The sequence below is a fragment of the Nocardia salmonicida NBRC 13393 genome, from assembly GCF_001613085.1.
Lineage (GTDB): Bacteria > Actinomycetota > Actinomycetes > Mycobacteriales > Mycobacteriaceae > Nocardia > Nocardia salmonicida.
In genome coordinates, this window is the sequence record NZ_BDBR01000017.1 from 111257 (window position 1) to 168927 (window position 57671).

The window sequence follows — 57671 nt, forward strand, 5'->3', positions numbered from 1 at the left end:
CCCCAATGCTGTTCCATCACAATGCCTTTGCTGGCCATCCAGGGCAGCGGGTCGATCTTGACACCGTCCTGATCCCAGATTTCCAGATGCAAGTGCGGACCGGTGGAAATGCCACGGTTGCCGACCGAAGCGATTACATCGCCGGCGTTCACTCGCTGACCTTCCTGGACGTAGATGTCATTGATATGGCCGTACACGGCAGTTGTTCCGTCTGTTCCGTCGTCCTGCCCAACACGAATCCACTGACCGAATCCAGATGCCGGACCGGCCTCGAGCACCGTCCCGCCGAGAGCGGACCGAATGGGCGTTCCCAGCGCATCCGCTATGTCGACACCGGAGTGGAATTGACCTCATCGCGCACCGAATACAGAACTGATGTCACCAGCCAAGGGCAACGCCGCTGGTGGCGCCACCGCTCGTGAAGGAGCGGGAATAGCCTGCTGCCGCAGATCCTCGATGAACTGTTCTGCCTGGGCGAGCGGACCGACGACTTCCACGGGCAATCCAGCTAATCCGAACGGCGCGGCAGCAGGTTCGACGTCATGGGCGACATCCGGAGCCAACGGCGCGGCCATCGCAACTTGCGTCGACGTACTGAGTAGGGCTCCGGCAGCCGCCGCGACACCGAGGGCCACCTTGATTCGGCCATCCGGCGCAGTTTCGGCGCGATGGCGACCCGACCCCCTGGAGTCGGCGAGTAGATGTTGAACGGACAGGGAACCAGAAGTCTTTCGGTGATGTGACAAGGCTCGTCCTCGGGTCGATCGGCGAAAGGCGCCTCGACCAGGTCGTTGCCGACTTATCGACAGCGACTTTCGGCGCGCGGCGTGATAGGAACTGTACCGATCCGTGACCGTCTCGCAACCATTACGTCAGCACCGCAGACCGAGCCCTTCGACTCAGGTAGACAGGCGACTAACCCGCGGATATCTACTATGTTATGCAGTAATGGATGCGCTCACTCAAAGAGCGCTTCACTGAATCTTGTTGCTATGCAAGACATTTCAACATTCAGTGATCTGCGTCACTTTTTGGATTGAACATTGCCTACTGCCCAGATGCATAGTTTGCGCTCACCGCCAGCCGGGCGGGGGTCAGTCCGTCTTGCCGCTGCCGTCGGCGGTCCAACCATGTCCGGCCCGAATTGCCAGTACCACCCGCCGCGGCTCGGGCGGTTGGCCTCGCCCGCGTCCGTCGCAGTAGATCTACCATCCGACTTAGTACGTAGCTGAATACGAACACAAGCTTCCCTGCCCGGTACGGATGAACTTGCATGTGGATGACACTGGTCACGTTTAGCCAACCATCCGATGGATCGCAAACGCTATAGAGTCACACCACGCATCGACTTTGCGCCTTGCCGGGCATCCGAACAAATGGGCGACCACCTGCGATTCACTCGTCGACCGGACCATCCTGTCGACCATGTAAAACGCCATCGACGTAGATTGCCCGATCGATCGCCGCGACTCCCGAGCAACGCGGGCGCAGGTCGAACCCGTTGACAAACTTAGGTACTGCTTACCTAAGCTCTCGGCCCATGGCAGTGATAGGCACATCGCATCGCTCTCCGGTGCGGCACCCGATCGTGGTGCTCGCATTCGGGGTTGCGGCATTGGCGCTGTGTGCGGGGTTGAGCCTGGCGCTCGGCTCTCGTGACATCTCGGCGCTCGCGATGATCGATGCGCTGCTCGGCCGGGGGCATGGTCGCGACGCGGCGGTGATCACGGGAATGCGGGTGCCGCGGACTCTCGTCGGGATGGCAGTGGGCGCGGCACTCGGGTTGGCCGGCGTGATCGTGCAGGGAGTCACCCGCAATTCACTGGCCGCGCCGACCACTCTCGGTATCAACGCCGGGGCCGCGCTCGCTGTGGTGACCGCTATCTACGTGCTGGGCCTTTCTCAGCCCGGCCAGTATGTGTGGTTCGCCTTCGCCGGTGCCGCCGCTGCCGCGCTGTTCACCCTCACCCTGGGCAGGCGGGCCGGCGGGGTGGACCCGATTCGGCTGGTCCTCGGCGGCACTGTCGTGCAACTGGTTTTGGCGTCCTGGACCTCCGCGGTGCTGCTGTTCAGCGAGCGCACCCTAGACGAGGCTCGCTTCTGGCTGGTCGGATCGATTGCGGGACGGGACCTCTCGATTCTGATTCCGCTCCTTCCCGCTTTCGTCTTCGGTGCGATGATCGGCCTCGCGATCGCCGTCACACTGAATACGTTGGCACTCGGAGACGAAGCCGCGGCGACGCTCGGTGTGCCGGTCGGGCGGATCAGGGCCGCTGGCATGGTGGCCGTGGTGCTGCTGGCCGGATCGGCCGTCGCGGTCGCCGGGCCCATCGCGTTCATCGGCCTCGCCGCACCGCACCTGGTCCGGTTGGTGCTGGGCAGCGACCATCGTGTGCTCGTCCCTGGTTGTCTCATCGCCGGGCCACTGCTCCTGCTGGCCGCCGACGTCGTCGGCAGGCTCATCGCGCCCCCGACGGAAGTCGAGGTCGGCATTGTGACCGCCTTCGTCGGCGCTCCACTGCTCGCGGTCCTCGCGAGCCGGAGGCAGATCCGATGATCACCCGAACCTCCCTGTCTCACTGGATAACTCCGATCGTCGCGATTACATGTCTGCTCGCCCTGGCCGCCTTGACCATCGCTGCGCTCACCACGGGCGAAGTGTCCATGAGCGCGGCCACCGCGCTGGCGGCCGCCGTGGGCTTCGGCGATCGCGGCGACGTCTTCGTCGTGCAGGAGTTCCGTGCGCCGCGGTTGGTCGCGGGAATCATCGCGGGCGCGGGCCTGGCCACCGCGGGCACAGTGCTGCAACGACTGTTCCGCAATCCGCTCGCTTCACCCGATGTAATCGGCGTGACCGGCGGCGCCTCATTCGGCGCCGTGATCGTACTCGCGGCCGGGGCGAGCCAATCGGCCATCCCGCTGGCCGCGCTCGCGGGTGGGATGTTCGCCGCGCTCGCGCTCGGCGCGATCGGCTGGAAGTCGCAGTTGTCTACAGCCCGGCTGGTACTGGTCGGGCTGGCGATTCAAGCCGGGCTGGCTGCCGCAGTGAACCTCGTCATCGTCCGGTTCCCCAAGGAACTGGCCGGATCGGCGATGCGCTGGACGGCCGGTTCCCTCTACGGCCGGACCTGGCCGGAGGTGAGCGGAGCGGCGATCGGCTGCGTGCTCGTGCTGGTGCTGCTGTACGCGCAGTACCGAACCCTGACGGTGCTCGACCTCGGCGACGACTCGGCGGGTGCACTCGGTATCGGCGTGGACTCCGCGCGGCTGCGATTGCTGATCACCGCGGTGGCGATGGCGGCGCTCGCGGTCGCGATCTCGGGTCCCATCGTGTTCGTCGCCCTGGCGGTACCGCAGATCATGCGGCTGCTGTGCGGGCCACCCACGCCGGTCACACTCGCGGTCACCGCACTCGCTGGGGCAAGTCTGCTGGTCGCCGCGGACTTCACCGCCCAGCATCTGCTACCGGTCCACGGACTGCCGGTAGGTGTCGTCACCACCACCGTCGGCGCGCCGTGGCTGCTCTGGCTGCTGGTCCGCGACAGCAGCCCGGCGATCAGGAGAACCGCATGAACGAGAGCCGAAACGAACTCACCACGCACACGCTGTCGTTGAGCTATGGCGATCGTGTCGTGGTCGACGGGCTCGATCTGACGCTGCCAGGCAATGCCGTCACCGCCATCGTCGGCCCCAATGCCTGCGGAAAGTCCACACTGCTCCGGGGACTCACCCGGCTGCTGCGCCCGGCGGGTGGCACGGTCACCCTCGACGGCGCCGACATCCATCGGCTCCCCGCACGCGCCCTCGCGCTGCGGCTCGGGCTACTCCCCCAGCAACCGGTGACACCGGAGGCGATCACGGTCGAGGCGTTGGTTCGGCTGGGTAGGTATCCACACCAGAGGCTTCTGCGTCCGTGGTCGGCGAGCGATCAAGCGGCCGTCGAAGACGCCTTGGCCCAGACCGCGACCGCACAGCTACGTGATTTGCCGGTCGATCAGCTTTCCGGTGGCCAACGCCAACGCGCTTGGATCGCCTTGGCTTTGGCCCAGGACACCGATCTGCTGCTTCTCGACGAGCCGACCACCTTCCTCGACTTGCGCCACCAGCTCGATGTGCTCGACCTGGTCACCGATTTGCACGCGGAGGCCGGGCGCACCGTGGTCATGGTGCTGCACGACCTCGGTCAGGCCGCCCGCTACGCCGACCATCTCGTCGTCCTGCACGAGGGCCGTCTGGCCGCGGCGGGACCGCCCGCCGACGTGCTCGACGCCGACCTCGTACGCACCGTCTTCGACGTCGATTGCCGCGTCGTCCCTGATCCCGAGACCGGAACGCCGCTCGTCATACCACGCAGCCGCAGCGCCCGAGATACCAGGTCCGGGCGCGATACCACCGCTGTCCGGGCCTGACCCAAACCTTTTCACCCGCGACACCGATTCCGGCTCCGTCGCGTTCGCTCCATGAGAGATGAGGACCAGTCATGTCCATTCGGTGTTTCCGCCTGCGCGGCTCCCGTCGTATCGGCGCTGCGACAGCAGGTGCCGTGATCGCTGTCTCGGCGCTCGTCGGTTGCGGAACTGACTCCGCTACAACAGCTCCCACGGTGTCCGCCGACGAGACGGCGTCGTTCCCTCGCACCCTGGAAACCGCCAAGGGGCAAGTGACGATCCCCAGCGCGCCGCAGCGCGTGGTCGTCCTTGACACCGCCGAACTCGACTCGGTCACCCTGTTGGGAGTCACCCCAGTGGGCGCGGTCGTCCCGCATACCAAGACCGGGGGTGGCTTCCCTGGTTACCTCGCGAGCGGTCTCGACAAGGTCAGCGACGTCGGCCCCCTGCTGGAGCCGAATCTCGAGCGCATCGCCTCGCTGAAGCCCGACCTGATCCTGTCCTCGAAGGTCCGCCACGACAAGATCTACGACAAGCTCAGCGGTATCGCGCCCACTGTCCTCACCGAGACCACCGGCGGCCCGTGGAAAGCCAACCTGGCGGTGCACGCCGCTGCCCTCGGCCGTGATCAGGCCGCGGCGACCGCCCTGCGCAAATACGAGGACCGAGCTCGGGCCCTCGGCGCGGCGATCACAGCCACACACAATGGCACGGCGCCCAGCGCCTCGGTCGTGCGGTTCCTCGCGGGGCCGACCCGGCTGTACCAGAGCACCTCGTTCAGCGGCGTCGTCTTGGCCGATGTCGGCCTGAATCGGCCCGCGTCGCAGACCTCGACCGACCCCAAGAAGACGATGACCGAGGTCAGCCCCGAGCAGATCGACCAGGCCGACGCCGACCTGATCTTCGTCGCCACGATCGACGACCCGGGCAAGACCCCGAAGAACGCGGTGACCAGCAGCCCAGTGTGGAAGGACCTGCGCGCGGTCCGCGACGGCAAGGTTTACGAGGTTCCCGACGAGACCTGGATGTCAGGCATCGGCGTCCAGGCGGCCCAGCGGATGCTCGTCGATATCGCCCAGGCCACCGGCGTGGCACTGCCCGCCGAATAAGTCCTCCCGCCGAACAAGACGAAAGGCTTTGCCGTGCAGCTCTATCTGCTCGCATTGAATCCCACCGACTCGGTGTCGGACGGATATCTGCCTGCCGCTTCCGCGCTCGGGCTCGACGTCACGATCCTCAGCGACGATCCCGAACCGCATCGGCTGCGCCACCCTGGCGTCGACGCGGTCCGCTGCGATGTCCGTGATCCCGAAACGGTCATCGCGGCGATCGCCGCGGGTCCCGCACCAACCGCGGTCTTCACCAACAGCGACCATCTACAGACCCCCGCCGCTATCGCCGCGGCGTATTTCGGTCTGCCCGGCAAGGACTGGCGCACAACGCTGCGGGTGAACAACAAGGCGGAGATGCGCCGTCGGCTGGCCGCGGCCGGCCTCGGCGCGGTCTGGTCGACCGAGCTCGGTCCGCTCCAAGATCCGGCGACGCTGGCCGACCTCGATGTGCCACTGCCCTGTGTGGTCAAACCACGCGAAGGGGTGGCCAGCGAGGACGTGTACCTCGTGCACGACGTCGAGGAATTGGTGCTGCGCGGCAAGCACATTCGACGGCGGCGTCCCGAGGTGTCGCTGTTGGTGGAGGAGTATCTGCCCGGGCAGTTGTGCACCGTGGAAACTCTCGGTGACGGGCAGCGCCGGCATGTGCTGGGCGGGTTCCGCACCACACTCACCCCGCCACCGCATTTCATCGAGCTGCGCCATACCTTCGTCGCCGCGCACCCACCGTCCGTGCTGGCCCAGGTGAGCGAGCAGCTCGACACACTCGGAATCGGATTCGGCGCCTGCCATACAGAATTCGTCGTGGACCAGGGCCTGGCCCGGCTGATCGAGGTCAACTATCGGACCATCGGAGACCAGTGCGATCTGACGCTACGTGACGTACTCGGCATCGACCTGTTCGAGCACGTCCTGCGCACCCATCTCGGGGAGCCATTGGCTGCCGATCTGGGGCTGCGCACCGGCGTCGGCGCGCGCATCGATCACGTCTGCGCTGCGGACTCCGGCACGCTGCGCGCCGCTCCCGCGGCGCTGACCGACATCGTGGACGGCGTCGATCTCACCTATCGACCACTCCGCGCCATCGGAAGCCACCACCAGCTCTCGTTCACCAACCGCGATTATGTCGGCGTGCTGCGCACCGTCGGGCCCGACAGCGCCACCGTCGACCGCGTCGCCGACCGCTTCCTGACCGAACAGCGCTGGGAGGTGCACCCATGACCGCGCTCGCCCACCCAAGTCCTATCGATCCCCTCCTCCTGCCTGACGCCGACGAATCCGCTCTGGTGCGACGCGTGCTCGCCACGATGCTGCGGGAGGATGTCCTCGGCCTGCGGACCCGCGCGATCACCGAGACCAGGCCGGACGGACGGTGGTTACGCTTGACGCGCACCGTCGGCGAGGAATCGATCACCTTGTGCCTGCCCGTCCAATCCGACGGTTTCCTCTGCACTGACACCGTGCGGCAACCGGAGCTGCTGCGCGAACCGGACGGCACCCGATTCGATTCGGTCGCCGGAGTCGTCGGTGTGTTCGCAGAACTCGCCGATCCCGTCGACCGGAGTGGATTCGACGACTTCGGCGCCGAATGCGCGAGCGCGTTGTCTGCCATGCGATTACACACCAAGACGCGTGGCGGCATGACGGCACGGCTTATCGCCGCCTACGGCTGTCAGCTGGACAGATGGACCGAGACCGCTGCCCTCGGCTTCGACACTCTCGCCGCTCGCCACGACCACCCTGTCTACCCGGCCGCCCGGGCGCGCACCGGGCTCACCACCGCGCAATTACGTTCGTACGCACCAGAATTCCATCCCACGTTCGCCTTGCGCTGGTTGGCAGTTCCGGTGGAACAGGCCACCGTCGTCGGAACTCTCGACCTTCCCGCGTTCTGGCCGACGCCCGCGCAGCTCGGCGCCCCGGAACTGTCCTCGACCCACGTGCTGCTGCCGGTCCACCCGCTCAGCATCGGCCCGGCTCTGGACCAAGCGATCCGGTCACTTGGTCTCGACGGCCGTGCGGTGCTGCTGGACAGCGAGTTCCTCGACGTCGTGCCGACCTTGTCGATGCGGACCGTCGCGTGCCTCGAAGCGCCCGGCGAATACCTCAAGCTGCCGCTGGCCACCGCGACGCTCGGCGTCCGCAATGTCCGCACCATCCGGCCGAGGACCCTGTCCGATGGCGCATTGTGTCAACGACTGCTGACGACCGTGCTGGCCGGGGAAGCTCGCTTCCGCGAACGGATTCTGCTGATGGACGAGAGCGTCTACGCCCACGCCGCCCACGAGCTGCTGGCTGTGCTGTGCCGCCGTGACCCGCCTGCGGTGCGCGGCTGCGTCGTCGTTCCGATGGCGGCACTGCTCAGCCGCGCGCACGATGGCCGCCCGGTGATCGACCATCTGGCCGACCGGTTCTACAGCGGCGATGTCATCGCCCTGTTCGACGCGTGGCTCGAGCTGCTGTTCGACTGGCAGGCCACGCTGTTCGGATACGGCATGGCGCTGGAATCGCACCAGCAGAACATCTCCCTCGTCCTCGACGACCGCGGTGGCCCCACACTGCGACTGTCGTTCAAGGACAACGACACCCCGCGCGTGCACACCACCCGGCTGCGGCACCGACTCGGGGACGAACCGGCGGCCTTCGCCGATCCCCGGATCAATGTCGATGACGACAGGCCACTCACCGACTTGTTCACCACGATCACCGTGCATCTGTGTGCCGGGGCTTTCGCGTTCGCCCTCGCCGACCTGGGTCGAGCACCGTTGTCCGACCTGCTCGACATGGTCCGCGACCGGCTCGAGCAAGCCGTCGCGCGCCTGGACACCCCGTGTGCCGACCGGCTGCGCGCCGACGTGCTGGAAGCGCCGTCGCTGCCGGTGAAAGCAATGGTGAGCGCCGCCACCTTGTTCAGCAAACAGCGCAGTGGTGCCGTCGATGTGAACAAGCACTACACGAGCGGACCCAACTATCTGCGTGACGGAGCGGCGCGGTGACCCGTGCGCCACTCGCCCCAACGCCGACCACACAGGCCGCGCGCGGAAACCAGATCTACGCGGTGGCGGGGTGCTATTTCGTCGCGTCCTTCGCGGCGCTCGGTCTGCCGCCGTACCTGACGACGATCCTGCCCGAACTGGGCGATCCGACGGCGCGATGGGCCGGGGTGCTCTATGTCGTGCCTACCGTGTTCGGCGGTCTCGGCGCCCCATTGTGGGGCAGGCTCGCTGATCGGTACGGCCAGAAACGATTGCTGCTGCGCGCCCAACTCGGACTCGCGGCCGCGTTCCTGCTGGCCGGGTGGGCCGACTCGCTGCCGATGTTCGCCGCCGCACTGATCCTACAGGGTGTTCTCGGCGGCACCTTCGCTGCCTCGAGCGGGTATCTGGGTGCCTCGTTGAGCGGGCCCGCGCTGGCGCGGGCGCTGACCGTCCTGCAGGGCAGTGCCCGCCTGGCCCTGGTCATCGCACCCATCGCCGTCGGGGCATTGTCACCGTGGTTGTCGCCGCATCGGCAATATCTCGTGCTGGCGTTGCTACCGCTGGCCGCCGCGCTGATGCTGGCGTTCCTGCCGGAACCCACGGCCGGTGTCGATGCGCCGTCGCGAGGCGCTACCGGTAGCGAGACCGGCGACACCGCCTCGCTGCGGGCACTGTTCGCGCTGGAATTCGGTTTCGTCTTCGCTACTGTCGTCTCGTTTCCGTACCTGCAGGCGCTCATCGAACAACGCCTGCCCGATACCGGCACCCTCGTCGTCGGCGTGTTGTTCGCCGTGCCCCACCTCGTGTATCTCGCCACCGCGACGACCGCGCAGCGAGTAGTGCGGCTCGATACCTCGACGCTGGTAATCATCGGATTCGGCTGCCTCGCAGTGGGTTCGGCCGCACATCTGTGGGCCGACAGCCTGACCGAGCTCGTCCTCATCCGCGTCCTGCTCGGAGTCGGACTCACGCTGTGCCTGCTCGGCCGCAACGCGCTCGCCGCGCGCTGTGCGAGCCGTCGCCCGGCGGGGCGAATGTTCGGCTCGCTCGAATTCTTCGCCAAGGCCGGGGCGGTCGCCGCCGGCCTCACCGCCACCGTAGTGAACCTCGAATTCGGCCCCGCCGCACCAGCTTTGGCCGGTGCGATCGTCGCAGCCGCCGCGCTGTCGACCACGACCGGCGCAGTCCTGCGCTCCCGGACCGCCGTCCACTGACCCGATGGAGTCGTCCATGTCGAACACCGCCCTGCCCGAAACGCCTACCGCGCCGTCCGTCCTGCCAGGTGCCGACGACGCCGTCGCCCACACCTTGCTCAACTGCCTGCTGCGCGAGGTGTCCGGCCCCGAAAGCCAGTCCGCCGTGTCCGGTGACCATCTGCTCTTGCGGCTACCACGTCGAGATGTGCTGTTGCGCATCCGGATACGGCGGACCTCACGCATCGGCGCGCACCGCTTCCTCGGCCCGGTCGAGCATCGACACAGCGGGCAATGGACGCCTGTCGACTGGCAGACCCTCGCCCGCTATGCCCACGACGAGCTCACACTGCACAACGGTGTGGCCAACGACGAGTTCCTCACCCAGATCGCCTCCAGCCATGCGACGCTGACCACCACCCTCGGGTCGGTGCCCGATGTCGGCGACCTCGACTACCTCGCCTCTGAGCGGTCCCTGATATTCGGCCACCGCTTCCATCCCACGCCGAAAGCCCGCACTGGATCGCCCGAGCAATGGGCCAGGTACTCCCCCGAGACGGGCGCCGGCTTCGGGCTGCGCATGCTCGCCGTGCGGACCCACCTCGTCGCCGAGGAAAGCAATGACCAGGCGGCGTCGACCGCACTCGATGATCTCGGTCCGATCGTTCCCGTCGGGTATCGGCTGCTGCCCGCCCACCCCTGGCAGTACGAGATGATGTGTACCCGGCCCGCCGTGCAGGCCGCCCTCGATCGCGGCGACATCGTCGATTTGGGGGTCGGGACACGACAATTCGCCGCTACCGCGTCCGTGCGGACCGTCTACGACGGCACGATGTTCCTCAAGTTCAGTCTCAATGTCCGGATCACCAACTGTCTGCGGAAGAACGCGTGGTACGAGCTGACCGGCGCGGTCACCCTCGACCGGATCCTGGCACCGATCTTCGAGCAGCTGCACACCCGCTTTCCCGGCAGCGCGATGCTGCGTGAACCCGCATACCGCAGCCTGGCCCTGCCCGGAACGGACGGCGGCCCGGATCGCGAACTGCTCGAAGGATTCGGCGTGATCGTGCGCGAGGGACTGCCGGGCCGGTTACGCCCCGGTGTCACCGCGTTGCTCGCCGCCGCCGTCGCCGACGAATATCCGACGGGCCCGGCACACATCTCCCGGCTGCTGCCCGATCAGCATCCGGACCAGGCGCTGCGCTGGTGGGACGCCTATCTGGACCTGCTGGTTGCCCCGATTCTCGCCGCGTACTTCGAGTTCGGCGTGGTGCTCGAACCGCACCTGCAGAACGTGCTGATCGGGGTAGACGGCGCCGGACTACCTGTGCAGGTACTGTTCCGGGATCTCGAGGGCACCAAGCTCGTCGCCGACCAGCACGAGGCGGTGCTGGCCGCCCTGTTGCCCGAGGTCGGTCAGCGGATGACCTACGACGCGCACCGCGGCTGGGACCGTGTTGTCTACTGCCTGTTCGTCAACAACATCGCCGACATGCTGGCCGCGCTCGCCGATCTGCATCCCGCACTCGAGACCGTGCTCTGGGAACGGGTGCGCGACAAGGTGTCCGGCTACTCCGCGCAGGCCGGTCACCCGCCTCGCCTCGCCGCGCTGCTGGCCGGAGTTCCGCTGCCCGCCAAGGCGAATCTGCTCACCCGATGGGAGCGCAAATCCGATCGCGACGCCGGATACGTCCGACTCCCCTCCCCGCTGACGAGCCCACCGCTGTCCGAGTACGGAACCAGCGCCCTGGCGGAGCTGACCCGGTGATCGCGCTCTCCGACACAGCGGCGGGTTGGGCGAGGACACTGCCGGAGGCCGATCTCCCGGCCTATCTCTACGATCTGGCCGCCCTGCGCGACCACGCCGCCACGGTGCGCGCCGCGTTGCCCGAGCAGGTGGAGCTGTACTACGCCGCCAAGGCGAACCCGGAACCACGCCTGCTCTCGGCACTCGCCGGCTCGGTCGACGGCTTCGAAGTGTCGTCGGGAGGTGAACTCGCGCATGTGGCCGGCGCGGTGCCCGGCCACCCGCTGGCCTTCGGTGGGCCGGGAAAGACCGCCGCCGAGCTACGGGCAGCCCTCGATCACGGGGTGCATCGCATTCACGTCGAGAGCGTCGGCGAGCTTCGGGCGTTGGGAGCGCTGACCGCCAAGGCCACCCAGCCGGTCGATGTGTTGCTTCGGGTGAATCTGCCGCTCGACTCGCGCACGCTGGCCGACAGCGCCCTGGCGATGGGCGGGCGCCCCACTCCGTTCGGCCTCGATCCACACGACGCCACCGAGCTGCTGGCCGAACTGGCCGGTGGCCGATATCCGGGACTGCGCTGGCGTGGCGTGCACGCCCACCTCACCAGCGGCCTGGAGGCATCGGAGCTCGCCGCCATCGCGGCCGCGGTGGTCCGGTGGGCGACCGAGACAGCCGATCGCCATGATGTCGCCCTCACCGAAGTGAACATCGGCGGCGGTATGAACGTCGACTACACCGCACCGGAGCGCCGGTTCGATTGGGCCGCTTACGGCGCCGCACTCGACGACCTCGTGCGGCCGACGCCGCAGCTGCGGCTACGGATCGAGCCAGGCCGGTCATTGACCGCCTACTGCGGCTGGTACGCCACCGACGTACTCGACGTGAAGTCCAGCCACGGCGGCGAATTCGCCATCGTGCGCGGCGGCACGCACCACCTCCGCACGCCCGCGACGAAAGGCCACAGCCAGCCCTGCGCGGTGATTCCGGTCGACGGGTGGGACCAGCCATGGGCGAGACCGCGGGCCGCGACCACGTCCGTCACCGTTGCCGGTCAGCTCTGCACACCCAAAGATCAATTGGCACAAAATGTCTCGTCCGACGTACTACGGGCAGGCGATCGGATCGTGTTCGGACTCGCAGGCGCCTACGCCTGGAACATCTCCCATCACGACTTCCTGATGCACCCGCCACCGACATTCCACTTCGCCGACGACACCGGAGTGAGCCGATGACACCGGTCAATCACGTGCGACGCAAGCTCGCCGACGGGGAGCAGGTGCACGGACTGTTCTGTTCGATTCCCGCGCCCGCGCTGGTCGAGATGGTCGGCTGGGCCGGCTACGACTTCGTCATCATCGATGCCGAACACACGCTGCTCGACCCGCAAAATCTCGAGAACCTTATCCGCGCAGCGCAGGTCGCGGGCCTTACTCCCCTCCTGCGCGTGGCCCCGCACGACACCGCGACCATGCTGCGCGGACTCGACGCCGGGGTACTCGGCATCGTCGTGCCACACGTGCGCAGTCGCGCGGATGTCGACGCGGCAATTCGGGCCGCCTACTACGCGCCCGTGGGTATGCGCTCACTCGGTAGCGGGCGTGCGGCAGCCTACGGCCTCGACGACCCCGTCGAGCAGTGCCGGCGCAGCAATACCGAAGTCATGCTCATCGCCCTGATCGAAGATGCCGACGCCGTGGACTCGATAGACGACATCCTGCGCGGCGGCGGCGTCGACATGGTCCTGCCCGGCATCGCCGATCTTTCCCAATCTTTGGGTGTGCCTTGGCAACTGCGGCATGAGGCGGTGCAGTCGGCGGTAAAGCGGCTGCACGAGAGCTGCATGACCCACAATGTCGCCTTCTGCGCGCTCGTCCGCACGCCGGAGCGCCACGAGCACTGGCGAGCGGCAGGCGTGCGCGCCTTCACCTGCGGTGACGTCGCTACTCTCGCCGCTGCCGCCCTGCGCGCGAACCTGACCGATCTGTCGCCCTGACCGCCCCGGGTCGTCAGCCTGTACCGGAGGGAGTAGCGCTACCGCAACGCGCTACCTTGCTGCCATTGATCCCACGACACGCTCCAGTCGCCGTTCTGCCACACTTCGAGCGGGGCGCCACCGGTGTTGCGAACTTCGACTACATCTCCCGGTTGGGAGAAGTTGAAGAACCATTCGGCGTTCGCGGGGCTCAGGTTGAGACAGCCATGCGACACGTTGGTGTTGCCCTGCGCCCAGATGCTGGATTCGAGCGCGTGCAGATAAATGCCATCGGTACTGATCCGGGTGGCCCAGTTGATCGTTTCCTTGTAGCCCAGCCTGGAGTTGACCGGCAGTCCATACGTCGAGGAGTCCATGATGACCGGGTTGGCCTTGTCCATCACCGTGTAGGTGCCGGGCTGGGTCCAAAATGTGATGGTCGTGCCCGCGACGACTTCGCTGCCGCCCATACCCATCGAGGTCGGCATGGTCCGGATGAGGTTGCCATTCTCGTACACCGATATCTCCTTGGTGTTGTCATCGGCGATCGACACGCGTGCAGCTCCGACGGTGAAAGTTTCACGGGCATCTTCCTGACCGTAGAGACCTGGCCCGAGCTGGGCGCCGTAAATGTCTGCGGCGACACTGACTTTGGTGCCTGGCGCCCAATACTGCCGAGGTCGCCAGTGCGCGTTTCGATCGTCGACCCAGTACCACGATCCGTCGGCCGGCGGATCGGCGGTCACCGACAGCCGTGCCTCAGCAGCGGCTCGATCGGGAATGTCCTCGTCGAAGTGCGCAACGACCACGGTCCCGACACCGTAGCGGCCATCCGAGGCGAAGGACTGCCCACCCGCGGTGGTCAGATACACCTTGGTCTGATTACGGGGCGTAATGGTCGAGAAGGTCGCTGTCTGCGGCCCGATCCGACCGGTCAAGGTCACTGCCTCGGCTGTGACCGTATAGGTGCGCCCATAACCGAGCGGTTGCAGCGGCTTCCACATGGATTTATCCGGCGTGAGGACGCCTTCGATCTGAGTGCCCTGTTCGTTTGTCATGGTGACCGCGGCGAGGATCCCGTCAGAGGCGCTGACCGTGGACCCGTTTCCCGGATCGGCATCGCGAGTTCCGGGTGCCGGCACAATCGAGATCTGCGCGGACTCAGCGGAATCTCGGGTGTCCGAGGGAGTTGGCGGTGTGACCGAGGGAGCTGACGATGTACAGGCAGCGACCAGGAGAGTCGCTACCGTTGCGAGGGCGACGATAGCTACCGTCGCCCGGTGGCTTCGTGCCATTTTTCCTCCGTTGTCGCACCCAGGCCGCTTACCTACTATTTGAATCCGTAGTTTACCGGCATTCGTGCATATCAACCGCGCCCACCCATGCACCGAACAGCGCCGACGGACAACACCGACAGCCAAATAGTGACGTCCAGCACCTCTCGAGCCATCGCCCACCTGCCATTGCAGCCCCCAGTTGCCCCACCAGGCTGCATTACCTACTATTTCGCTACGTAGATACCGGTAGCCGTTCGGCGCCCACCCTCGTGATCGATCGAACACCAGCGCAGAGGAGAATCCCACAGTGAGCCAAGCAGGCCGTCCTGTAGTTCTGATCGCCGACAAGCTCGCCCAGTCGACCGTCGACGCACTCGGTGACGGTGTCGAGGTTCGCTGGGTCGACGGACCCGACCGCCCGGCGCTGCTCGCCGCGGTCCCCGAAGCCGACGCGATTCTCGTGCGCTCCGCCACCACCGTCGACGCCGAGGTGCTCGACGCGGGCAAGAAGCTGCAGATCGTGGCCCGCGCCGGTGTCGGCCTCGACAATGTCGACGTGCCCGCCGCCACCGAGCGTGGCGTGATGGTTGTCAACGCGCCGACTTCCAACATCCACACCGCCGCCGAGCACGCCGTCACGCTGCTGCTCTCGGCCGCGCGCCAGATTCCGGCCGCCGACGCCACGCTGCGTGCGAAGACCTGGCAGCGCAGCAAGTTCAACGGTGTCGAAATCCTCGGCAAGACCGTCGGTGTGATCGGCCTCGGCCGCATCGGCCAGCTGTTCGCGCAGCGTCTGGCGGCGTTCGAGACCAAGATCGTCGCCTACGACCCCTACACCTCGCCCGCGCGCGCCGCCCAGCTCGGCATCGAGCTGCTGACCCTGGACGAGGTGCTCGAGCGCGCCGACTTCATCTCCATCCACCTGCCCAAGACGCCCGAGACCAAGGGCATGCTCAACGCCGAGACCCTGGCCAAGACCAAGCCGGGCGTCATCATCGTCAACGCCGCGCGTGGTGGGCTGATCGACGAGCAGGCACTCGCCGACGCCATCAAGTCCGGCCACGTGCGCGCCGCCGGTCTGGACGTGTTCGAGACCGAGCCGTGCACCGATTCGCCGCTGTTCGACCTCCCGCAGGTCGTCGTGACCCCGCACCTCGGTGCGTCCACGTCGGAGGCGCAGGACCGCGCGGGCACCGATGTCGCCAAGTCGGTGCTGCTGGCACTGGCCGGTGAGTTCGTGCCGGGTGCGGTGAACGTCACCGGTGGTGCCGTGAACGACGAGGTCGCCCCCTGGCTGGACGTCGTCCGCAAGCAGGGCGCGCTGCTGGGTGCCATCGCCAACGAGCTGCCCGTCAGCGTCGAGGTGCAGGTTCGCGGCGAGCTGTCCGCGCAGGACGTGGCCGTGCTGGAGCTGTCGGCGCTGCGCGGTGTGTTCTCGGCGCTGGTCGAGGACCAGGTCACCTTCGTCAACGCGCCCGCGCTGGCCAAGGAGCGTGGCATCACCACCACCGTCACCACCGCCACCGAGAGCCCGACCCATCGCAGCGTCGTCGACCTGCGCGCCGTGTTCGGCGACGGTTCGACCCTGAACGTGGCAGGCACGCTGACCGAGCCGAACCTGGTCGAGAAGATCGTCAACATCAACGGCCGCAACTACGACATGCGCGCCGAGGGCCTGAACCTGGCCATCCTCAACTACGAGGACCGCCCGGGACAGTTGGGTTACATCGGAACGGTTCTCGGCCAGGCCGGAGTCGACATCAAGGCTGCCCAGTTGGCACAGGATGTCGATGCCGCAGGTGCCACCGTTGTCCTGCGGGTCGACAAGGAGGTGTCCGTGGAAACGAGAGCGTGGATCGAGAAGGTAGTCGGCGCCGCCAAGGTCGTCTTGGTCGACCTGGCCTGATCTCACCGGCAATCCACCTGTACCAGCATCGAAACGACGCGCCCTCGACAAAGCTTTCACGGGAACTGTCGACACAAGGCGTAGCGTGACGCGCAGTTTCGCATCCACAGCGATCTGTCCCCGTTGCATACAACGGGGACAGATCCTGTCGGTACCGGCACGATGCATCCGGGGCAGACGGTCGGCGTGAACGCCTTCATGCCGGGTATGCGTGTCGCAGGGGCATCAACTGAGGAGGCATACCGATGATTACTCAGCTCGCTCGACTCGCCGTATCCGCTGCGCTGGCGTCCGCCGCGATAGCCGCGGGTGCTGGACAGGCCGCCGCTGATCCGGGCTCGGTCTCGATCGACGGCAATATGCAAGTACTGGGGATGAACGTGCTCCACATCGACGCCCAAGGCACGGGCGACGGCCCGGCGACGGGCACCTACGTCGCGAGCGGACGGATCGGGAATATGCCGCTACCGGTCCGCGTGACCGGCCCGGTGACCTGTCTGACGATCAACGGAAACACCGTCTCGCTGATCTACCCGATCACAACGGCCGAACCGGTCATGATGTTCGCACCGGACTCTATGGCCATCCAGATCACCGTCACCAAGGGCGTCAACGGGGAGCCGAATCGGATCGGCTACGGAGTGCCGATGCCGACTACCAGCTTCCGCGGCTGCCAGCCTGGTCCGACACCATTGATCTTCGACGGGATCATCGACATCAACTGACTCGACGCCAACTCGACTCCGATTCAGCGCACCTGGGTCAGGTCCCCAAGTGCGCCGCTGGGAGCGACGAATCGAGGGCCGGGTCAGTGTGTGAGACCGCCCCCGGCACGGCGTTGCAATAGGTCGGTGCTGTCGGTGCTCGTCTGTCAACTGTTGTTGGAGCGGAAGCTGCGCAGGCGAAGGCTGTGGCTCACCACAAATACCGACGAGAACGCCATCGCGGCACCCGCCAGCATGGGGTTGCGGATGAGGCTGGTTGTGCGTGGCTGAGTGGCCGAGGAGGTTGATCCGCGCCGGTGGAGACTGGGTTCGTATTCGGCCGGGTCAGCCGGAGTTTGCAGGGGTAGGATTGTTAATCCGAGGCAACAGGAGTTGACGATGTCAATACGCGCCGCCAGACCAACGATGGTCCGGACTGCTGTGATCGCTGTGGCGGTGGGCGCCGCGACGTTCTTCGGCACGGCCGGTCAAGCACTCGCCGACGTCGAACCCGGCGCCTACACGTCCACGACGTGGTCGTCTGGCATCGTGCTCCTGCAACGTGACGCGCGCGTCGAGGGCGGGGAGCTGGTCCTGATCGGGCGTTACCCAATCCATTCGACACCCGACGGTGGTTACGTGGACCTGTTTCCCGGCCACCGCGTCGTACTGATCAGCGACGGACACGGCGGGTACACGGGCCCGGCGTATTTCGGCGACGTGGTGGTCGGCGCCATCACGCTGACGCCCCGCTGACCGATCGATCACCGATCTCTGATGTGGGATATAGGGGTCGCTTCCTTGACTATCTGATGCTGCATGAGGGTTATGTCGATGCAATCCAGGTCTGACCCGCTCATAGTCCCCCCAGCAATCACGGAAGTCAGGGTGCTCGGCGGGCTCGGGGCTCGGGTTCGGATAGCGGCGTAGGTGGATCAGTCCGCGGCCAGGAGCGAGGCGCGTGCTGCGGCGCCTCGGGTCGCGGCCGACGAGGTCGGCGATGTCGCGTGCGGGGATCTTCCGTAGTAGTTCGTTGAACGCCGCGACCTGGCCGCGGCGCCGGTCACGCCGAGGCGGCGAACCCGTTGCCGGAGTCTGGTGGTGCTGATCGCGCGGTTCGGCCCGCCGCTCCGAGAACAACCAGGGTGATGCGGGATCTGCGGCAGTTCCGATGTCGCGGAGCTGGCTGATCAGTTCGGTGATGAGACTGCCCAAGGGCTTGGGCATCAGCATATTTCCTCGGTGATCCACAGGACGACCTGATCGTCGCGGGTGCTCACCTCGTCCAGCCGGATCTGTGTGATGCGGGTGGCGGGCTGGCGTAGAGCAGGACGAGCAGACCATGACGCGGTGACTTGTCTGACGGTCAGCGGGACAAGCCGTCTCGCTGATCTATCAGATCACGACCGCCGAGACGGTCATGGTGTTCGCGCCGGACTCTATGGCTATGGCGTCCCGATGCCGCCAGCTTCCGAGGAAGCCAACCGGATCCGACACCGCTGATCTTCGACGTCAGCTGACCGACGCTCAATCGACTCCGATTCAGCGCGCCTGATCAGGACGCCATGTGCACCACTGGGAGGGACGAATCGAGGCTCCGGGTCAGTATGCGACGCCCGGGGAGAGGTTGCAATAGGTCGGTGCTCGTATGTCAGCTGTTGTTGGAGCGGAAACGGCGCAAGCGCAGGCTGTTGCTCACCACGAATACCGACGAGAACGCCATCGCGGCACCCGCCAGCATGGGGTTCAGCAGGCCCGCCATGGCCAGCGGCAAGGCGGCAACGTTGTAGGCGAATGCCCAGAACAGGTTGCCTTTGATAGTGCCGAGCGTCTTGCGGGACAACCGGATCGCGTCCGCCGCAGCCCGCAGGTCGCCCCGGACCAATGTCAGGTCGCTGGCCTCGATCGCCACGTCGGTGCCGGTGCCCATGGCCAGGCCGAGGTCGGCCTGGGCCAATGCCGCCGCGTCGTTGACGCCGTCGCCGACCATGGCGACGACCTTGCCCTGCGCCTGCAGCTTCTTGATGACATCGACCTTCTCGCGCGGCAGCACCTCGGCGATCACCTGCTCGATGCCGACCTCGTCACCGATGGCCCGCGCCGCGGCAGCGTTGTCGCCGGTCAGCAACATCGGTGTCAGTCCCAGCGCACGCAGTTGTGTAATCGCTTCGGCGGAGGTCGGTTTCACCGTATCGGCGACTACCAGGACACCGCGAGCCTTCCCGTCCCAGGCCACCGCGACGGCGGTCTTCCCCTCGGATTCGGCAGCGGCCATGGCTTGCGCCAAGTCCGATCCGAGGCTTTGCTCATGCTCGGCTAGCAGTTGGCGACGCCCGACGACAACCGCGTGGCCATCGACGACACCGCGCACACCCAGGCCCTCGACGTTGGCGAAGCCCTGCACCGGTTCGAGATCGCCGACCTTGTCCCGGGCGCCCTTGGCGATCGCCTGCGCGATCGGGTGCTCGGAGGAATCCTCCAGCGCCCCTGCCAGTTCCAGGATCTGCAGCTCGTCCTCGCCGTCGGCGGCGTACACCGTCAGCAGGCTCATCTTGCCGGTGGTGACGGTCCCGGTCTTGTCCAGCACCACGGTGTCGACCCGCCGGGTCGATTCCAGCACCTCCGGGCCCTTGATGAGGACGCCCATCTGCGCACCACGGCCGGTACCGACCATCAGCGCGGTGGGCGTAGCCAAGCCGAGGGCGCAGGGACAGGCGATGATCAGCACGGCGACCGCGGCGGTGAAGGCCGCAGCGACAGAACCTCCGGTACCGAGCCAGAACCCCAGGGCCACCACCGACAGAGCGATCACGACGGGTACGAAAATGCCGGAGATCTTGTCGGCCAGACGCTGCGCCTGAGCCTTGCCGTTCTGAGCCTCCTCCACCAGCTTGGCCATCTGGGCCAGCTGCGTGTCAGAGCCGACACGGCTCGTACGCACCACGACCCGGCCGCCGACATTGACGGTAGCGCCGACCACCGCGTCATCGACGCCCACCTCCACGGGCACCGACTCACCCGTCAGCATCGAGGCGTCGACCGCCGACGAACCTTCCACGACAACACCGTCGGTGGCGACCTTCTCGCCGGGGCGCACGACGAACAGATCGCCCACCGCGAGCTGATCGGCGGGTATGCGCTCCTCTTTACCGTCGCGCAGCACCGATACTTCTTTGGCACCGAGCTCCAACAGCGCTCGCAGCGCGGCACCGGCCTGCCGCTTGGATCTGGCCTCGAAATAGCGTCCGGCGAGGATGAAGGTGGTGACCCCGGCTGCCACCTCCAGATAAATGTTGCCGGCGCCGCCGTCGCGGGCGATGGTCAGTTGGAATGGATGCGTCATTCCCGGCATACCAGCGGTCCCCCAGAACAGTGCATACAGCGACCAGCCCAGCGCGGCGAGCGTGCCGATGGAGATGAGCGTGTCCATCGTGGCGGTGGCATGACGCAGATTGGTCCAGGCGGCCCGGTGGAACGGCAACGCACCCCAGATCACTACCGGCGCGGCCAGTGTCAGCGACAGCCACTGCCAGTTGGTGAACTGCAGTACCGGAATCATCGCCATAGCGATCACCGGCACCGTGAGGACCAGCGAGATGAGCAGACGTTGACGTAGTGAGGCTGTCGGATCATCGCCTTCGGTAGCAGGTGCTGAGGCGGCACCTTTATCAATCTTCGAGACCGGGAGCGCGGCCGTGTAACCGGCTTCCTCAACCGTGGCGACCAGGTTCTCGGGCGTGAGGTCGCCGGAGTATTCCACGCGCGCCTTCTCTGTGGCGTAGTTGACCGTGGCGGTCACGCCGTCGAGCTTGTTCAGTTTCTTCTCGATGCGATTGGCGCACGACGCGCAGGTCATGCCACCGATCGACAACTCGATCCGGTTAGACGGTTGGGTCGTGGTGGCCATCGCTGACTCCGATCCGTACTGGGATGAATCTGACTACAGGTAATAAGGTCGAGGGTTCGGTCATTCCGCAAGCTGATAGCCAGCCTCGCCACGGCTGCGGCGATTGCGCTGCGGTCTACCACGCCCGCCGCGTCGACGGTCACGCGCCCGCTGGCGAAGTCGGCCTCCACTGCGGTGACCCCCGCAATCTTGCCGACTTCTTTGTTCACCGAATTCGCACAGCAGCTGCAGGTCATTCCGGTCACGGTCACAGTGGTTGTGCTCATATCAATCCTCCTGATGTCGCGCGGTCACCTCAGCCCGCCTGACCACGAATATACCCCCCTTGGGTATCGAATCGGTAGTCTCCACCATCTGCTCGGCCAGGATGAATACACTGACGACATCCACCTACGGGCAGCCCACGACTGGAGCCCGCAAGCAGCCCGTGCAGCGGTCCTCGATCTCGTGCTTCACGGATTGCTGCCCGACCCACCGGGCTGAACACACCCGCGAATCCTGACGGATCCGATTCGCCATCCAACACGGATACGCGTCGACTCACAGCCCAGGAAAGGGACTCTGCCGACCTCGTCACGTCCGGAGCACCGAACATCGCAAACATGCAGCTCTCGGGGAACGCAGACGAGGGTGACGCCCCGCCACCTCCACCTTTGATGACCGAAGCGGAGGCTTCGCGAGATGAAGGGAATCGCGCGCCTCCGCCGCAGTCGACACCCCGGGGTCTCGGGGGTGCCCCTGTGCCGGGATCACCATTCGGCACAAGTACTATTTGCCTTAGTAGAAGGGTAGTCAGCGCCATCGAGGAATGCAACAGCCATATGTTCAATACTGCCGACCGGGCGGTCGTCAACGGTCCTACGGGACCCGGTCCGCTCGGCTTGCCGCTGAGAGCGCGTGGAAGAAGTCAGCGAAGGTGGGGGGCGACGCCACGAGTCGCCCCCACCTTCGAGGGACGAGGCAGAGGCCTCGCGAGATGAGGGGATCGCGCCTCCGCCGCAGTCGACACCCCTCCGCTATTTCGGGGCGCCCCGTGCCGAGATCCTCATCGGCACAAGTCTTTATCTACTGTCTACGTTAGTAGATACGTAGATCAGGGAGTCGATAAGTACAAATTGACCCCACCACCGCTGGTGAGTCATAGACCTCTGCTGGTCCGGGGAGTATTCTAAGTAGTTGACTGAAAGCTTGGTCTACATCGAATATCGGGGAGATCGCCATGGCACCCGGACGAGGCTGGTGGACGAAACGGCAGGTGTTCGCGGCACTCGCTGTGCTGCCAGCGCTGGTGTTGTCGGCATGTAGCTCTGGGGCCGGGGATACGGGTGACGTGGCAACCGTTCGAGAATCCGGCGTCACCTCGAATTCGGCCAATTCGACGCGGACGGTAGTCAGTGAGACCGAATTCTCCATCAATGTGCCCGACTCTCAATTGACACCGGGTGCATACACGTTCGTCGTCGAGAACTCCGGGTCCGTCTCTCACGATCTCGTGATCCTGGGTCCGGGCGGGGAATCACAGCAGACATCGCGGATCGAGAGCGGCGGGTCCAGTGAGCTGACCGTAAACCTGGTGCCTGGTTCCTACAAGCTGTGGTGCTCTATCGGAAATCATCGGGAACTCGGCATGAGCGCCGAAATCGCCGTGAGCTGATCCGGCCCCAGGGCGCTCCCCAAAGCGGTGATGATGCACAATTCGGTCAGCTGGCGGCGGCGGCTGGTGTCCGGGGCAATGGCAGCTAGGGTCTTCCGCTGATCACGTTCTGGCGGGCGCGGGCGAGTACCGAGATCGTTTGGGCGAGTTCACTATCCGCCGATAGGCGTCGGTGGCGGAATCGGCGAATCAGAATATTCGACGGCGTCGGGCTATTCCCGTCGCCTCTTGAGTGGTGCTGCGGCATGGCCCTGAGGTATCCGTATTGGTCGGGCTGGGCGCCGGGGCTGGCTTGCTGTGCTCGTCGGACTGGCCCCGGCGCTGTGCGCTACGACGATGCGTACCCGAAACGACCGGATCCTGCAGCTCTCGGAGAACAAAGGTGGGGGCGACGCCACGAGTCGTCGCCCCCACTTCCGATGACCTGGCCGAGCGCGCGAGATGAGGGGGTCGCGCCACTTCAGCCGTAGTCAACACCCCCGGCTCTTAGGGGCGCCCGTGCCGAGATCGAGTTCGGCACAAGTGTTATTGCCATCTAGGCAGTAGATAGCAGCCAGGCAGGCCTCACCGCCTGGTTGCCGGTCCGGCGGGGTAGCGCGAGCGCCGGTCCTCTGGTGAGGGGCGGGTACGTGGTGGGGGCGGTTGGGCTCGGCGGTGTCCGCGACGATCCGGCTCGGTGCCTGGCCACGGTCGTGGCGCGCCGGTCGGGACCCGAGCGCCGGGGCCGGGTCGGTCCTCGCCGGATTGGGGCCGGGACCGAACTGGCGGGGGTGGTCTGCGATATGTGTGCTGGTCGACCTCCGCGCCGGGCCGGGTCTTGGTCACTGAGCCGATCGCTGCCACAGGTTCGCCGATGCGGTTGGGTTGGCGGCGCAGTGGGGTGGTCGGCGAATCCGAGCCCGAGAATGCGGGGTCGGTGGGCCGGTGACGTCCACCGGGCAGACGATGACGTCCGGTGGTGTACTGCTCCGGCACGGTGGTCGCACGGTCGGCCCGCTCCAGCCGCAGCAAAGCATAGGCGGCGATGACACCGATCCCGGTCAACCCCGCCCAGACGATCCAGTCCAGTCCGGCATCGCGGGCCGCACCCACGAGAGTGCCGGTAGCCAGGTTGCCGATCAGGATTCCGACACCGACAACGGTGTTGTAAAAGCCGTAGTGCGTCGCGACCAGCCTGTTTCCCGACAGCGACACCACGGTATCCATCTCGAACGGGAACACCGCCGCGGTGCCGATCGCCAGCAGCGTGGTCGTGATCAACAACGCGGCCACCGCCGCCACAGTGCCGAACGTCCCCGGACCGGACACGACGATCAACGGAACGAAGGCTGCGGCAAGCACGCCCATCCCGGCGACCAGGCTCTTGCCCGGGCCCCAGCGGGCACGCAACCAGGCGGTGATGCGGAGCTGGCCGGCGACGGCGACGACACCGGAGACCACGAACAGTGCCGAGACCAGGGTTTGCGAGCGAGCCCCGGCTATGAATTCCGCTTGCAGCGGCAAGGCCAGATACACCTGGAACGACAAGACGTAGGAGCCGATCATCGCCACCGAGAACGCCAGGAAACGCCGGTTGGACATGACCCGACGCCAGTCGTCGAGCACCGAGGTCTTCTCGGCCGGGGCCTCACCACGCCGGGCGGGCAAGGCGAACAGCTGGGCAATTGTCAGGACAGCGAACACCGCCGCCGCGACACCGGCGGTGACCCGGAAGTCGACCGCCATCAACGCCAGTCCGACGAGCGGCCCGGCCAGGATGCCCGCCTGATAGAACATGTTGAACACCGCGAACGCTTCGACGCGCCGCTCTCCGGTGTCCGCGGCAAGATAGGCGCGCACCGCCGGATTGAACAACGCTCCCGCGAACCCGGTCGCCGCGGAGGCGATCAACACCGCAGGCAAGGAGTCCGCGAAGACCAACAGCGCGAAGCCACCGGTGCGCAGCAGGCATCCGGCAACGATCAACGGCTTGTAGCCGAGCCGATCGGCCAGCGTGCCACCGATCAGGAACATGCCCTGCTGGGAGAAGTTGCGCACACCCAGGACCAGACCGACCGCCCACGCGGCTAACCCCAATGGCCCTGCCAGATATCCGGCCAGAAAGGGCATCAGCATGTAGAAGCCCAGGTTGATGCCGAACTGGTTGATCATCAGCAGCCGGGCGGGCAGATCGAAACTTCCGAACTTGGCGATCACGGTCACGAAGCGAGCTCCCCTCCTGTCATTGCGACGGGCGAGACCACCGAGGTGCAGCGGGTCCAGCGCTGGACGACCCGTTCACCGGGGTGGCTGATCGCCTCGGGCGCGACGGGCGCGGTGACGTCGAGAAGCCCGTGCTCGGCGCAATAGGAGTCGTTGTAGATGGTGTCGAAGTAGCGGTGAGGCCCGTCGGGGAATACCGCCGCGATCCGGGTCGACGGTGCGGCTACGCGGGCTGCCCACCCGGCGACCAGCGCGACCGCGCCCACGCTCCACCCGCCGGTCGCGTGGTGGGTGGCCGCGAGTGTGCGGCACGCCCACACCGATTCCGCCGGTGCGACCCAGTGGACCTCGTCGAATGCCTCGTAGTCGACGTTGGCGGGATAGATGCTCGAACCCAGGCCTCGCATCAGCCGCGGCCCGGCCGGCTGGCCGAAGATCGTCGAGGAGATCGTGTCGACACCAACCAGCGTCAATTCGGGGTTGTAGCGGCGCAGAACCCGCGCCACACCGGCGGAGTGCCCGCCGGTACCGACCGCGCACACCAAGACATCGACGGTCCCGAGCTGCTCGATCAGCTCCAAGGCCAGCGAGTCGTAGCCCTCGACGTTGTCCGGGTTGCTGTACTGATCCGGGCACCAGGCATCGGGGTCGGCAGCCAACAACTGCGCGACCCGCTCGCGCCGCGCCTGCTGCCAGCCACCGACTGGATGCGGCTCGCTCACCAGTTCGACGGTGGCTCCGTAAGCGGTCAGCATCTGGGCAACGATCGGTTCCAACCCGGGGTCGGTCACCACGGTGACCGGGTGCTGATACACCATGCCGGCCAAGGCGAGACCCAGGCCCAGCGTGCCGCTGGTCGACTCGACGATGCGTGCTCCGGGCCGCAGGTCGCCGCGTTCACGCGACTTCTGCACCATGTGCAGCGCGGGCCGGTCCTTCATCCCGCCAGGGTTGAACCCTTCGAGTTTGGCCCAGAATCCGCGATCGGCGGCAGCCAGCGGTTCGCCGATCCACAACACCGGCGTATTGCCGACCAGGCCGCGGGGCGCATCGATCGCATCGGGGGCGCCCAGCATGCGACGAGTGTTGGCGAGTTCGAGGGTGGGGAAGGTGTTGTTCACGGTTTGCTGTCTCTTCTCTGCACAGGCGGGCCGCTTTCGCGGTACGCCACGACGATGGGCAGCGGGCACCGGCCGACACGACGGGTCGGCCTGGCGCTGACCGATCAGCGTCGGGAGATGCAGTGAAGCGTCAACACGGCGCGTCCATCCGGACGGGCCGGACGCAGTGGTGGCCCACGCACGCCACCGGTACCGGCCGTCCGCGCCGAGACCGCCGGAAAAACACTCGTGGCCGCGGCGAGGATCAACGCCGCCAATGTCAGGGACAGGATTCCCGGCAGCAGAGCCTCGGCAGGGCCGTGCACAGCATGCGCGGCGCATTGTTCAGCGTCGGCAGACACGAAGTGTTCATGACCAGCGGCCGCGTCCGCACCCTCGGCAGCCGCTACGTGATGGTCGACCGTGCGGCCGTGTCCGTCGAAAAGAAGGCAGTCAGCGGCAGGAACGATCACCAGAGCAGCTAGCAGCAGCATCGCTAGCCAGCTACCGCGTCGCATCCAGCCGAGAGACTTCATAATGCAGCGACAGTAACGAAAACGTAACGACATGCGCAACGATGCTGCCGCTCCTCGCATGCCACCGTCGGACGTTTGCACGCCGCGCGCCCGATGGATGGTCGCCGACGACGGGCACGATCCCGACTGCGACCGCCGTCCATGCATGCTCACCTCCGACCTCCAGAACTGTTGAGCATCAACATATCTCGCAGCCTCCACCGATTGCCGCTCGGGCTTGTTGACATCCACACCGATCAATCTACTATCTTGGTACGTACATAGTAGATGATCGGTGATCAGGAACACGCGTTCGACGCGTGGGGCCTAATGACTTGTATCGCGTCACATTCACGACACGCCCCGGCGATGTGTCGGCAAACAGCCCGGTCGGCCCCGCCGGATACATCCGTCGACCGCAACTGCAGGTCGGAAACGTTGAAAGGAAGACCATTCCTATGACCACAGCTTCGAGGCCCCACCGCACACGACTGCCCGTACGGCTACTAGCAGCGACCTCGATCGCTGCCGCCGCGACGTTCCTGGTGGCGGTGCCAGCGACCGCCGCGCCGCCTTCTTCCGGGACCAGCGGCAGGCCCGCGGGCAGTGACGACGGACGCGGAACCACATGGCATGGAAACAGCCGCGTCGACAACGGCCACCACGCCGACAACGGCGGGCGCAGCCACGGCCACGATCGGACCGACGCTGGTCGTCACGACCCCTCCGACGACGGCGGCCACTGCCTGCCTCGCGGCTGCACCGGACCCCGCTGACCGTCGTGATCGAGTTTGGTTCCGGCGTGGTGCTGTGGCCAGATCCAACGATGTCGGTGGCCACCGGCACCAACTCGAGCCCGTTTGCCACCGCACAGGCTCGCGGTCCGCCCGGGCGGACCGCCACCCATCCAACGCTCAACCCATTCGACAAGGAGGTGACGACCGATGAACCCGCTGAAGATGCTGTGTGACTGGATGTGCACGATGATGCCCTCGTGCTGTCAGATGTGATCGCACACCCGCCGACCAGACAACAGAGCCGGGGCCGATCGGGCTCAATTGAACCGTCGGCCCCGCGCAGACTCTAACCACCGAAGCCCGGAACCTCACATCTACTATTTCCGTACATAGATAGTAGACATGAAGGATAGGAAATCATGAAGTTCAACCACTCTTCCCGCCGCATTGCAACCCGTTTCGGCTTCGCAGCGGTGGCCGTTGCCGCAGCGACCGCCCTCGCCTCACCAGCTTTCGCAGATTCCAGCCCGACGCCGTCGGTCACCGAGGTCGCGGCCAGACACGGCGGCCACCACGACGGGGGTCATACCAACCATGGCCACCACAATGGTCACAGCAATCATCGGACCCCGCTCCCGTTGCCCCGCACTGGCAGCTGGTAGCAGCCGCGGCGCGCGAAACGGTCGGGTCGCCGTGGCGCCCGGCCGTTTCGCGCGCCGACCGTTTTCGATCCGATGCGACATAGCGCTGTCGCCTCATCTACGATATTGCTACGTAGATTTCAGGTTCTTGCCAGGAGGTGGTGGCGATGGCACATCGTTTCGGTGATCTCGAAGCCGCAGTGATGGACCGAGTGTGGACGGCCGAAGGCAAACTCACCGTCCGCGAGGTCTACGAAAGCTTGCTCCTCGAGCGCCACCTCGCCTACACCACAGTGATGTCGACCATGGACAACCTGCACCGCAAGGGCTGGCTCGACCGTGAACGCCACGGCAAAGCCTACTTTTACTGGCCCACCCTGACCCGCGAGGAATACAGCGCCCAGCTCATGCGAGCCGCACTCGACGGGACTCGCTCCAGCCTCGTCCTTGCGCGCTTTGTCGAGCAGATCAGCGACGACGACTCCGACGCGCTACGGGCGCTGTTGGGTCGCACCGCGTCTCGCCGCACCGCGAACTGAGGCGAACAGCAGGCTTCCTGCGTTCGGTGCGGAGGGCTATGGCACGTTGTGCTGAACACCTGCCCGGCGGGACGGGGCACCATTCCACTCATTCACGTCCAATAATCATCGAGTGGGTCGGGCATGCGCGAACTTCGTTGTGACTTTCGTTGAGGTTTCTCCGATACTGCGCCGCGCAGGTCGGCACGGAGAGGCGTGGGCCCCGACTCATGCCGACCTGCACGCGAGCCGCACTCTCGCGGCAGGATCTACGTAAGCACACCGTCGATACATAAGCTCGCGTCACGCCACGACGGCGGTGGGGGCACTGAGCCGGGATCAAAAGTCCAGGCGGCGACCGACTCGACGGGCTTCCAGACGAGGCCCCCCTTGTCGTCCGAGAACGCTTCGTAGAGGTCATCGCGCCCCTCCACCAGTTGACTCCCGACGCAGCGGTCGACGTAAGTCGTGCCCGGCTGTTGCGCGCCGACGCTGAACACCCCAACAGGATCAGTAGCGGCGCCGGACGTGCGAACGGTGCTGTGGCGACTCGTTGCTGGTCCCCGTCGCCAGACGGGTGCGCCGGTGCCTGATTCGCAAGTGAAACTCCAGCCGCCCGTGATCACTGCCGCGTTCTGCGGGTGAGCTTCTCCGGCCCACAGACAGTCAGGATGAGCTAGACCGGCAGCCATACCGAGGCCGGGACCACCGATGATCGTGGCGGGCAACGCCAATGCAGCGACGATGAAGCGGGCACGCCACCTGACTGCCGGAGCGGGAAGTCTGTTGCCGACGCTGGGAGTGATCGGATGGGGCGCATGGTTCACGAATCGTCCTTCAGGTTCGGTTTGCTTACAGTGAGCCACAACCCACTGATCTACGTAGTGAAATAGTAGATCATCATCTACGTAGTGGAGCAGTAGATCCCGTCCGCGGCGATGCCGCCGCACGGGTCGACCGGGCGGTGCTCGCCAGAGCATGCGATGTTGTTCCTGACCGTGCTGAACTACCGCGACAAGCCGGGTGCGCTCGGCAATATCGGCACACCGAGCCGGGCGAAGTGGACATCGACATCCTGGCCGCGCCGCTGAGCCCGGGACATCAACACCGAGGGCGCCACCGTGCTGCTTCGCGTCATCGCCGAGCCTCCCGCCGAGGTGTAGCCCACGATCACCGAGACCGTCGGTGCGACCAAGGTGGTCCCGATGACCCGGACTGAAGCTCCACCCCATCCCGGACTGTCGGGAAACCGAGTCGGCGCAGGGTCGGGAGGGCGTCGTTGCCGTAGGTCCGCCACTTCACTACTGTCTACGTACGTATCCAGTAATGCGAATCGCATGTGCGAGTCGCGACGGCCAATGACCTAGATTGCCCATCGGCTCGACCCTCTCCGACGAAAGGCCGCCTGTGAGCGTCGCGGTGTGTCTGCTGCTCTATGGATTCACCGTCGCTGTCCTGGCGCCGCGGGTGCTGCGCCGATTCACCAGTGGTGGTATGGCGCCGCGCCTCGGCGTGGCGGCCTGGATGAGCGCGATCGTTTCGGTCGGCGTTTCCGCTGTCCTAGCTGTCCTCGCATTCGTCGCCGATGGGATACGCGACCTTTCAAAACCCGGAGGGCCGGGCATTCTGGACGAGTGCTTCCTCCAGTTACACGATGCCGCGATCGGCCGCTATGGCGGGTTCGTGCAGGTCGGCCTGCTGGCCTTGACCGCCGCCGCCGCGGTGGCAGGTTCGACGCTGGCCTACAAATTGATACGCACCCTGCTGCAGGCGCGCAGCACGACCCACGAGCACTCTCGGATGGCACGCATCGCGGGCCGCCATCACGCCGGGCTGGGCGCGGTGGTCATCGATGCCGATGAACCGATTGCCTATTGCGTCGCAGGCAGTCCACCCACGATCGTGGTCACCGAGGGCATCATCGCAACCCTCGAAGACCGTCACCTTATGGCCGTCCTCGCGCACGAGCGAGCGCACCTGAGGGGCCGTCATCATCTACTGCTCGCATTGACCCGTGGACTCGTCTCGGTTTTCCCACACATCACCCTGTTCCGCACGGCCGCAAGGGAAGTCGCACTACTCGTCGAGATGTGTGCCGACGACGCGGCCGCCCGTACACACGGCCGCCGCACTGTCCTGGAAGCAATGGTCGCACTGTCGCATGGCCGCGAAACCGTCGGTGTGCTCGGCGCCGCCGGGGTGGGGGTAGACGCGCGGATCGAACGACTGGCCACACCAGCAGAGCCCGCGCAGCGGGTGCGCGCCCGCCTGCGCCTCAGTACCGCGACCGCACTGGTGACCATCGGTCCGCTGATCGCCGCGCTGCTGGCAGCGGTCGGAATCGCGATCTGCGCCGACGATGAGCGCGGTGAAGGCATTGCTATCGGGCACCACCGAGCCGACGGGATCTCATTGGCGATCATGCCGTTCGGCTGCGACGGTCACCAACAGACCGACGCCGCGAAGATGCCGGTGCCGACCGAGCGGATGGCGCGGTGACACAGATCATTTCGAAGGTAGCCGCAGAAGGGACTCCGAAGCGTTCGACTGTCGATACCGGACCAATGCCGCACACAGACTCTCGGATTGCTCGCCACTGATCCCTTCCACGAAACAGGCGAGGACCGTGGCTGACTCGCCCCCTGCGCGAAGCGCGTCGTGCATCAGTCGCGCGCCGTATTCTTCTCGCGTCAAGACCGGCACGTACCTGTATGCCTTGCTCTCACGCACCTGATCGAGCCAGCCCTTGCGATGCAGATTGGTCATCGTCGACAGCACCGTCGTATATGCCAGGGACCGGTCGCCGGACAAGTCCTCGAACACCTCCCGAACCGTGGTCGGCCCCGCGCGCTGCCACAAGCGGTCCATCACCGCAGACTCCAGCACTCCGAATCCTCGCGAACCCATGGCCGGCCTCCCTACCTCGAGGCGAAACGCGTCGCATGCATCCTCGCCGCACGAACCGCCGCTCCGCGCACAGCCGGAACAAAGGCGGGCCCGCGACCCGAGTCGGTCAGCGATACATCCTACGTACATAGGTAGTATTGACACCGCCTGCGCGTCGGCGCAACATTTCCCAGCCGCACGATCAAGTAGTTACGCACCGGAAACGCCCCCGTCACGGCACCATCGGCCTCGGTCGACGTTGCGGAATCGACAACTGGGCAACACAGCGGAAGCCGATCTTCTACTAAGCTAGACAGTAGATATTTGCTAATCTGAACTGAGCCCGAGGTCAACCGCAGTCGAGCGGGCCCTTCGGATGACCACGCACAAGGGAGAGTCCATGCCGTCCAGTCACCTTCCTTCCGTCCCGATGAGTCGGCGCGGGTTCCTTGCCCTCGGGACCGGTGCGGCCACCGCCGCCGTACTCACCGCCTGTTCGCAGAACACACCGGGTGCGCGGACCCTCGTCGAACCGGGATCCGAAGCCGTCCAGGCCGCGGAGAACAGTCGTCGCGCCGCCGACGCGGCCGTCCGCGAGGTCACCCTGCGTGCCGAGCCGACGACCCTGGACCTCGGCGGCATCCAGGTTCGCAGCTGGGCCTTCGGAAACACGTTGCCAGGACAGGAGATTCGAATCCGTCGCGGGGAGGTGCTGCGAGCCGACATCACCAATTCGCTCCCAGCTCCGACCACAGTGCACTGGCACGGCATCGCGCTACGCAACGACATGGACGGGGCCCCGCACGTCACCCAGTCCGCGATCGACCCCGGCGGCACCTTCCGCTACGAGTTCGCCGTGCCCGATGCCGGAACCTACTTCTTCCACCCGCATGTCGGAGTGCAGCTCGACCGCGGCCTGTACGCTCCGCTGATCATCGAAGACCCCGAGGACGGCAAGGACTACGATCTGGAAGCCGTTGTCGTGCTGGATGACTGGCTCGACGGCGTCGACGGGCGCAATCCCGACAGCGAGCTGGAACAGTTGCGCGCCAAAGGCATGGCGGGGATGAATATGGGCGGAGCGACGCCGTCAGGGGGTGGCCACGGCGGCATGGACATGGGCGGAGCGACCACGACCATGACGATGCCCGCCGACCCCAACGCCCCTCTCGGCGAAGACCCGGGCGATGTCACCTACCCGTATTACCTGATCAACGGCCGTATCGGCACCGACCCTGTCACCTTCGCTGGACGCCCCGGCCAGCGCATGCGTCTGCGGATCATCAATGCCGCTTCCGACACTGCGTTCCGGTTCGCTGTCGGTGGCCTTCAGCTTCGCGTTACCCACAGCGACGGCTTTCCCGTACAACCGCAGGCGGCTTCGAATCTGCTGATCAGCATGGGCGAGCGGTACGACGTCATCGTCGATCTGGCCGACGGCGTCTTTCCTGTGGTCGCCGTTCCCGAGGGCAAGGCCGGACCACAAGGTTTCGCGTTGATTCGCACCGGCGGCGGAACCCCGCCCCCGCGCGACGTGCGCCCCACCGAGCTCGCCGCCGTGCCCGTCACCGCGACGGTACTGACGGCTGCTGACGCTGTTCGGCTTCCCGCCCGCAAACCCGACAAGACGCACGACGTCACACTCGCCGTGGATGACAAGAAGTACGTCTGGACCATCAACGGGAAAGCTTTCCCCGACCACGCCCCGCTCGATGTGTCCGAGGGGCAGCGGGTTCGCCTGCGATTCGTCAACAAGACCATGATGTTCCATCCCATGCATCTGCACGGCCACACGTTCCAGGTCGTCACCCCAGCAGGCAATGGCCCGCGCAAGGACACGTCGATCGTGTTGCCGATGAAGACTCTCGAAGTCGATTTCGACACCGATAACCCCGGGCAGTGGATGGTGCACTGCCACAACATCTACCACGGCGAGGCGGGGATGATGGCTGTGGTGTCGTACGTGAACTGATCCGAGACCGCTTGCCGCGTAATCGAATCAGGGCACAGCGAGGGAACCTTGCATCGCGTTCAGGATCGGACCGGCGAAGATGCCGATCAGGATCGATGCGGTCGCCGCACAGTAGGCGACCGCTCCGGCGACCGAGAACGGCCCCGGATGTTGGCCGTCGATGGCCTGCTTGCCGCTCACGGCAGGAACGATCCATCGCAGGTAGTAGAAGACGCTGGCCACCGCGTTGATCAGCGCGAGCACGACCAACCAGCCGAACCCGGCATCGAAGGCTGCGGTGAAGACCATCAATTTGCCCACGAAAACACCGGTGGGTGGGGTTCCGATGAGACCGAGCAGGCAGACGATGAGTGCGATGACCAGCGCGGGCTCATGACGGATCAGCCCGGCGTAGTCGGTGAGAGTCCGCAATCGAGGCAGCGCGCAGACCACCGCGAACACACCGAGATTGGTGAGGGCGTACGCCGCCAGATACAGCAGCACGGCGGGCAGCGCGAGTGTGCTTCGGTCTGCGGCGACTACCCCGACCAGTAGGTAGCCGACCTGGCTGATCGTCGAGTAGCCGAGCAGACGACGGACATCGGTCTGGAAGAAGGCCGCGAAGTTTCCCAGTGTCATCGACAGTGCGGCGATGATCGCAAGCAGCAGCCGCCAGTTCAGACCGCTCGGGTCGAGCACGATCGCGCCGAGCCGGTAGATGGCAACGACCGCACCGAGTTTCGGCACCGTCGTGATGATAGCGGCGACCGCGGGGCGCGCACCCTCAGCGACGTCGGGCACCCAGAAGTGGACGGGGACAGCACCGGCTTTGAACAGCAGTCCGCTCAGCACCGCGACGGCACCGATGCCGAGGGCGGCGCGCGGCGCGTCGTAGGTGGTCGTCGCCAACAGCGGGTAGGCCGTACCACCACCGGCACCGAGCAGCAGCGTCGCACCGAAGAACATCGTGGTGCCGAACAGCGCACCCATCAGGTAGAACTTCAACGCTGCCTCGGTGCCGAGTGTGTCCTTGCCGAACGCAGTGAGCGCGTAGAGGGGAATGCTGGCGAGAAGATAGCCGGTGAGCAGAACCAGCAAGTCGTTGGCCCCGGTCAGCAGGATAGCGCCGAGCCCACCCAGGACCAGCAAGACTATGAACTCCGATTCCCGTGCATTGCCTCGGGTTTCGGGCTGGGACATCGCGAGCAACAGCAGAATCGAACCGGCCACTGTGATTCGCACGGTATTGGTCGCGGTGTCGATGCCGTAGCTGCCCTCGAACAGTGTGTGGACATCGCGTTGCCACACCGCCACCGTCATCACGATGGTGGTGACCGCGCCGACCGCCGCGAGGCCCCGCACCGGCCACTGCCTGGCACGCGGCAGGAACGAACCGAGGAGTAGGCCGACGACGGCAGCCAGGGCGAGGGCCGCTTCTGGTGCGAGGGCGAGTAGGTCCGAGACCATCATGTCGTCGGTCATCTGGTCCATCTCCCCCATCTCAGCGCACCACCAGCACACCGAGCATCCGAGCGGCGGGTTCGATGACGTCGAGCAGGAAGCGCGGGAAGATCCCGATCACCACCGAACCCAGCATCAGGGGAATGATCGACACTGCTTCGCGACCGGTGAAATCTCCGAACGTCCCACTCCTCGACTCGCCGAGGAACATTCGCTGATAGGCGCGCAGCAGCAAGGCCGCGGTGATCAGAATGCCCAGGACCGACAAAGCGGTATATACCGGCGCGGGTGCGAACGATCCCGTGAAGATCTGGAACTCGGCGATGAACCCGGAGAAGCCCGGCAGGCCGAGCGAGGCGAACATCGCGGCGGCGGCGACGGCGGCGAAAACCGGTGCCTGCCCGGCCAAGCCGCCGTAGGCATCGATCTCGTAGGTCTGCCGACGTTCGTAGAGCACCCCCGCGAGAAGAAACAGTGCGCCCGTGATCAGGCCGTGGCTGACCATCTGGGTCACCGCGCCGGTGATCGCCAATGTGCGCGCTTGTTCGGTGTTGTCGGCGACCAGTCCCGCCGCACCGACGGCAAGGATGATATAGCCCATATGGTTCACCGAGGTATAGGCGATCATCCGTTTGAAGTTGGTCTGCGCAAGCGCGACCAGTGCGCCGTAGAGAACGCTGATCACACCAACGATCACGATCACCAGCGCGTAGCGCCGCCACTGGTCGGGCAGCATCGGCATCGCGATCCGCACGAAACCGTAGGTGCCGAGTTTGAGCAGCACGCCGGCCAGGATCGCCGATCCGGCGGCCGGGGCCTCGGTGTGCGCGGGCGGCAGCCACGTGTGGAAGGGCACTGTCGGTGTCTTGATCGCGAGGCCGACCACAATGGCCGCGAGCGCGACCGCACCGCGAGCACCATTGCCCGCCAAGGGGTTTGCCTGGGTCAACTCGACCATGTCGAAGGTGTGCGGATCTGCCGCGAGATACAGGACGATGAAGCCGAGCAGCAGGGCCAGCGAGCCGATGAAGGTGTAGAGGAAAAACTGCAGCGCCGCCCGCCGCGCCTGTCCGTGCCCCCAGCCGTTGATCACGAAGTACATGCCGACGATCGACAGGTCGAAGAAGACGAAGAACAGCACCAGGTCGAGGGAAACGAATGCGCCGAGGCAGACGCTTTCGAGGAACAGGAACAGTGCGGCGTAGAACCGAACCCGGCGGGTCTCGCGCAGCGAATAGATCGCGCAGGCCAGGAACAGCACAGTGGTCACAGCGACAAGCGGCAAACTGAATCCATCGATGCCCACGTGATAGCTGGATCCGACGGTAGGAATCCAGGAGCGACGCTCCTCGTAGGCGAACCCGCCATCGACGGGCGGGGTCCGGCGATATCCGATCCATATCCCTACGACCAGCACGACATCGACCGCGCTGACCACGACCCAGGTCCAGCGCGACACGCGGTCGCCGATGCGCGACACGGCCAGCAACACAGCCGCTACGGCCATCGGCAGGAACACCAGAATGCTGAGCACGCTTACCTCACCTCTATTCGCAGCGAATTCGTCACTGTGGCAACGTGGTTCATCGCAGGGTCAGCACAATCACAGCGAGCAGCAGGAGTCCTACCACCGCTTGGGCGTAGTACTGGTGCACCTGGCCCGTTTCCGGGCGGCGTGCCCATCGCCCCACATCGCGTGCCGCGGTGCCGGTATCGCGCACCGCCGCCTCGAGTGGTTTCTCCACGCGCTGATCGAGTTCGTGAGAGATCGCCAGAGTTGTGGTGGCCGTGGCATATACGCCACGGTTGAGCACTCGGTCGTCGAAATCGGCCAGCCATCGCGCCGCGGTGAGCGTCGGCACGACCACCGCGTAGTGCGCAGCCTTCTCCAGCCCGAACCAGTCGACAGCCAGCGCCGGTGCGGGAAGGTCGCCGCGACGAAGGATCAACGCGCGCACGATCAGCACGGTCACCACCGCAACAAGACCCGACACGCTCAGTTCCCACCAGGTGGCTTCGACCATCGCTCCCCCGTCGATGATGTCGGCGAATCTGTCACGCACAGAGGGCAGTACGGCGGCTCCCCCTACCGCGGTGACGGTAGCCAGCACCACCAGCGACAGCCGTTCGGAGGAGTTCACCCGACGAGTTCCGGCTTCCTCGGTATCCCTGAAGCTTTCGGTGTCACCGGTCGGCCGGGACCACACGAGCACGAGTGCGCGACCCGCGTACACCGCGCTGAGCACCGCGGCGACCATGCCGGCCAGATACAGCGCGACCGAATCAGATCGGGCTGCGGCGAGTACGGCATCTTTGGTCGGCCACAGCGCAAACGGCGGCACGCCCGCCAGGCTGAGGGCACCGATGGTGAAGGTCACCCCGACGACGGGATAGGTCCGCGCCACCCCTCGCAGGCCCGTGAGCTGTTTGGTTCCCAGCGCCGAGAGCCACGCACCCGCACAGAGGAACAGCAGACTCTTCGTCGCGGCGTGGGCGACGAGTTGTCCTGTCCCCGCCGCGATGCCGCCGACGCCGGCGGCAACGACGATGAAGCCGACTTGGGCGCAGGTAGACGCGGCGAGCAGCTGTTTCACGTCGGCCTGGCAGACCGCTACGGCGCCGAGCACGATCGCGGTGGCGACTCCGATCCAAGCCGTAGTCGGACCGGCCCACGCGGTGGACTCGAGCAGAGGGTACATCCGTAGGAGCAGGTACGCCCCCGCAGCAACCATCGTGGCGGAGTGCAACAGCGCCGACACCGGACTGGGGCCCGACATCGCGCGTGAGAGCCAGAAGCTGAACGGCAGTTGCGCGGATTTGCCCAGTGCGGCCAGCAGGACCCCGGCGGCCGCGACGTCGCGCCATCCGCCCTCGACACCGGCGGCGGAACCCATCGCGAGAGCGCCGTCTCCGCCTGCCAACAGAGCACCGGCGGCGAGATAGAGACCGACATCGCCGGTGCGGGTGGTCAGGAACGCCACCAGACCGGAGGACACGCGATAGTCGTCACGCCAATGAAAACCGATCAGTGCGTAGGACGCGGTACCCATGATCTCCCACGCCATCAGCAACGTGACGATGTTCCGCGCCACCACCGTGGTCAGCATGGCGGCGGCGAAGACAAGCATGAGTCCGTAGAACCGGGCACGTGGTTGATCGGCGCCCAGGTCACCGGTCGCGAACACCAGCACGGCGGTGGTCACCGCGGCGACGGTGACGATCATGACCGCCGACAGCCCGTCCACCCCCACCACGAACGGAATTCCTGCCAGCAGCGGAGCCGACCCACTCGGCCGGTCGACGGCGGCGAGCACAGCCAGCACCGTACTTACCGCCGCGACCGTGACCCCGAGCATCGGCGCGACGTGGTCGACGCGGCGGCCGCCCAGCAGCAGTGCCACGCCGACCAGACCCGGCAGCGCGATCAGCGACCACAGCATCGCCTCAGCCCTTCAGTTCGTCGGCCATGTCGACCATGTCGATGTCGCGGGCCCGGAAAATGGCCGTCGTGACGGCGAACCCGGCCGCCATCTCCACCGCCATGGCGGTCATCGCGACCAACACGAGCACTTGGGGGTCGGCCGATGGCCAGGCGAAGTACCAGAACGCGACTGCGGCGACGATGACGGCGTTGATCATCAGTTCCACGCCCATCATGATCATCACGATGGACTGCTGAGACAGCACTCCGTAGAGCCCGATGCTGAACAGGGCCGCGGCGAGCAGCAAGAACTCCGGTAGATTCATCGGCCGACTCCTCCTTCGACGGGATCGTCGGGGATGCGCCGATCGAGCCGGTCGCCGTAGCGGTCGTAGCGACCGCGATGGGTTGCCAGCACCACTGTCGACACGATCGTGGCGAACAGCACCAGCCCGACCACGATCATCACCAGCATCTTCGAGCCCATGATGGCCTCACCGAGCTGAACCGTCGGGTCATCGGGCAGCGGTTGTTCCCGTTCGGGCCAGTCGACCAGCACCGCGACGCTGGCCAGCCCGAGAAAGACCACCACCGAAATGCCCAGCGACGCTTTCTGGTTGTGCACCATCGACATCGGCATCAACCCGGCGGGGTTCATCATGTACATGATCATGAACACCACCATGATGACCATCTCCATGATCATCATCAGGACGACGAGCACACCGAGGTAGGCCAGGTCGACCAGAAATATGGTGCCTGCGGCGAAGCAGAACGACAGGAGCAACGCGAAAGTCGCACGCGCCATCGAATCGACCCGGAATACCGCGAGCCCGGTCGCGACCGCCCCGACCGCACACACCCAGAAGATCACCTGCGCCCACATCGTTGGCTCCTCCTCAGCGAATCATCACGATCGACACCACCAACGCCTGCAACAGAATCAGCGGAAGCAAGACGATCCAGGCGACCTCCATGTAGCGCGACATCCTGATCGTCGGCCAGCGGCGCCCGAGCCAGATCAGCGCGGCCAGCACAAGCAGTGTCTTCACCAGTGACCACAGCCAGCCCGGCAACCACGGACCTGCGCCACCGCCCAGAAACAACGGCACCGCCATGGCCGCGGCCGCTACGAACAGCACCCGGCGACCCACGGTCAGCACCAGGCGGTCGACCCCCGATACCTCGGCGAACACGCCACCAGCGATATCCGAACCCACCGGAGCGTCGAAGGGCGCGGTGAAGGACATGGCGGGTACCGAGAGCAGATAGATCAGAAAAGCCACCGGCATGATGACGACGAACCACCGGTCCTGCTGTGCGGCAACGATGTCGGAGATGTCGAGCGACTCGGCGGCCACCGCGGCGCAGATCAACGCGAACATATGCGGCAACTCATAGGCAAGGCCCTGCGCGACGAAGCGATACCCACCCACGAGAGAGAAGGCCGAGTTTGCGCCCCAGCCGGCCAACCACACCGCTGCCCAGGAGAGGATCTCGACCGCATTGAACCACGCGAGCGACACGCTACCGCCCAGCACCACGCGATGACCGACCGGCACGAGCGCCGCGGTGAGCACACCGGCGGTCAGCAGTACCAATCCTGCACAACGCCACAGCAATACATCAGCACCGACGATCCGGCGGCGCTGCTGGGTGAGTAGAAGTGCGACAGACCGCGCCGGTGCGAACGCGGCAACCGGTGCGGAAGTTCCGGCGACTCGCGCGTTGAGTATCCCCTGGCAGACCTCGACGGCGAAAGCGAACGCCACCACGGCTACCGGCAATAACGCAGCTTGCCACCAGGGAGCGGAGTCAACCATGCGTCGCCTCCGAAACTGCCGCGGTCAGCATTTCGATGTCGGGGTCGAGACTGGCCACGATCAAGCGGGCCTCCGCTAGTTCCGTTCCGGACAGCAGTGTCGGCAACGTGTTGACGATCCACTGGCATCGAGCGATCTGGGCATCGACGAATCCGTCCGGCTCTGTGGCCTTTTCCTCGTGTCGGTGCGCCGAGTCCGTCTCGGTTATCCAGCGCAGCAGCCGGTCACGCACGTCGCCTACCACCTCCGGCGGCACGCCTGGTCCTGCAGCGATTCTTCCGACATCACGCAACGACCACCTCAGCGCCCGCGAGCCCGCGACCCGACGTGCCCAACGGCGCAGCCGCACCTCGCCGCCCCCGGACACGTCACCGACCAGCAATTCGTCCCGCAATCGGCGCGCAGTCGTCGCCGCATCCGACCATCCCGCCACCGTCAGCAGCGTCGAGGCCGAGTCCAGTGCGCGTGCCGTTCGCCATCGTCGTCGTTCGTCTGCGTCGACCGACCCTGCGCGCAGCCACGGCTGCAACCAGAAGGGCAGGGTGCCGGATGGTGCCCTGAGAACTGACACTGTTGCGTCGCAGACGATATCGCCCTGCCATCGTGTGACAACGGTCAGACCTGCGGGCCACCAGGCAAGCACCGGTCCCAGCGCAACCGTCAGCACATCGAGCTTCAGACCGTCCCGATCATCCGCCCGATCAGCCATCGCCAGCCCACCCGGCATCATCATGCCCATATCGTGGTCGTGCCCACCGTGCGCCGCACCGCCCGCGGCGTGCCCCATGTGCTCGTGTTCCGCAGCGTGCTCCCCGTGCTCGTGTTCAGCGGCGTGCTCCACGTGCTCATGTTCCGCAGCGTGCCCCATGTGCGCATGCCCTGCGGCGTGCTGCATTTGCTCATGCACCTCAGCATGCTCGTGCACTCGCGCCTGCTCAGCGTCGTGACCACTTGCCCTGTTGTGCTGGTGGTGCGGACCGTCCACGGATTCGGGGTCCGACGGTGGTGAGACAGCAGCGCCTCCAGCACGCAGACGAACGATCGCAGCGCCGATTTCTGTTGCGGCAGAATCGGGTTCGGTGATCCGCACGCGATGTTGGGGCAGTGACATGCTGTCGAAGATCCGCGTGACATGGGAGTCGAATTCCTCGTCGGCCGGCCCCGCGACGAGCAGCAGGTCGGCCGCAGCTGGACTGCTCACCTGGCGCAAACCGTGTTCGCGGATCTCGCGTTCAATCGCCAGGCGTACGGAGGTACCACCAGGGGCGGTCACCACGAACGGCGCAACGGCAGCTCGGGCACGCAACCAGGAGTTCAGACCCATCGCAGCGCTCCCTCCCGCCAGGCATAGACGACCGCGATCATCAGCACGGCCAGGAATCCGAACATCTCGGCGACCGCCATGGCCCCGAGATCAGCGACTACGACCGACCACGGATACATGAACGCCATTTCCATGTCGAAAGCCAGGAAGATCATCGTGATCGTGTACCAGCGCACGTGATAGCGCGACACAGCGTGCTCGGCGGCCTTCGCGCCCGACAGAAAAGGCGCGACATCTGTCGCGATCGGTGCCGATTGCCCCGCGCGGCCCGCCGCGTACAACAACGCCGTCGAAGCCCCCACCACCGCAAGGACTATGAGCAGATTGAGCATCGCCGGTCACCTCCTGCTTCCCCCGCGAGTGACAGTACTATTTCGGTACGTAATTCGCGGGACTGACACGGGGATTACCGACGCACAGGATCTGCTTCGCCAGCGTCCATGACCACCGGCGCGGGTGCCGTGCACGCTCGCTCGCCCATCAGCCTTCGACGCAGCGCCCATACCAAGAGCGACAGCGACGCCACTGCGATAACCGGCTGCAGAGGCGCCCAGATGCTGAGCGCGCCACTGACTCCCAGCATTGCCACGATCAGCTTGTTACACACCGGGCAACCGACGGCGAATGCCGATGCGAGCGTGGCGAACAGCCCCGCCGAACGCGTGGTCGACGGCATCTTACTTCGTACGTAGGTCGCTGCGACGAGACCACTGAGTACCGCGGTGAGCAGCCAGATCGGGTAGTTCCACCACAGCACCGGAGTCATGCGCGTGTAGAACGGCGTCTGTATCACCCCGGTGGGAATGCCCACCACCGCAGCGACCACCGTTGCCACGGCCAGCGCCACCAACCACCGTTGAACCGGCCACTGCGAGATCGTCACAACTGCGCCTCTTCCACCGCTCGGCAAACTACTAAGTCAAATAGTAGATCACGGATACTCTCGCGGCCACGCGGTTGCCGATTTCGCATCGTAGTCGTGGAACGTGCGGTCGAATTACCATCTCCGGCTTGGACCACGGCAACTCAGGATCGTGCGGTTCAGTCCTTTTTCCGCCGAGAAGTCAATCCCCGCAGCACAGTTCGTAGTGCGTTCGATTCATCTTCGGTGATCTGATCGATGAAGTGAGCCAGCACCAGATCGGAACGGCCACCGTCGCCGAGTGCGTCGCGCATCAGCTTCGCGCTGTACTGCTCCCGCGTCATGGTGGCCCAGTAGGTGTATGCCTTGCCGAGACGTTCCCGCTCGAGCCAACCTTTGCGGTGCAGGTTGTCCATGGTCGTCATGACGGTCGTGTACGCGATGTCCCGGTCACGCAGCAAGTCGTCGTAGACCTGCCGGACGGTGATGGTGTCGTCGGCCGACCAGACGCGATCCATCACAACCGCTTCCAGCTCTCCGAAGCGATGACCCATCGTCGTTCTCCCGTTCTCCGCTCGACCGTGCCGCGGCGGCGTCCGGCGTGCCAACACATACTATATCTCTACGTATTAGAAGACGTCATCCGGACCGCTCGGTCGCACATTCGGCGTCTCACCACCTCCACCTAGTTCAGCAGACGACTGTCGCGTCCAAGCCTGCGCGGAAACCGCCCAGAGATCGTGGTCGCGGCGTCTGCCACCGACGCTGAGGTAGCTGATCATCGTTCCCTCGCGCACCAAACCGATCCGGCGGGCCAATCGAGCCGAACGGGCATTGTCCACATCGATCGGCGCCGTGACCCGCGCGAGACCCAGTTGGTCGAAGCCGTAGCCGATGAGCAGACGAGCTGCAGCGCCCGCGATGCCGCGTCCGGTCAGTCGTGAATCGACCCAGATACTGAGCTCGCCGCGCTCGTCGTGTATCCACAGGTCACACTGCCCGGCGAATTGGCCATCGACCTCGATCACGGTGCGCACGATTCGGCCGGCCTTCGCCTCCGACCTCGACCACAGCCACTCGTGAATCCATATCCGCTCACGGTGGCGCGCCTCCCAGCCACGCTTGTCCGTCACCCAGAACGGCTCGATCGCGAGGCGGTCGGCGATTCGAATCTCGCGCCAGGTAGAAGCGTCGGACAGTCGCTGAGGGCGCAGGGTGACCGGTTCTCCACAGGATGCCCGACCGGCGAGGGTGACACGCGGCGTGGTCCGTAGCGAGGTGATCATCGGCCGCAGAACACGCGATGCGTAATAGCGCATCACCGGCACCACCATCGCGGTCGGCGGAATACGCCTCGACACGACACGCTGAGGAGGGCAGGTCGCGCCCGCGCTCGTTCGAGCGGACACCCCCTCGGGTGTCAGAGATGCGGGCCGCCGAATCACACGAACCTTCCGTTCATATCTACTAAGTAGATTAGTATTTAGCCGGTTCCTCGCAGCTTTGTCAACGCATCTGAGATGGGGCGACGATTTGAGGCGTCACCCCATCCACAGGGAGGCAGATCGCGGTACCGCGCCGGTTCGGCTACGGCCCTCGACGCATTCGGTCCGTCAAGCCGCGACCTCGTCACTCGAGGTGCGCGCAGCAATGGCGCGCTTCAGTCGGATGAGATCCTTCGGCGCGTTCACCGCTACCGCGCCGACAAGGATGCCGCGCGAGAAGAACGCAACCAAAAGGCGGTCCTCGGCCGACTCGTCGAGAAGAACACGCTCCTCGTCTGCGAGTGCAGGCATGCCCGCGACCTGAATGCGGGCACCGTGAACATGCGTCGCGAAAGACGGTACTGCCGCGTATGTTTCGGCTTCGGCGGGCCCGGCGAGGAGGTTGCGAGCGGCCAGAGCTCCCTGTTCATTGGCGTTGGCCCAGTGTTCGACGCGGACGAGCTCGCCGCCGTAGAGCGGGTGCGACCAGCGGGCGACATCGCCGGCAGCGACGATCGACGATTCCCCTTCGGCGAACAGCGAACTGGTGCAGACGACGCCGTTGTCGAGCTTCAGCCCACTCTCGCGCATCCAGTCGGTATTCGGTTCGACTCCCGTGCCCGCGACGACGACGTCAGTGGGAATTCGACGGCCGTCACTCAATAGCACTGCGCTCGCGCGGCTTTCACCGTCGAAGCCGACGGCTCGAACCCCGGACACGAGATCGACGCCGTGGCGCTCGTGGTGTCGGGCGAGCCATTGCGCGCCGCGCGACCCCAATGTCGCGGTCATGGGGTGAGATCCGGCGTCGACCAGAGTGACCGAGATTCCCTGGCGTCGCGCCGTGGAGGCCACCTCGCTGCCGATGAAGCCGCCGCCGATCACCGTGACGTGACCGGGTGCGGCCGCCAGCTCGGTCCGCAAGGCGAGAGCATCGTCGACAGTTCGAAGGCTGTGCACGCCGGCGGGCTGGGCATCGAAGCGGCGCGGGCTTGCGCCGGTCGCCACGATCAGTCCATCGAAGGCGATTTCCGAGCCGTCATCGAGTACGACCAGGCGTTCGTCGGTGCGCAGCGCAGTGGCTCGCCGGTTGCGCAGCCAATCGTCGTCGAGCTGTTCCGCGCCGGGCAGGGTGATGTCGTCGTCGCCGTCCAGGACGCTTTTCGACAGGGGCGGCCGGTTATAGGGTGCGTGGTCTTCCGCGCCGATCAAGGTGATGTCACCGGCGAAATCCGCAGCGCGTAGCGCCTGCACTGCGCGCAGTCCCGCCAGCGAAGCTCCGACAACGACGATCCGATTCAACTTTGTCATGCCGTCACCATACATACCCCTTGGGGGTACTGGTAGTAACTCATACGCATACCCCCTAGGGGTAGACAACGAGATCCGTCTGTCGTATCGTCTGTTCTCGGAACGCCCCTGAAGCACAAGGAGACAACCGGTCATGAGCACCAACAACAGCACCAGCACCTACGTCGTTTCGGGCATGTCCTGTGGCAGCTGCGTCGGTAAGGTCAAGAACGAGATCGGCAAGCTCGACGGCATCAACGGTGTCGACATCGAACTCGCCACCGGCCGGATGACCGTCATCGGCGCAGGCGCGATCGACGACGCGCTGATCCAGGACACCGTCGAGACCCTCGGCTACGAACTCGTCCAGAACTGACACCCCCGCCACCGTGTCATCGACTCCGACTCGATGACACGGTGGCCATCCTCGGGGAAGTCAGCGCGTCTGGACGGGTAGCTCCGCTCAGCAGGTGCCACGCACCGCCACAGAAGTAGAAGGACAACCCCGATGATCACTTCACTGTTCGCCAACCGCGACTACATGCGGTTGTTCACCGCACAGATGACCGCCCTGTTCGGTACCGGCCTGACCACGGTCGCTCTCGGACTGCTCGCCTACGAACTCGCCGGCGCCGATGCCGGAGCCGTGCTCGGCACCGCATTGACCATCAAGATGGCCGTCTACGTCACCGTTGCCCCGATCGTGGCCGCCTACGCCGACCGATTCCCCCGCCGACTGTTCCTGGTCTCGCTCAACATGATTCGCGGCGGCGTCGTACTGGCGCTGCCCTTCATCGACCAGATCTGGCAGATCTACGTACTGATCGCGGTCCTGCAGACCGCCTCGGCCGCGTTCACTCCCACGTATCAGGCGGTGATCCCCGATATTCTGCCCGACGAACGTGACTACACCCGCGCCCTTTCGGCCGCCCAACTCGCAGCGACTATGGAAACGCTGCTGAGCCCCATGCTGGCCGCGGCCGCGCTGACCCTGATCAGCTTCCACTGGCTGTTCGTCGGCACCGCGATCGGTTTCGTGGTCTCCGCCGCCCTGGTGATCTCGACTCGAATCCCCAACGCGGGCGCTACCACCCAGGGCAGCTTCCGCGAACGAATCGCGGTCGGCATGCGGATCTTCGCCGCCACCCCCAGGCTACGCGGGCTGCTGGGTCTCAACCTGGCCGTCGCCGCAGCAGGTTCGGTGATCATGGTCAACACCGTCAACTACGTCCGGGACACCCTCGGCGGAACCCAGACCGGCGTGGCGATACTGTTGGCCGCCAACGGTTTCGGAACGATGGTCATCGCTTTGTCGCTGCCGCGGGTTCTGGATCGAATCGGGGCTCGCCCGGTGATGCTGTCCGGCGCCGCGACGCTGATCTTCGGACTCAGCTCGGCCATCGCGCTGTCGACCGCCACCGGCGGCCAGTGGCGCTGGGGTGCCGCGATCGCGGTATGGGCCGTGATCGGCGCGGGCACCGCCGCGGTACTCACCCCGACCGGGCAGATCCTGCGCCGCTCGTCGCAGCCCGCCGACCGTGCGGCACTGTTCGCCGCACAGTTCTCGCTGTCGCACCTGGCTTGGCTGCTCACCTACCCGATCGCCGGATGGCTCACCAGCGCAGCAGGTTTCACCACCACCTGGGTGGTGCTGGTGGTGCTCGCCGCCGGCGGAACCACCGTCGCGCTGCGGGCCTGGCCGCGTCATGACCCCGAGCAGATCACCCACCTACACCAGGTCGGCACCATCGACCCCGCCCGTCTCGTCGATGCGATCCGCGTCGGCGACGGCCTTTACCAGCACACCCACCCCTACGTCATCGACGCAGAGCACCGGCAGTGGCCGCGTGACACGCGTCAGCTCGCCCTCGTCGGCTAGACAGAAAGTACGGAGCTCTCGATGAACGCCACCACCAAGTTCGCCGGATTCGCCCTCGGCCTCGCCGCAGTCTTCGGGATTGCCGTCGCCGCCGGCGCGACGATCGGCCCCGACCCTGATGCGAGTGAACCCGCCGGACACGGCGGACACGCCGCACCCAGTGACAGTGCACCTTCCGCCGATCTACCCGGCGGTCTGCTGGTCACCGACCAGGGCTACACCCTCGCCCTGGACAAGCCGAACACCACGACCGCAGCACAGACGACGGTCTCCTTCCGCATCCTCGACGCCACCGGAGCACCCGTCACCAAGTACCAAACCAGCCACGACAAAGACCTGCACCTGATCGTGGTGCGGCGCGATATGGCGGGTTTCCAGCACGTGCATCCGGTGCTCGATCCGGCCGGGACTTGGTCGGTGCCGTTGAATCTGAGCCGGGCCGGTGACTACAGGGTCTTCGCCGACTTCACCCCGGCAGGCGGGTCGAATCTGACCCTCGGTACCGACCTGCGCGTCGCCGGGAACTACGACGTCCAGGCGCTGCCCACCCCCGCCACGACAGCGCAGGTCGGCGAGTACACGGTCGCGTTGAACGGCACGGTTACCCCGGGCACCGCGTCGAAGGTGACACTGGCGGTCAGCCGCAACGGTGTACCGGTCACCGACCTGCAGCCCTACCTCGGCGCCTACGGTCACCTGGTCGCCCTGCGTGCCGCCGACCTCGCCTACCTGCACGTTCACCCAGAAGGGACACCCGGCGACGGCACCACCCCCGCCGGTCCCGGCATCGACTTCGTGGTGAACGCACCGAGTACCGGCGACTACCGGCTGTTCCTGGACTTCCAGCACCAGGGCGTGGTGCGCACCGCCGAATTCACCCTGAGTGTGGCGACCGCAAACCAGGCTGCGGCCGTACCGGCGGCGCCGACCCCAGCGCCCGCCAACCACGGAACACCCGGCCACGGACACTGAACTTCGCTGGACAACAGGAACATTCGATGACAAGCCAGCTAATGATCCCCAACTCTTCATCACTGTCAACACAAGAACGGAGCACCCCATGACCGCCGTGACACACCCACCGGGCACCGGCCAGGTAGAACTGGTGATCGGTGGCATGACCTGCGCTTCCTGCGCGAACCGGATCGAGAAGAAGCTCAACAAGCTCGACGGCGTCACCGCCACCGTCAACTACGCCACCGAGAAGGCACGCGTCGACTTCACCGGTGACGTCTCCCCCGAGGAACTGATCTCCACCGTCGAGCAAGCCGGTTACACCGCGGCACTCCCCGCCCCGAAGAAGACCGAGACCGACGAAACACCGGTCGTCGAAGACCCGACAGCCTCCCTTCGTACCCGGCTGATCGTGTCAGCACTACTCACCGTCCCGGTGATCGCCATGGCGATGATCCCCGCACTGCAGTTCACCAACTGGCAATGGCTCTCGCTCACGCTGGCCGCACCGGTCGTGATCTGGGGCGCGCTGCCCTTCCACAAGGCAGCGTGGACCAACCTGAAGCACGGCACCGCCACCATGGACACCCTGGTGTCGATGGGCACCCTCGCCGCGTTCGGCTGGTCGCTGTACGCCCTGTTCTGGGGCACCGCGGGCACGCCGGGAATGAAACACCCGTTCGAGCTCACCATCGCGCGGATGGACGGCACCGGCAGCATCTACCTCGAAGCCGCCGCCGGCGTGACCACGTTCATCCTGGCCGGACGGTACTTCGAAGCACGGTCCAAGCGACGGGCGGGGGCAGCGTTGAAGGCGTTGCTCGAGATGGGCGCCAAGGACGTCGCCGTGCTGCGCGACGGTGCCGAGACGCGAATTCCGGTGGAGCAGCTGGTCGTCGGTGACGAGTTCATCGTGCGACCGGGCGAGAAGATCGCCACCGACGGCGTGATCACCGAGGGCACCTCAGCGGTCGACGCGTCCATGCTCACCGGTGAATCCGTGCCGGTCGAGGTCGGTGTCGACGACGCCGTCACCGGCGCCACCGTGAACGTCGGTGGACGACTCGTGGTGCGCGCCACCAGGATCGGCGCCGACACCCAGCTCGCCCAGATGGCACAGCTGGTCGAGGACGCGCAGACCGGCAAGGCGCAGGCGCAGCGGCTGGCCGACCGGATCTCCGGCATCTTCGTCCCGATCGTCATTGCCCTCGCCGTCGCCACCCTCGGATTCTGGCTCGGCACAGGCGGTTCCATCGCCGCAGCCTTCACCGCGGGCGTGGCGGTACTGATCATCGCCTGCCCGTGCGCCCTCGGCCTGGCCACCCCGACCGCGCTGATGGTCGGCACCGGACGCGGCGCGCAGCTCGGCATCCTGATCAAGGGACCCGAGGTGCTCGAATCGACCCGCAAGGTCGACACCATCGTGCTGGACAAGACCGGCACCGTCACCACCGGCAAGATGACGCTGCTCGACGTGATCCCCGCCGACGGTGAACTGGGTAACAAGGTGCTGGAACTCGCTGGTGCGCTGGAGGATTCGTCGGAGCACCCGATCGCACAGGCCATCGCCAAGGGCGCACGCGACGAATTCGGCACACTGGCGCCGGTCGAGGGCTTCGCCAACGTCGAGGGCCTCGGGGTGCAGGGCGTGGTGGACGGGCACGCGGTGGTCGTCGGCCGGGCGCGCCTGCTGGCCGACTGGTCGCAGCCGCTCGACGAGAAGCTGGAAACCGTACTGGCGGAAGCGGAGTCGGCGGGCAAGACCGCGGTCGCGATCGGCTGGGACGGTAAGGCGCGCGGCGTGCTGGTTGTCGCCGACGCGGTGAAGCCGACCTCGGCCCAAGCCATCGCCCAGTTCCGCGAGCTCGGGCTGACGCCGATCCTGCTCACCGGTGACAATGCCCGCGCGGCCCGCGCCATCGGCGACGAGGTCGGCATCGCCGAGGTCATCGCCGAGGTGTTGCCGCAGGACAAGGTCGACACCGTCAAGCGGTTGCAGGCCGAGGGCAAGGTCGTCGCCATGGTCGGTGACGGCGTCAACGACGCGGCCGCCCTGGCCCAGGCCGATCTCGGCCTGTCGATGGGCACCGGCACCGACGTCGCCATCGAGGCAAGCGACCTCACGCTGGTCCGCGGCGACCTCCGCGCCGCCGCCGACGCGATCCGCCTGTCGCGCCGCACCCTGGCCACGATCAAGGGCAACCTGTTCTGGGCCTTCGCCTACAACGTGGCCGCCATCCCGCTGGCCATGGCGGGCCTGCTCAACCCGATGCTGGCCGGCGCCGCGATGGCGTTCAGCTCGGTCTTCGTGGTGAGCAACAGCCTGCGCCTGCGCCGGTTCAAGTCGACCGCGCAGTAACCCGCGAACCGAAAAGGGACGGGTCGGCAGAATGTCTGCCGACCCGTCCCCCTTCTTGGAAAGCCGATCACAAGCATGTCCTCAACGGCCACAGTCCTGCGAATAGTCCGCCATCCCGCTGCCCGAACCATTGCACGCTGCGCCGCCGCATGCGTAGCCGAAGCCATCCGAAACGCCCTCACACACCAACCACTCAACAGCGACCGACAGCCAAATCACGGTCGCTCATAACCAACGCAATCCTCGGCAGCCCGCAACCTACCGACGAAGTTCCCTGCCCCAGCCCAGCATCACCGCTGCCCGAGCATCGCCGTCATCTGGTCGATTTCACGCTGCTGGGTGGACACGATGGTTTCAGCCATTTGTTTGGCTTGGGGATTGGCACCCGAGGCGATTTCGGTCTGCGCCATCTGCACCGCGCCGTTGTGGTGGTCGATCATCATTTCCAACCACATCCGGTCGAACTCCGGTCCGGACATGCCTTCCAGCGACGACATCTGCTCCGGCGACATCATTCCCGGCATGTCGTGTCCCATCGCGTCGGCGCCCGACGGCACCGACTTTCCGAACTCCGTGAGCATCGACTGCATCTGCGCCATCTCAGGCGCCTGAGCGGCCTTGATATCGGCCGCAAGATCGATCACCTGCTGATCTTGGGACCGAGACGGCACCAGGTCCGCCATCTGGACAGCCTGTTGATGATGTTGGTACATCATCTGCGTGAACGTGACGTCGGCGTCGTTGAAGGTGCCGACCGGGGCTGCAGTGGCACTGACCGAACTCGGCGACAATCCAGGCGCCGAAGTCGCGGCCGCATCACCCGAATCGTCATCGCCGCAGCCGGTAGCGACCAGCGCGACCAGTGCAACACCTGGAATGAGCCGTCGAAGCATGATGGAACGTCGAGACATGATGAACCGCCTCCTCGCTTACGCCCCCCTACAGGTCCGGCCTACCCCGGATTGCTGAGGATATGCTCGATATGCGTGCTCGGCGGCCGGCGAGCACGGCGCGTCGCGGGATGACTGCAGCTCAGACCGGATCCAATCCGGCTCTGACGAACCCGAGCAGTCGTTGCACCGCTTCCTCCGATGACAGCGAGACAGCAGCGTCCAATGCGTGCAGGCAGTAGCTCGCGAGTTCAGCGGCAGGTACATCCGCCCGGACCGCGCCGATAGCAGCAGCTGCGCCAATCGAATCGGTCATCAGCTGACGCAGCTTCTGTTCGGCGTGAACAACATGTGATCCGCCGTGGTGAACAAGCGCGCCGAGATCGGTGTCATGGTGCCGGCGCGATTCGCGCAGGACCCTCGCATACGTACTCAGCAAGATATTCAGACGCTGCGAAGCGTCGCCCTCCGCCGCGCCTGCCTCCATCAATTGCCCCAGGTGGTTACCGACCTGCTGCTCGTGCCAGGCGCCGAGGATCGTACCCACGTCGGAGAAGTACTTGTACAGGGTCGCCCGCCCGATGCCCGCGTGCTCGGCGACCTGAGACATCGTCACCGATGACACCCCGTGCTCGATCGCCAACCGCGCAGTGGTGTCGAGGATCGAGTCGCGCACCGCGCGACGGTGCTCATCGATCGTCTCACTCCACAACTTCGGCACCCTCGCAGTATACGTTCTGACATCGTCCTAGACATTTCGTCGCTGATGAATACATACTGTATCGAAAAGCAGTCACCCTCGTCGGTCCACCGGAAGGACAGTCCTGATGACCGAACCAACTTCTCGCCCACGCCCCGCTTCACCCACACCCCGCTGGGTGAAAGTGACCGGCGTCGTCATCGCGATCCTCGTCGCGTTACTCGTGATCGGCCTGCTCGTCGGCGGCGGCGAGCACGGTCCAGGACGGCACGTCAGCTCGGCAGAAGTCGCCGAGTACGTACGGTGAGCCCGATGCGTCCGCCGGTTCGCAAGCTGGCCTTGACCGTTCACGTCAGCGCATCGGTCGGCTGGCTCGGCGCGGTCGTCGCGTTCTTGATCGTGGCGATCGTCGGAGTCACCAGCTCCGACGTCGGCATGGTGCGCGCGGTAGACCTTGTCGCCGGGCCGATGGCCTGGTGGGTCCTGCTGCCGCTCTCGGTGGCATCGCTGGTGACGGGAATTGTTCAATCCCTCGGCACGCCATGGGGATTGGTCCGGCACTACTGGGTGCTCTTCAAACTCCTGCTCAACGTCATCGCTACCGTGATCCTGCTGCTCTACACACGCACCGTCGACCATTACACCGGCATCGCCGCACGCCCCGAATCCGCCATCGACCAGTTGCGCGCACCGACCTTCGTCATCCACGCGGCCGCCGCCACGCTGATCCTCCTGTGCGCGATGGTCCTGGCGATCTACAAGCCACGCGGCCTCACACCATTCGGGATTCGGGCGCGGAGATCATGAGCGCGACTCCGGTCACGAGGTCGACCAACGTTGCTGAGCCCTGCGCAAGCTCCGCTCATCGCGGTAGCCCAGCCGAGTTGCCACCATCCGTTGCGACAAGCCGAGGTCGAGCAACCGCGCCTGCTCGGCACGCACCGAGTCGACCTCGGCGCGCCAGCTGGTGCCAGCGTCGTCCAATCGTCGCTGCAGAGTCCGGGGACTGATTCCGAGCCGGGCAGACACCCCCGCGAGCGTCGGCGAGCGCTCGGCGATGGTCGCGACGAGCACGGCGCGCAGCATCGTGCGCCAATCGCCGATGACCCGCGCACCGCCCAGGAGCAGGTCGGCGTGGTCGCGCAGGATCTGCGGAAGCCCGGACCTCGGATGCGGCACCGGCGCCAGTGCATCGGCCGCAAGAATGACGATTCTGTCGTCCGGTTATTCGTAATCGATGCGCGAAGTGCCGAGTCGCTCGACGAGTAGGCGGTGCGCAGAGCCCCGGGGAGCTCGATGGGCCAGGCTGACTCGCACCGGCACGATCGGCCGCCGGGCAGCCTCTGCCATGCGCGCAACGGCCATGACAACAACAAATTCACCCACTGCAGCAGCAACTTCGGGATCGAGATCCAGCGACCGGTGGCGTAGGACGATCAGATCCCCATCCGTGCGCACATCGAGTTGTTCACGATCGATATCGGCGACCGAGCCGAGATATGTGGTGGCATCACGCAGTCCATCGAGCACTGTCGCGCCCGCAGTGAAGAACTGGTCCCACACGCCGAGTTCGCCAGGAGTGGCACGCCTAGCAAGCTCCACCCCTACCCGACCGGGGCTATTGCCTTGAACAAGGCAGCCCCACAACGCGTTCGAAAATTCCGTGTTGACACGGTTCCGGTCGTCCCGCAGCGCCTCGCCGGTCAGTCCGGGGAGTCCGGCATGACCGCTGCTCAGTCCGGCATCTTGAGCGGCGGTCAACAGCAACCGAATGATGGCTGTGGACACGGAGTTCCGTGGCGGACGCGGCGGATGCCCTGTCGTGATCTGTCCTGTTTCTGACACCTTTGCGCCCTCCGACGCGGACAGCGCGTCTCTACGGTGAGTACCTGTGCCCCGCAGGGGTGAAGCTCTACTCACGGAGGACTCGCTGAAATGGAGATCTGCTGTTCGACGGCAATCGACGACTACGCGGTCGACCTGGCTGTTGAACCGGAGCGGACGGGCTCGGTCCTCGAATTCACGGTGAGCCGAGCAGGGCAACCCGTGGCGGCTCTCGACGGTCCGGTCCAGTTGTTCGTCCGCCATGGCGAGACGCCCATAGACACCGAGCCGGCGACGGTCGCATGGTCGAGTCGCGGTTCACCTCAGACGGGGAACGTCTCGCCTCGGCTGTCGCGACAGCCCGTCGCCAACGCATGGAATCGCTGTTCGAACGCATACCCGAAGCGCAACGAGGCGCTGCACTGCAAGCACTTTCGATATTGACAGCGGCAGCAACCTATGACCGCTGACAATTTATCTCGCCGCATCGGCGCCCTCATCCTGACCGTCCTGGCGCTCGTCCTCACCATCGCGAGCCTTTGGTGGGCATCCGCCCGTGACACACCGCCGAAGCTGCCAGACCTGCACGCCAAGGTCGCCGAACGCGGTGCGGCCGTCATGCCTTTCGATCTCGACAAGTCCACCCACTCGTTCCAGCCCGTCGCCGACGGCGGCCGACAAACAGTGACCGCACACGACCCGAGCGACATCGAACAGATCCGGCTCATCCGCGAACATTTGACGTCTGAGGCCGTCAAGTTCGCCACAGGCTATTTCAGCGATCCCGCAGCGATTCTCGGTGACCGCATGCCAGGTCTGGCCGACCTCCGCGCCGGTTCCGCCCGAATCACACTCCGATACGAGGAACTCCCAGACGGGGCCCGCCTCTATTACACGACCAACGAGCCGCAACTCGTCACTGCGCTACACCTGTGGTTCAAAGCCCAATCCAGCGACCATGGCACCTATGGCCACGGCAACTGAGCCGCTCCCATCCCTGCAATCGGCCACAGCGATGGCGACGATCCGAGCGGGATTGTGCGGAAATGCCGCACAAATGAAGTCACGCTGCCAGGCAGTGCCGGTGATCTGGGCACAGCGCCGTGGCGGGGTCCACGTGCGCAGTCCCGCGGCAACGCGTCGCATCAGCTCGACCGGCGCCGCCTCGGGCAGGCGCTGGATCGGCGGCTCGCTCGGGATGCGTTTGGCAGCATGGTTTTCTCCTGATCTTGGTCTTGCAATCGCCGTGTCAGAGGATGGATGGCGGCGCGGGGGTGCGGCGGCCATGTGCGTCGAGCACAGCCAGGGCCGCCGTCTTTCGCGGACACAGCCATGGAGGACATTCCGCGTGCAACCGGCTTTCCCGTTGTGCCGCTGCGATCGTCATCGACTCGGTGGGAAGGGAGTGGTCGAGCATGGTCGGCAGCTCGACGAGATAAAGCGGCTGTGGCGGCCTACGGGTACGCCGTTTGGGCTCGAGGTCTCCGAATGATCTCGGAGTGAGGCATCGGACCAACGCCGCAATTCCGATAGCCAAACCGCCGGCGAAAACGATGCCCCAAAACACGTCAGCCTCCCTCGCTCGAATTTGCTGGATCGGCCTAAGAAGGTCGGGCCTGCACGATCTCGCTGATCAAGGTCACGCCGTCGACGGTGCGCGTGGTCACCGTCTGAAATGCGATCCAGGTGTCGGGGTCGGCGCCGGGCTGGTGCTCGGTCACGGCCACCGACCACCACTGCGAATCCCCGGTGTCGGGCAGCGGCGAGATGCGCACGCAGTAGCGGGTGCCGGGGCGACAGCGTCGATCCCGGCCTGCAACCGGTGACCGATGACCGATTCGGGCGTGAGGAACTGTCGTGCCTGATCGGCAGAACGATCCGTGTAGTACGCGCTCTGGAAGCCCAGGATCGCGTTCGGCCCGCTGGTGGTGTCACCGGCGCCGGCCCGGTGACCAGGTCAGGGCTGCTAGCTTCCTCGCACCTGAACGCGGTCGGCTGCGCGGTCCCGTCCGGGGCCATCGCCACCGCGAATGCTGCCAGCGCAGCAAGATCCGCCAGCGCAGCAGCCGCGATCCTTCGGTGGCGGTGCGAGCGTCTGTTTGTGGGAGTGGTTGTGGTGTCGAACTTCGCATTCATGGCGATAATTCCTTCGGTGTGAATCTCGCAGGTTCGGGGTGGCCCCGGTAGCCGCCGAGAAACGGCTGACCGGGGCCGCCTTGACTCGCAGGGCGTGACCGCGGTGAGGTGTCCGGGGTCTCACGGGTCGTCGGGTCAAGGCCATTCAGTTGGTTCAACCTCCGTCGCTCGAATCTGCTGCGTCGGTGACGAGTCCCCAGTCGACGAGATCCTGGATGTAGCTCTGCACCTCGTGGATTCGCTCGAGCAGGCGGCGGTCGATGTCGGCTTCGGCGCGGTCGGTCGCTCTGGGCACTTCCGTCGCGGGTAGTGCGCCGGGCGGATCTGTCGGAGTTGCGGAAGTGATCACCACAGACCCGCCGGTTCCGGGGCCGCGATGCCCCAGTTGAGCGCTGAGGCCCGTACGAGCTGGTCCCATCCGTAGCCGCTGTCTTCAACCAACCTGGCCAACAGCTGCCAGGTCGCCCAGGTGTCCCAGGCTGCGCGGTGCTGCCTTTGGCCGGGGATAGCGTGCCGGTCGAGCTGTGCGTGGCGAACGAGATCTTCCAGCGAGTATCCGCCGTACAAGTCCGGCCAGACAGCCTTGGCGAGCCGGACAGTGTCGATGACCATCTCCGGCCGCCACTCGGGTAGGTGCGCCGAGATCACACGTCGATCACCATCTGCGTTGTGCGCCAAGAGAATCCGGTCGCCGAGCGCGACTTCGATCTCATCGGCGACCTCGGACCACGGCGGTGCGGTGAGCACGTCGGCGTTGGAGATGCCGTGGACGCGCTTGGTCACTATGGGCGTGATCGGAAGGGCGGGGCGGATGAGCCACGACCTGATTCCTTCGACTTCGGCCGCATCGCCGGCCAGAGGCAGCAGCGCGAGTTCGATGATCTCGGGCGGGGATTGGCCGTTGCCTTCGAGAACGCCGATGATGATGCCTCTACCGCGCAGAATGCTCGGGATGCGCACCGTCCGTCTCCTATATCCGGGTTGTGGCGAGTGCTGGTCGGCGTCGATGTCGGCTATGGCGGTGGCCAGCGGTCCGTTGGTTGCCAGAGTCGCAGGGCCACCGCGCGCTCCTCCCCGTCTGGATGTTCGTCTGATCGAGCAATGTCGGGACGGTGATGTCGGGGAGGAATGCTGGTGGTCGCCCCGTCGAATGAATGGACACGGCCGGAGGTCTCGTCGCACACGCGAGCGTGCCTGAGTAGTTCGCCGGGAACCTCGCCATGAAGATGGAAGAGGCCGGGAACGATCACGACATGGGCGCGCGCGGCACGAATTGCCGCGATCAGATCGCCGATCGGGTCGGCGTCTTTCGGCGCCGATGAGGCGGTGCCGACATACTCCCAGCCGGCCCGCTCCGCGGCCCAGGCGAGAACTCCCGTATCCCAGGCGACGCCTGCGCCTTCGGCAGGGTCGATGACGTAGCCCAGTGCTCGCGTCGGTGCCGACCCGTCAGAGTCGATCATTGGCCGCTCGCTGTCTCGATCATGAGTCGGTGGCACGCGAATCACTCCTCCTGCATCCGGTGGCGGGCGGTGGCGGTGACGAAGTCCTGGCGGCGGTATCCGGTCCGCTGGCTGGCGGGCAGGCGCGCGTCGCGGCGGCCGAGTTCGGCCGCGTCACCGAAGGTGATGACCGCCAAGACACTCTCCGGGGTGCGGCGGGGCATGATCCGCAGTGGATCTCCGAGGTGGTAGAGCGAGGGTTCGGTCGTCATGAGAACTCCGGGCGGGCTCGGATATGCGTTGTGTGCATAGTCAATTGGCGGTGATTGGCTTACGGTCGGGCTCGCGCTCAGTTCGAGTGCGTGTGAGAGAGGAGTTGGTTATGGCTGTGGCCAGCATGGTGAGGCACAAACTGATTGGCGATGTGCACTTGC

The 57671-nt window shown here is 65.8% G+C and carries 53 protein-coding genes and 3 pseudogenes (2 of these 56 running past the window's edge); 26 read left to right on the forward strand and 30 right to left on the reverse strand.

From position 1 onward, the window contains the following. Together NS1_RS41740 and NS1_RS41745 are read right to left on the reverse strand one after the other, a co-directional pair. Window positions 1-335, reverse strand: a pseudogene (locus NS1_RS41740) (M23 family metallopeptidase) (its annotated part extends 10 nt beyond the left edge of the window); the annotation flags it as partial. A gap of 15 nt (window positions 336-350) precedes the next feature. Further along, window positions 351-575 carry a hypothetical protein gene (locus NS1_RS41745; protein ID WP_255284605.1) on the reverse strand — a complete coding sequence of 75 codons (225 nt, stop codon included), beginning with the start codon at window positions 573-575 and terminating at the stop codon, window positions 351-353. A 965-nt stretch (window positions 576-1540) separates the two neighbouring features. Here NS1_RS41745 and NS1_RS19505 point away from each other — a divergent pair. The 10 genes from NS1_RS19505 to NS1_RS19550 all read left to right on the forward strand — a co-directional run bounded on the left by NS1_RS19505 (window position 1541) and on the right by NS1_RS19550 (window position 13411). After that, complete coding sequence (locus tag NS1_RS19505) at window positions 1541-2557, forward strand: FecCD family ABC transporter permease (protein ID WP_062986662.1); 1017 nt, start codon at window positions 1541-1543, stop codon at window positions 2555-2557. Next, the gene (locus NS1_RS19510) at window positions 2554-3573 is read left to right on the forward strand and encodes a FecCD family ABC transporter permease (RefSeq protein WP_062986664.1); all 1020 of its coding nucleotides are present in this window, start codon (window positions 2554-2556) and stop codon (window positions 3571-3573) included. Before NS1_RS19505 ends, NS1_RS19510 begins: the two co-directional genes overlap by 4 nt. After that, a complete protein-coding gene (locus NS1_RS19515) occupies window positions 3570-4409 on the forward strand; it encodes an ABC transporter ATP-binding protein (RefSeq protein ID WP_062986665.1) in 840 nt (279 codons plus the stop codon). The genes NS1_RS19510 and NS1_RS19515 overlap by 4 nt, the downstream gene beginning before the upstream one ends. A 71-nt stretch (window positions 4410-4480) precedes the next feature. Then, a complete protein-coding gene (locus NS1_RS19520; protein ID WP_062986667.1) occupies window positions 4481-5497 on the forward strand; it encodes an ABC transporter substrate-binding protein in 1017 nt (338 codons plus the stop codon). A gap of 33 nt (window positions 5498-5530) precedes the next feature. Next, window positions 5531-6721, forward strand: a complete 1191-nt coding sequence (locus NS1_RS19525) for an ATP-grasp domain-containing protein (RefSeq protein ID WP_062986669.1) — start codon at window positions 5531-5533, stop codon at window positions 6719-6721. After that, a complete protein-coding gene (locus NS1_RS19530) occupies window positions 6718-8496 on the forward strand; it encodes an IucA/IucC family protein (protein ID WP_062986671.1) in 1779 nt (592 codons plus the stop codon). The genes NS1_RS19525 and NS1_RS19530 overlap by 4 nt, the downstream gene beginning before the upstream one ends. Continuing rightward, entirely contained in the window at window positions 8493-9692 is a 1200-nt protein-coding gene (locus NS1_RS42650) for an MFS transporter (protein WP_063816198.1), read from the forward strand. The genes NS1_RS19530 and NS1_RS42650 overlap by 4 nt, the downstream gene beginning before the upstream one ends. 16 nt (window positions 9693-9708) lie before the next feature. Continuing rightward, window positions 9709-11439 (forward strand): IucA/IucC family protein, encoded by a 1731-nt coding sequence (locus tag NS1_RS19540; protein ID WP_062986673.1) that lies wholly within the window; start codon window positions 9709-9711, stop codon window positions 11437-11439. Beyond that, entirely contained in the window at window positions 11436-12650 is a 1215-nt protein-coding gene (locus NS1_RS19545; RefSeq protein ID WP_062986675.1) for a type III PLP-dependent enzyme, read from the forward strand. Before NS1_RS19540 ends, NS1_RS19545 begins: the two co-directional genes overlap by 4 nt. Next, a complete protein-coding gene (locus NS1_RS19550; protein WP_062986677.1) occupies window positions 12647-13411 on the forward strand; it encodes an HpcH/HpaI aldolase family protein in 765 nt (254 codons plus the stop codon). Before NS1_RS19545 ends, NS1_RS19550 begins: the two co-directional genes overlap by 4 nt. Window positions 13412-13449: 38 nt before the next feature. Here the strand turns inward: NS1_RS19550 and NS1_RS19555 are convergent, their stop codons facing one another. Next, window positions 13450-14685 carry a L,D-transpeptidase gene (locus NS1_RS19555; protein ID WP_062986679.1) on the reverse strand — a complete coding sequence of 412 codons (1236 nt, stop codon included), beginning with the start codon at window positions 14683-14685 and terminating at the stop codon, window positions 13450-13452. Window positions 14686-14974: 289 nt separating this feature from the next. On the opposite strand from NS1_RS19555, the gene serA reads away from it, so the two are divergent. From serA to NS1_RS19570, 3 genes are all read left to right on the forward strand, one after another. After that, entirely contained in the window at window positions 14975-16573 is a 1599-nt protein-coding gene (serA, locus tag NS1_RS19560) for a phosphoglycerate dehydrogenase (RefSeq protein ID WP_062986681.1), read from the forward strand. A 245-nt stretch (window positions 16574-16818) separates the two neighbouring features. Continuing rightward, a complete protein-coding gene (locus tag NS1_RS19565) occupies window positions 16819-17298 on the forward strand; it encodes a hypothetical protein (protein WP_063816199.1) in 480 nt (159 codons plus the stop codon). 378 nt (window positions 17299-17676) lie between these two features. Then, window positions 17677-18033: a hypothetical protein gene (locus NS1_RS19570; RefSeq protein WP_062986683.1), complete on the forward strand. Its 357-nt coding sequence runs from the start codon at window positions 17677-17679 to the stop codon at window positions 18031-18033. A gap of 895 nt (window positions 18034-18928) precedes the next feature. Here the strand turns inward: NS1_RS19570 and NS1_RS19575 are convergent. Both NS1_RS19575 and NS1_RS42265 read right to left on the reverse strand, forming a co-directional pair. Further along, window positions 18929-21184, reverse strand: coding sequence for a heavy metal translocating P-type ATPase (locus tag NS1_RS19575; protein ID WP_062986685.1), 2256 nt, complete (start codon window positions 21182-21184; stop codon window positions 18929-18931). Beyond that, window positions 21130-21450: a heavy-metal-associated domain-containing protein gene (locus NS1_RS42265; protein ID WP_307619336.1), complete on the reverse strand. Its 321-nt coding sequence runs from the start codon at window positions 21448-21450 to the stop codon at window positions 21130-21132. Before NS1_RS42265 ends, NS1_RS19575 begins: the two co-directional genes overlap by 55 nt. Window positions 21451-22439: 989 nt before the next feature. On the opposite strand from NS1_RS42265, the gene NS1_RS19585 reads away from it, so the two are divergent. Continuing rightward, on the forward strand, window positions 22440-22838 hold the full coding sequence (locus NS1_RS19585; protein ID WP_157125305.1) for a hypothetical protein: 399 nt from the start codon (window positions 22440-22442) through the stop codon (window positions 22836-22838). Window positions 22839-23795: 957 nt separating this feature from the next. Here the strand turns inward: NS1_RS19585 and NS1_RS19590 are convergent. The 3 genes and pseudogenes from NS1_RS19590 to lpqS form a co-directional block, all read right to left on the reverse strand. After that, window positions 23796-25040 (reverse strand): annotated as a pseudogene (locus NS1_RS19590) (MFS transporter); the annotation flags it as partial. Beyond that, complete coding sequence (locus NS1_RS19595; RefSeq protein ID WP_084503856.1) at window positions 25037-26116, reverse strand: PLP-dependent cysteine synthase family protein; 1080 nt, start codon at window positions 26114-26116, stop codon at window positions 25037-25039. The pseudogene NS1_RS19590 and the gene NS1_RS19595, both read right to left, overlap by 4 nt. A gap of 149 nt (window positions 26117-26265) precedes the next feature. Continuing rightward, complete coding sequence (lpqS, locus tag NS1_RS40125) at window positions 26266-26907, reverse strand: putative copper homeostasis (lipo)protein LpqS (RefSeq protein ID WP_157125306.1); 642 nt, start codon at window positions 26905-26907, stop codon at window positions 26266-26268. A 206-nt stretch (window positions 26908-27113) separates the two neighbouring features. On the opposite strand from lpqS, the gene NS1_RS40130 reads away from it, so the two are divergent. From NS1_RS40130 to NS1_RS19615, 3 genes are all read left to right on the forward strand, one after another. Then, window positions 27114-27431 (forward strand): hypothetical protein, encoded by a 318-nt coding sequence (locus NS1_RS40130; RefSeq protein WP_157125307.1) that lies wholly within the window; start codon window positions 27114-27116, stop codon window positions 27429-27431. Between the two features lie 769 nt (window positions 27432-28200). Continuing rightward, window positions 28201-28572, forward strand: a complete 372-nt coding sequence (locus tag NS1_RS19605; protein WP_062986817.1) for a BlaI/MecI/CopY family transcriptional regulator — start codon at window positions 28201-28203, stop codon at window positions 28570-28572. 1386 nt (window positions 28573-29958) lie between these two features. After that, on the forward strand, window positions 29959-31050 hold the full coding sequence (locus tag NS1_RS19615) for a M56 family metallopeptidase (protein WP_062986697.1): 1092 nt from the start codon (window positions 29959-29961) through the stop codon (window positions 31048-31050). A 6-nt stretch (window positions 31051-31056) separates the two neighbouring features. On the opposite strand, the gene NS1_RS19620 is transcribed toward NS1_RS19615, so the two are convergent. Further along, window positions 31057-31458 (reverse strand): BlaI/MecI/CopY family transcriptional regulator, encoded by a 402-nt coding sequence (locus NS1_RS19620; RefSeq protein WP_062986699.1) that lies wholly within the window; start codon window positions 31456-31458, stop codon window positions 31057-31059. A gap of 379 nt (window positions 31459-31837) precedes the next feature. Here NS1_RS19620 and NS1_RS19625 point away from each other — a divergent pair, with 379 nt between their 5' ends. Further along, window positions 31838-33409 (forward strand): multicopper oxidase family protein, encoded by a 1572-nt coding sequence (locus NS1_RS19625; RefSeq protein WP_062986819.1) that lies wholly within the window; start codon window positions 31838-31840, stop codon window positions 33407-33409. Window positions 33410-33436: 27 nt separating this feature from the next. On the opposite strand, the gene NS1_RS19630 is transcribed toward NS1_RS19625, so the two are convergent. From NS1_RS19630 to NS1_RS19695, 12 genes are all read right to left on the reverse strand, one after another. Continuing rightward, window positions 33437-34870, reverse strand: a complete 1434-nt coding sequence (locus NS1_RS19630) for an NADH-quinone oxidoreductase subunit N (protein ID WP_218019946.1) — start codon at window positions 34868-34870, stop codon at window positions 33437-33439. Window positions 34871-34889: 19 nt separating this feature from the next. Next, window positions 34890-36383 (reverse strand): complex I subunit 4 family protein, encoded by a 1494-nt coding sequence (locus NS1_RS19635; RefSeq protein WP_062986701.1) that lies wholly within the window; start codon window positions 36381-36383, stop codon window positions 34890-34892. Between the two features lie 49 nt (window positions 36384-36432). Next, window positions 36433-38289: an NADH-quinone oxidoreductase subunit 5 family protein gene (locus NS1_RS19640; RefSeq protein ID WP_062986703.1), complete on the reverse strand. Its 1857-nt coding sequence runs from the start codon at window positions 38287-38289 to the stop codon at window positions 36433-36435. Between the two features lie 4 nt (window positions 38290-38293). Continuing rightward, complete coding sequence (gene nuoK / locus NS1_RS19645; protein WP_062986705.1) at window positions 38294-38596, reverse strand: NADH-quinone oxidoreductase subunit NuoK; 303 nt, start codon at window positions 38594-38596, stop codon at window positions 38294-38296. Continuing rightward, window positions 38593-39156, reverse strand: a complete 564-nt coding sequence (locus tag NS1_RS19650; RefSeq protein WP_062986707.1) for an NADH-quinone oxidoreductase subunit J — start codon at window positions 39154-39156, stop codon at window positions 38593-38595. Before NS1_RS19650 ends, nuoK begins: the two co-directional genes overlap by 4 nt. A gap of 13 nt (window positions 39157-39169) precedes the next feature. Further along, on the reverse strand, window positions 39170-40093 hold the full coding sequence (locus NS1_RS19655; protein ID WP_062986708.1) for a complex I subunit 1 family protein: 924 nt from the start codon (window positions 40091-40093) through the stop codon (window positions 39170-39172). Then, window positions 40086-41417 carry a hypothetical protein gene (locus NS1_RS40135; RefSeq protein WP_063816200.1) on the reverse strand — a complete coding sequence of 444 codons (1332 nt, stop codon included), beginning with the start codon at window positions 41415-41417 and terminating at the stop codon, window positions 40086-40088. Before NS1_RS40135 ends, NS1_RS19655 begins: the two co-directional genes overlap by 8 nt. Continuing rightward, entirely contained in the window at window positions 41408-41749 is a 342-nt protein-coding gene (locus NS1_RS19675) for an NADH-quinone oxidoreductase subunit A (protein ID WP_084503843.1), read from the reverse strand. Before NS1_RS19675 ends, NS1_RS40135 begins: the two co-directional genes overlap by 10 nt. 74 nt (window positions 41750-41823) lie before the next feature. Continuing rightward, entirely contained in the window at window positions 41824-42300 is a 477-nt protein-coding gene (locus NS1_RS19680) for a hypothetical protein (RefSeq protein WP_255284606.1), read from the reverse strand. 158 nt (window positions 42301-42458) lie between these two features. Further along, on the reverse strand, window positions 42459-42833 hold the full coding sequence (locus NS1_RS19685) for a BlaI/MecI/CopY family transcriptional regulator (protein ID WP_062986716.1): 375 nt from the start codon (window positions 42831-42833) through the stop codon (window positions 42459-42461). A 75-nt stretch (window positions 42834-42908) separates the two neighbouring features. Further along, entirely contained in the window at window positions 42909-43640 is a 732-nt protein-coding gene (locus NS1_RS19690) for a GNAT family N-acetyltransferase (RefSeq protein ID WP_255284607.1), read from the reverse strand. A gap of 252 nt (window positions 43641-43892) precedes the next feature. Further along, a complete protein-coding gene (locus tag NS1_RS19695) occupies window positions 43893-45233 on the reverse strand; it encodes an NAD(P)/FAD-dependent oxidoreductase (RefSeq protein WP_255284608.1) in 1341 nt (446 codons plus the stop codon). Here NS1_RS19695 and NS1_RS19700 point away from each other — a divergent pair. The 4 genes from NS1_RS19700 to NS1_RS19715 all read left to right on the forward strand — a co-directional run bounded on the left by NS1_RS19700 (window position 45208) and on the right by NS1_RS19715 (window position 50245). Beyond that, window positions 45208-45429: a heavy-metal-associated domain-containing protein gene (locus tag NS1_RS19700; protein WP_062986718.1), complete on the forward strand. Its 222-nt coding sequence runs from the start codon at window positions 45208-45210 to the stop codon at window positions 45427-45429. The two genes, NS1_RS19695 and NS1_RS19700, sit on opposite strands and share 26 nt — an antisense overlap. Before the next feature lie 132 nt (window positions 45430-45561). Next, window positions 45562-46932, forward strand: a complete 1371-nt coding sequence (locus tag NS1_RS19705) for an MFS transporter (protein WP_062986720.1) — start codon at window positions 45562-45564, stop codon at window positions 46930-46932. Window positions 46933-46953: 21 nt separating this feature from the next. Beyond that, window positions 46954-47904 (forward strand): DUF8832 domain-containing protein, encoded by a 951-nt coding sequence (locus NS1_RS19710; protein WP_062986722.1) that lies wholly within the window; start codon window positions 46954-46956, stop codon window positions 47902-47904. 88 nt (window positions 47905-47992) lie between these two features. Beyond that, window positions 47993-50245 carry a heavy metal translocating P-type ATPase gene (locus NS1_RS19715; RefSeq protein ID WP_062986724.1) on the forward strand — a complete coding sequence of 751 codons (2253 nt, stop codon included), beginning with the start codon at window positions 47993-47995 and terminating at the stop codon, window positions 50243-50245. A 290-nt stretch (window positions 50246-50535) separates the two neighbouring features. Here the strand turns inward: NS1_RS19715 and NS1_RS19720 are convergent, their stop codons facing one another. Both NS1_RS19720 and NS1_RS19725 read right to left on the reverse strand, forming a co-directional pair. Continuing rightward, a complete protein-coding gene (locus NS1_RS19720) occupies window positions 50536-51156 on the reverse strand; it encodes a DUF305 domain-containing protein (protein WP_084503844.1) in 621 nt (206 codons plus the stop codon). Between the two features lie 121 nt (window positions 51157-51277). Further along, window positions 51278-51856 (reverse strand): TetR/AcrR family transcriptional regulator, encoded by a 579-nt coding sequence (locus NS1_RS19725; RefSeq protein ID WP_062986726.1) that lies wholly within the window; start codon window positions 51854-51856, stop codon window positions 51278-51280. Between the two features lie 106 nt (window positions 51857-51962). Between NS1_RS19725 and NS1_RS19730 the strand changes: the two genes are divergently transcribed. Both NS1_RS19730 and NS1_RS19735 read left to right on the forward strand, forming a co-directional pair. Next, window positions 51963-52142, forward strand: coding sequence for a hypothetical protein (locus NS1_RS19730; protein ID WP_062986728.1), 180 nt, complete (start codon window positions 51963-51965; stop codon window positions 52140-52142). 5 nt (window positions 52143-52147) lie between these two features. After that, window positions 52148-52642, forward strand: a complete 495-nt coding sequence (locus NS1_RS19735) for a hypothetical protein (RefSeq protein WP_062986730.1) — start codon at window positions 52148-52150, stop codon at window positions 52640-52642. A gap of 12 nt (window positions 52643-52654) precedes the next feature. On the opposite strand, the gene NS1_RS19740 is transcribed toward NS1_RS19735, so the two are convergent. Next, window positions 52655-53014 (reverse strand): helix-turn-helix domain-containing protein, encoded by a 360-nt coding sequence (locus NS1_RS19740; RefSeq protein ID WP_062986732.1) that lies wholly within the window; start codon window positions 53012-53014, stop codon window positions 52655-52657. A gap of 45 nt (window positions 53015-53059) precedes the next feature. After that, a complete protein-coding gene (locus NS1_RS39155; protein ID WP_169812803.1) occupies window positions 53060-53623 on the reverse strand; it encodes an AraC family transcriptional regulator ligand-binding domain-containing protein in 564 nt (187 codons plus the stop codon). A gap of 495 nt (window positions 53624-54118) precedes the next feature. On the opposite strand from NS1_RS39155, the gene NS1_RS19755 reads away from it, so the two are divergent. Continuing rightward, on the forward strand, window positions 54119-54643 hold the full coding sequence (locus NS1_RS19755; RefSeq protein ID WP_062986738.1) for a hypothetical protein: 525 nt from the start codon (window positions 54119-54121) through the stop codon (window positions 54641-54643). Between the two features lie 617 nt (window positions 54644-55260). Here the strand turns inward: NS1_RS19755 and NS1_RS42710 are convergent. From NS1_RS42710 to NS1_RS19775, 5 genes and pseudogenes are all read right to left on the reverse strand, one after another. Continuing rightward, a pseudogene (locus tag NS1_RS42710) lies at window positions 55261-55568 on the reverse strand (DUF8176 domain-containing protein). Between the two features lie 381 nt (window positions 55569-55949). After that, window positions 55950-56090: a hypothetical protein gene (locus tag NS1_RS19760; protein ID WP_157125309.1), complete on the reverse strand. Its 141-nt coding sequence runs from the start codon at window positions 56088-56090 to the stop codon at window positions 55950-55952. Between the two features lie 50 nt (window positions 56091-56140). After that, complete coding sequence (locus tag NS1_RS40860; protein ID WP_062986741.1) at window positions 56141-56755, reverse strand: 3'-5' exonuclease; 615 nt, start codon at window positions 56753-56755, stop codon at window positions 56141-56143. A gap of 53 nt (window positions 56756-56808) precedes the next feature. After that, complete coding sequence (locus tag NS1_RS40865; RefSeq protein ID WP_062986743.1) at window positions 56809-57258, reverse strand: hypothetical protein; 450 nt, start codon at window positions 57256-57258, stop codon at window positions 56809-56811. A 41-nt stretch (window positions 57259-57299) separates the two neighbouring features. Further along, on the reverse strand, window positions 57300-57509 hold the full coding sequence (locus NS1_RS19775) for a hypothetical protein (protein ID WP_062986745.1): 210 nt from the start codon (window positions 57507-57509) through the stop codon (window positions 57300-57302). Between the two features lie 110 nt (window positions 57510-57619). Between NS1_RS19775 and NS1_RS19780 the strand changes: the two genes are divergently transcribed. Beyond that, a protein-coding gene (locus tag NS1_RS19780; protein WP_062986747.1) for an NUDIX hydrolase crosses the window boundary here: on the forward strand, window positions 57620-57671 show its 5' portion. Its footprint extends 395 nt past the window's final position; only the first 52 of its 447 coding nucleotides appear in the window; it begins with the start codon at window positions 57620-57622; its stop codon lies off the right edge, out of view.

What these genes read in the sequence shown, in the direction of transcription:
- NS1_RS19510 (WP_062986664.1), top strand. Translation starts at nt 2,554, where the DNA reads ATGATCACCCGAACCTCCCTGTCTCACTGGATAACTCCGATCGTCGCG.
- NS1_RS40130 (WP_157125307.1), top strand. Translation starts at nt 27,114, where the DNA reads ATGACCACAGCTTCGAGGCCCCACCGCACACGACTGCCCGTACGGCTA.
- NS1_RS19570 (WP_062986683.1), top strand. Translation starts at nt 17,677, where the DNA reads ATGTCAATACGCGCCGCCAGACCAACGATGGTCCGGACTGCTGTGATC.
- NS1_RS40865 (WP_062986743.1), bottom strand. Translation starts at nt 57,258, where the DNA reads ATGATCGACTCTGACGGGTCGGCACCGACGCGAGCACTGGGCTACGTC.
- NS1_RS19730 (WP_062986728.1), top strand. Translation starts at nt 51,963, where the DNA reads ATGACCGAACCAACTTCTCGCCCACGCCCCGCTTCACCCACACCCCGC.
- NS1_RS19530 (WP_062986671.1), top strand. Translation starts at nt 6,718, where the DNA reads ATGACCGCGCTCGCCCACCCAAGTCCTATCGATCCCCTCCTCCTGCCT.
- NS1_RS19700 (WP_062986718.1), top strand. Translation starts at nt 45,208, where the DNA reads ATGAGCACCAACAACAGCACCAGCACCTACGTCGTTTCGGGCATGTCC.
- NS1_RS19550 (WP_062986677.1), top strand. Translation starts at nt 12,647, where the DNA reads ATGACACCGGTCAATCACGTGCGACGCAAGCTCGCCGACGGGGAGCAG.
- NS1_RS19595 (WP_084503856.1), bottom strand. Translation starts at nt 26,116, where the DNA reads ATGCTGGGCGCCCCCGATGCGATCGATGCGCCCCGCGGCCTGGTCGGC.
- NS1_RS19555 (WP_062986679.1), bottom strand. Translation starts at nt 14,685, where the DNA reads ATGGCACGAAGCCACCGGGCGACGGTAGCTATCGTCGCCCTCGCAACG.
- NS1_RS40135 (WP_063816200.1), bottom strand. Translation starts at nt 41,417, where the DNA reads ATGGGTCTGAACTCCTGGTTGCGTGCCCGAGCTGCCGTTGCGCCGTTC.
- NS1_RS19515 (WP_062986665.1), top strand. Translation starts at nt 3,570, where the DNA reads ATGAACGAGAGCCGAAACGAACTCACCACGCACACGCTGTCGTTGAGC.
- NS1_RS19705 (WP_062986720.1), top strand. Translation starts at nt 45,562, where the DNA reads ATGATCACTTCACTGTTCGCCAACCGCGACTACATGCGGTTGTTCACC.
- NS1_RS19720 (WP_084503844.1), bottom strand. Translation starts at nt 51,156, where the DNA reads ATGTCTCGACGTTCCATCATGCTTCGACGGCTCATTCCAGGTGTTGCA.
- NS1_RS42265 (WP_307619336.1), bottom strand. Translation starts at nt 21,450, where the DNA reads ATGAGCACAACCACTGTGACCGTGACCGGAATGACCTGCAGCTGCTGT.
- NS1_RS19565 (WP_063816199.1), top strand. Translation starts at nt 16,819, where the DNA reads ATGATTACTCAGCTCGCTCGACTCGCCGTATCCGCTGCGCTGGCGTCC.
- NS1_RS19575 (WP_062986685.1), bottom strand. Translation starts at nt 21,184, where the DNA reads ATGGCCACCACGACCCAACCGTCTAACCGGATCGAGTTGTCGATCGGT.
- NS1_RS19655 (WP_062986708.1), bottom strand. Translation starts at nt 40,093, where the DNA reads ATGGTTGACTCCGCTCCCTGGTGGCAAGCTGCGTTATTGCCGGTAGCC.
- NS1_RS41745 (WP_255284605.1), bottom strand. Translation starts at nt 575, where the DNA reads ATGGCCGCGCCGTTGGCTCCGGATGTCGCCCATGACGTCGAACCTGCT.
- NS1_RS19755 (WP_062986738.1), top strand. Translation starts at nt 54,119, where the DNA reads ATGACCGCTGACAATTTATCTCGCCGCATCGGCGCCCTCATCCTGACC.
- nuoK (WP_062986705.1), bottom strand. Translation starts at nt 38,596, where the DNA reads ATGAATCTACCGGAGTTCTTGCTGCTCGCCGCGGCCCTGTTCAGCATC.
- NS1_RS19630 (WP_218019946.1), bottom strand. Translation starts at nt 34,870, where the DNA reads ATGACCGACGACATGATGGTCTCGGACCTACTCGCCCTCGCACCAGAA.
- NS1_RS19625 (WP_062986819.1), top strand. Translation starts at nt 31,838, where the DNA reads ATGCCGTCCAGTCACCTTCCTTCCGTCCCGATGAGTCGGCGCGGGTTC.
- NS1_RS19685 (WP_062986716.1), bottom strand. Translation starts at nt 42,833, where the DNA reads ATGGGTCATCGCTTCGGAGAGCTGGAAGCGGTTGTGATGGATCGCGTC.
- NS1_RS19715 (WP_062986724.1), top strand. Translation starts at nt 47,993, where the DNA reads ATGACCGCCGTGACACACCCACCGGGCACCGGCCAGGTAGAACTGGTG.
- NS1_RS19675 (WP_084503843.1), bottom strand. Translation starts at nt 41,749, where the DNA reads ATGCTCAATCTGCTCATAGTCCTTGCGGTGGTGGGGGCTTCGACGGCG.
- NS1_RS19540 (WP_062986673.1), top strand. Translation starts at nt 9,709, where the DNA reads ATGTCGAACACCGCCCTGCCCGAAACGCCTACCGCGCCGTCCGTCCTG.
- NS1_RS19520 (WP_062986667.1), top strand. Translation starts at nt 4,481, where the DNA reads ATGTCCATTCGGTGTTTCCGCCTGCGCGGCTCCCGTCGTATCGGCGCT.
- NS1_RS19650 (WP_062986707.1), bottom strand. Translation starts at nt 39,156, where the DNA reads ATGTGGGCGCAGGTGATCTTCTGGGTGTGTGCGGTCGGGGCGGTCGCG.
- NS1_RS19735 (WP_062986730.1), top strand. Translation starts at nt 52,148, where the DNA reads ATGCGTCCGCCGGTTCGCAAGCTGGCCTTGACCGTTCACGTCAGCGCA.
- NS1_RS19710 (WP_062986722.1), top strand. Translation starts at nt 46,954, where the DNA reads ATGAACGCCACCACCAAGTTCGCCGGATTCGCCCTCGGCCTCGCCGCA.
- NS1_RS19605 (WP_062986817.1), top strand. Translation starts at nt 28,201, where the DNA reads ATGGCACATCGTTTCGGTGATCTCGAAGCCGCAGTGATGGACCGAGTG.
- NS1_RS19775 (WP_062986745.1), bottom strand. Translation starts at nt 57,509, where the DNA reads ATGACGACCGAACCCTCGCTCTACCACCTCGGAGATCCACTGCGGATC.
- NS1_RS19640 (WP_062986703.1), bottom strand. Translation starts at nt 38,289, where the DNA reads ATGCTGTGGTCGCTGATCGCGCTGCCGGGTCTGGTCGGCGTGGCACTG.
- NS1_RS19505 (WP_062986662.1), top strand. Translation starts at nt 1,541, where the DNA reads ATGGCAGTGATAGGCACATCGCATCGCTCTCCGGTGCGGCACCCGATC.
- NS1_RS19620 (WP_062986699.1), bottom strand. Translation starts at nt 31,458, where the DNA reads ATGGGTTCGCGAGGATTCGGAGTGCTGGAGTCTGCGGTGATGGACCGC.